The 56,934-nt window shown below is 73.9% G+C and carries 50 protein-coding genes and 1 riboswitch (1 of these 51 only partly in view); of the genes, 29 read left to right on the top strand and 21 right to left on the bottom strand.

Annotated features, from left to right (window positions below):
- Positions 1–144 precede the first annotated feature (144 nt).
- Entirely contained in the window at positions 145–351 is a 207-nt protein-coding gene (locus ACIBTV_RS25375) for a hypothetical protein (protein ID WP_396708758.1), read from the top strand.
- 93 nt (positions 352–444) lie between these two features.
- On the opposite strand, the gene ACIBTV_RS25370 is transcribed toward ACIBTV_RS25375, so the two are convergent.
- A complete protein-coding gene (locus tag ACIBTV_RS25370; RefSeq protein ID WP_396708756.1) occupies positions 445–1,530 on the bottom strand; it encodes a DUF3866 family protein in 1,086 nt (361 codons plus the stop codon).
- Between the two features lie 91 nt (positions 1,531–1,621).
- Positions 1,622–2,623, bottom strand: a complete 1,002-nt coding sequence (locus ACIBTV_RS25365; protein WP_396708755.1) for a cation diffusion facilitator family transporter — start codon at positions 2,621–2,623, stop codon at positions 1,622–1,624.
- A gap of 128 nt (positions 2,624–2,751) precedes the next feature.
- Here ACIBTV_RS25365 and ACIBTV_RS25360 point away from each other — a divergent pair, with 128 nt between their 5' ends.
- From ACIBTV_RS25360 to ACIBTV_RS25335, 6 genes are all read left to right on the top strand, one after another.
- Positions 2,752–3,750, top strand: coding sequence for a helix-turn-helix transcriptional regulator (locus ACIBTV_RS25360; protein ID WP_396708753.1), 999 nt, complete (start codon positions 2,752–2,754; stop codon positions 3,748–3,750).
- Positions 3,747–4,799, top strand: a complete 1,053-nt coding sequence (locus tag ACIBTV_RS25355) for a helix-turn-helix transcriptional regulator (protein ID WP_396708752.1) — start codon at positions 3,747–3,749, stop codon at positions 4,797–4,799. Before ACIBTV_RS25360 ends, ACIBTV_RS25355 begins: the two co-directional genes overlap by 4 nt.
- 10 nt (positions 4,800–4,809) lie before the next feature.
- Entirely contained in the window at positions 4,810–5,058 is a 249-nt protein-coding gene (locus ACIBTV_RS25350) for a hypothetical protein (protein ID WP_091589221.1), read from the top strand.
- Positions 5,059–5,253: 195 nt separating this feature from the next.
- Positions 5,254–5,565 (top strand): Sec-independent protein translocase subunit TatA, encoded by a 312-nt coding sequence (tatA, locus tag ACIBTV_RS25345; RefSeq protein ID WP_091589220.1) that lies wholly within the window; start codon positions 5,254–5,256, stop codon positions 5,563–5,565.
- A gap of 18 nt (positions 5,566–5,583) precedes the next feature.
- Complete coding sequence (tatC, locus tag ACIBTV_RS25340) at positions 5,584–6,537, top strand: twin-arginine translocase subunit TatC (protein ID WP_396708749.1); 954 nt, start codon at positions 5,584–5,586, stop codon at positions 6,535–6,537.
- A gap of 106 nt (positions 6,538–6,643) precedes the next feature.
- A complete protein-coding gene (locus tag ACIBTV_RS25335) occupies positions 6,644–7,570 on the top strand; it encodes a diacylglycerol kinase (RefSeq protein ID WP_396708747.1) in 927 nt (308 codons plus the stop codon).
- On the opposite strand, the gene ACIBTV_RS25330 is transcribed toward ACIBTV_RS25335, so the two are convergent.
- Positions 7,533–8,444: an EamA family transporter gene (locus ACIBTV_RS25330; protein ID WP_396708746.1), complete on the bottom strand. Its 912-nt coding sequence runs from the start codon at positions 8,442–8,444 to the stop codon at positions 7,533–7,535. The two genes, ACIBTV_RS25335 and ACIBTV_RS25330, sit on opposite strands and share 38 nt — an antisense overlap.
- 69 nt (positions 8,445–8,513) lie before the next feature.
- On the opposite strand from ACIBTV_RS25330, the gene ACIBTV_RS25325 reads away from it, so the two are divergent.
- Positions 8,514–9,368, top strand: coding sequence for a LysR family transcriptional regulator (locus ACIBTV_RS25325; protein ID WP_396708744.1), 855 nt, complete (start codon positions 8,514–8,516; stop codon positions 9,366–9,368).
- A gap of 49 nt (positions 9,369–9,417) precedes the next feature.
- On the opposite strand, the gene ACIBTV_RS25320 is transcribed toward ACIBTV_RS25325, so the two are convergent.
- The gene (locus tag ACIBTV_RS25320) at positions 9,418–10,188 is read right to left on the bottom strand and encodes an HAD family hydrolase (RefSeq protein ID WP_396708742.1); all 771 of its coding nucleotides are present in this window, start codon (positions 10,186–10,188) and stop codon (positions 9,418–9,420) included.
- Positions 10,189–10,274: 86 nt separating this feature from the next.
- Here ACIBTV_RS25320 and ACIBTV_RS25315 point away from each other — a divergent pair, with 86 nt between their 5' ends.
- A complete protein-coding gene (locus ACIBTV_RS25315) occupies positions 10,275–13,067 on the top strand; it encodes a DEAD/DEAH box helicase (protein ID WP_396708740.1) in 2,793 nt (930 codons plus the stop codon).
- Positions 13,068–13,170: 103 nt separating this feature from the next.
- On the opposite strand, the gene ACIBTV_RS25310 is transcribed toward ACIBTV_RS25315, so the two are convergent.
- Entirely contained in the window at positions 13,171–14,100 is a 930-nt protein-coding gene (locus ACIBTV_RS25310) for an alpha/beta hydrolase family protein (RefSeq protein WP_396708738.1), read from the bottom strand.
- A 172-nt stretch (positions 14,101–14,272) separates the two neighbouring features.
- Here ACIBTV_RS25310 and ACIBTV_RS25305 point away from each other — a divergent pair, with 172 nt between their 5' ends.
- Positions 14,273–14,851, top strand: a complete 579-nt coding sequence (locus ACIBTV_RS25305) for a TetR/AcrR family transcriptional regulator (RefSeq protein WP_396708736.1) — start codon at positions 14,273–14,275, stop codon at positions 14,849–14,851.
- Between the two features lie 179 nt (positions 14,852–15,030).
- Here the strand turns inward: ACIBTV_RS25305 and ACIBTV_RS25300 are convergent, their stop codons facing one another.
- The 5 genes from ACIBTV_RS25300 to ACIBTV_RS25280 all read right to left on the bottom strand — a co-directional run bounded on the left by ACIBTV_RS25300 (position 15,031) and on the right by ACIBTV_RS25280 (position 20,434).
- The gene (locus ACIBTV_RS25300) at positions 15,031–15,393 is read right to left on the bottom strand and encodes an ArsR/SmtB family transcription factor (protein ID WP_396708734.1); all 363 of its coding nucleotides are present in this window, start codon (positions 15,391–15,393) and stop codon (positions 15,031–15,033) included.
- Positions 15,394–15,440: 47 nt separating this feature from the next.
- On the bottom strand, positions 15,441–16,481 hold the full coding sequence (locus ACIBTV_RS25295) for a GlsB/YeaQ/YmgE family stress response membrane protein (RefSeq protein ID WP_396708732.1): 1,041 nt from the start codon (positions 16,479–16,481) through the stop codon (positions 15,441–15,443).
- Positions 16,478–16,894: a PadR family transcriptional regulator gene (locus tag ACIBTV_RS25290; RefSeq protein ID WP_396708730.1), complete on the bottom strand. Its 417-nt coding sequence runs from the start codon at positions 16,892–16,894 to the stop codon at positions 16,478–16,480. The genes ACIBTV_RS25295 and ACIBTV_RS25290 overlap by 4 nt, the downstream gene beginning before the upstream one ends.
- 112 nt (positions 16,895–17,006) lie before the next feature.
- Complete coding sequence (locus ACIBTV_RS25285; protein ID WP_396708729.1) at positions 17,007–18,053, bottom strand: ribonucleotide-diphosphate reductase subunit beta; 1,047 nt, start codon at positions 18,051–18,053, stop codon at positions 17,007–17,009.
- Positions 18,044–20,434: a ribonucleoside-diphosphate reductase subunit alpha gene (locus tag ACIBTV_RS25280; RefSeq protein ID WP_396708727.1), complete on the bottom strand. Its 2,391-nt coding sequence runs from the start codon at positions 20,432–20,434 to the stop codon at positions 18,044–18,046. Before ACIBTV_RS25280 ends, ACIBTV_RS25285 begins: the two co-directional genes overlap by 10 nt.
- A gap of 132 nt (positions 20,435–20,566) precedes the next feature.
- A riboswitch (cobalamin riboswitch) is annotated at positions 20,567–20,777 on the bottom strand.
- A 217-nt stretch (positions 20,778–20,994) separates the two neighbouring features.
- Between ACIBTV_RS25280 and ACIBTV_RS25275 the strand changes: the two genes are divergently transcribed.
- Together ACIBTV_RS25275 and ACIBTV_RS25270 are read left to right on the top strand one after the other, a co-directional pair.
- Positions 20,995–21,753, top strand: a complete 759-nt coding sequence (locus ACIBTV_RS25275; protein WP_396708726.1) for an MBL fold metallo-hydrolase — start codon at positions 20,995–20,997, stop codon at positions 21,751–21,753.
- Entirely contained in the window at positions 21,750–22,331 is a 582-nt protein-coding gene (locus ACIBTV_RS25270; protein ID WP_396708724.1) for a DedA family protein, read from the top strand. The genes ACIBTV_RS25275 and ACIBTV_RS25270 overlap by 4 nt, the downstream gene beginning before the upstream one ends.
- Here ACIBTV_RS25270 and ACIBTV_RS25265 read toward each other — a convergent pair.
- Positions 22,276–24,693: an alkaline phosphatase family protein gene (locus ACIBTV_RS25265; RefSeq protein WP_396708722.1), complete on the bottom strand. Its 2,418-nt coding sequence runs from the start codon at positions 24,691–24,693 to the stop codon at positions 22,276–22,278. The two genes, ACIBTV_RS25270 and ACIBTV_RS25265, sit on opposite strands and share 56 nt — an antisense overlap.
- A 267-nt stretch (positions 24,694–24,960) precedes the next feature.
- Here ACIBTV_RS25265 and ACIBTV_RS25260 point away from each other — a divergent pair, with 267 nt between their 5' ends.
- Complete coding sequence (locus ACIBTV_RS25260; RefSeq protein ID WP_396708720.1) at positions 24,961–26,238, top strand: OFA family MFS transporter; 1,278 nt, start codon at positions 24,961–24,963, stop codon at positions 26,236–26,238.
- A 66-nt stretch (positions 26,239–26,304) separates the two neighbouring features.
- Here the strand turns inward: ACIBTV_RS25260 and ACIBTV_RS25255 are convergent, their stop codons facing one another.
- Positions 26,305–26,814: a VOC family protein gene (locus ACIBTV_RS25255; protein WP_396708718.1), complete on the bottom strand. Its 510-nt coding sequence runs from the start codon at positions 26,812–26,814 to the stop codon at positions 26,305–26,307.
- 324 nt (positions 26,815–27,138) lie between these two features.
- Between ACIBTV_RS25255 and ACIBTV_RS25250 the strand changes: the two genes are divergently transcribed.
- A complete protein-coding gene (locus ACIBTV_RS25250) occupies positions 27,139–28,041 on the top strand; it encodes a siderophore-interacting protein (RefSeq protein WP_396708716.1) in 903 nt (300 codons plus the stop codon).
- A gap of 91 nt (positions 28,042–28,132) precedes the next feature.
- Positions 28,133–28,693, top strand: coding sequence for an isochorismatase family protein (locus ACIBTV_RS25245; protein ID WP_396708714.1), 561 nt, complete (start codon positions 28,133–28,135; stop codon positions 28,691–28,693).
- 55 nt (positions 28,694–28,748) lie between these two features.
- Here the strand turns inward: ACIBTV_RS25245 and ACIBTV_RS25240 are convergent, their stop codons facing one another.
- Together ACIBTV_RS25240 and ACIBTV_RS25235 are read right to left on the bottom strand one after the other, a co-directional pair.
- Positions 28,749–31,274, bottom strand: a complete 2,526-nt coding sequence (locus ACIBTV_RS25240) for an FtsX-like permease family protein (protein WP_396708712.1) — start codon at positions 31,272–31,274, stop codon at positions 28,749–28,751.
- Between the two features lie 8 nt (positions 31,275–31,282).
- Positions 31,283–32,047, bottom strand: coding sequence for an ABC transporter ATP-binding protein (locus ACIBTV_RS25235; protein ID WP_396708710.1), 765 nt, complete (start codon positions 32,045–32,047; stop codon positions 31,283–31,285).
- Positions 32,048–32,195: 148 nt separating this feature from the next.
- Here ACIBTV_RS25235 and ACIBTV_RS25230 point away from each other — a divergent pair, with 148 nt between their 5' ends.
- Positions 32,196–33,398 carry a sensor histidine kinase gene (locus tag ACIBTV_RS25230; protein WP_396708708.1) on the top strand — a complete coding sequence of 401 codons (1,203 nt, stop codon included), beginning with the start codon at positions 32,196–32,198 and terminating at the stop codon, positions 33,396–33,398.
- Positions 33,395–34,033 (top strand): response regulator, encoded by a 639-nt coding sequence (locus ACIBTV_RS25225; protein ID WP_396708706.1) that lies wholly within the window; start codon positions 33,395–33,397, stop codon positions 34,031–34,033. The genes ACIBTV_RS25230 and ACIBTV_RS25225 overlap by 4 nt, the downstream gene beginning before the upstream one ends.
- A gap of 13 nt (positions 34,034–34,046) precedes the next feature.
- On the opposite strand, the gene ACIBTV_RS25220 is transcribed toward ACIBTV_RS25225, so the two are convergent.
- Positions 34,047–35,051, bottom strand: coding sequence for an LCP family protein (locus ACIBTV_RS25220; RefSeq protein ID WP_396708704.1), 1,005 nt, complete (start codon positions 35,049–35,051; stop codon positions 34,047–34,049).
- 193 nt (positions 35,052–35,244) lie between these two features.
- On the opposite strand from ACIBTV_RS25220, the gene ACIBTV_RS25215 reads away from it, so the two are divergent.
- Genes ACIBTV_RS25215 through ACIBTV_RS25205 form a run of 3 tightly spaced genes read left to right on the top strand, consistent with a single transcriptional unit; the run spans position 35,245 to position 36,681 of the window.
- The gene (locus ACIBTV_RS25215) at positions 35,245–35,517 is read left to right on the top strand and encodes a hypothetical protein (RefSeq protein WP_396708702.1); all 273 of its coding nucleotides are present in this window, start codon (positions 35,245–35,247) and stop codon (positions 35,515–35,517) included.
- Between the two features lie 14 nt (positions 35,518–35,531).
- On the top strand, positions 35,532–36,065 hold the full coding sequence (locus ACIBTV_RS25210; RefSeq protein ID WP_396708700.1) for a hypothetical protein: 534 nt from the start codon (positions 35,532–35,534) through the stop codon (positions 36,063–36,065).
- Between the two features lie 55 nt (positions 36,066–36,120).
- Positions 36,121–36,681 carry a DUF3558 family protein gene (locus ACIBTV_RS25205; RefSeq protein WP_396708698.1) on the top strand — a complete coding sequence of 187 codons (561 nt, stop codon included), beginning with the start codon at positions 36,121–36,123 and terminating at the stop codon, positions 36,679–36,681.
- An 85-nt stretch (positions 36,682–36,766) separates the two neighbouring features.
- Here the strand turns inward: ACIBTV_RS25205 and ACIBTV_RS25200 are convergent, their stop codons facing one another.
- The gene (locus ACIBTV_RS25200; protein ID WP_396708696.1) at positions 36,767–37,291 is read right to left on the bottom strand and encodes a DUF2231 domain-containing protein; all 525 of its coding nucleotides are present in this window, start codon (positions 37,289–37,291) and stop codon (positions 36,767–36,769) included.
- Between the two features lie 177 nt (positions 37,292–37,468).
- On the opposite strand from ACIBTV_RS25200, the gene ACIBTV_RS25195 reads away from it, so the two are divergent.
- Positions 37,469–38,584: a hypothetical protein gene (locus ACIBTV_RS25195; protein WP_396708694.1), complete on the top strand. Its 1,116-nt coding sequence runs from the start codon at positions 37,469–37,471 to the stop codon at positions 38,582–38,584.
- Positions 38,585–38,708: 124 nt separating this feature from the next.
- Here the strand turns inward: ACIBTV_RS25195 and ACIBTV_RS25190 are convergent, their stop codons facing one another.
- Positions 38,709–39,278, bottom strand: a complete 570-nt coding sequence (locus tag ACIBTV_RS25190; protein ID WP_396708693.1) for a winged helix-turn-helix domain-containing protein — start codon at positions 39,276–39,278, stop codon at positions 38,709–38,711.
- Between the two features lie 341 nt (positions 39,279–39,619).
- On the opposite strand from ACIBTV_RS25190, the gene ACIBTV_RS25185 reads away from it, so the two are divergent.
- Positions 39,620–43,990, top strand: coding sequence for a S8 family serine peptidase (locus ACIBTV_RS25185; RefSeq protein WP_396708691.1), 4,371 nt, complete (start codon positions 39,620–39,622; stop codon positions 43,988–43,990).
- A gap of 242 nt (positions 43,991–44,232) precedes the next feature.
- On the opposite strand, the gene ACIBTV_RS25180 is transcribed toward ACIBTV_RS25185, so the two are convergent.
- Both ACIBTV_RS25180 and ACIBTV_RS25175 read right to left on the bottom strand, forming a co-directional pair.
- Positions 44,233–45,261: a winged helix-turn-helix domain-containing protein gene (locus tag ACIBTV_RS25180; RefSeq protein WP_396708689.1), complete on the bottom strand. Its 1,029-nt coding sequence runs from the start codon at positions 45,259–45,261 to the stop codon at positions 44,233–44,235.
- A 482-nt stretch (positions 45,262–45,743) separates the two neighbouring features.
- Positions 45,744–47,132, bottom strand: coding sequence for an FAD-dependent oxidoreductase (locus tag ACIBTV_RS25175; RefSeq protein WP_396708687.1), 1,389 nt, complete (start codon positions 47,130–47,132; stop codon positions 45,744–45,746).
- Between the two features lie 196 nt (positions 47,133–47,328).
- On the opposite strand from ACIBTV_RS25175, the gene ACIBTV_RS25170 reads away from it, so the two are divergent.
- Positions 47,329–47,970: a GNAT family N-acetyltransferase gene (locus ACIBTV_RS25170; RefSeq protein ID WP_396708685.1), complete on the top strand. Its 642-nt coding sequence runs from the start codon at positions 47,329–47,331 to the stop codon at positions 47,968–47,970.
- 4 nt (positions 47,971–47,974) lie between these two features.
- Here ACIBTV_RS25170 and ACIBTV_RS25165 read toward each other — a convergent pair whose 3' ends face one another.
- Positions 47,975–48,910 carry a diacylglycerol/lipid kinase family protein gene (locus ACIBTV_RS25165; RefSeq protein WP_396708683.1) on the bottom strand — a complete coding sequence of 312 codons (936 nt, stop codon included), beginning with the start codon at positions 48,908–48,910 and terminating at the stop codon, positions 47,975–47,977.
- Between the two features lie 195 nt (positions 48,911–49,105).
- On the opposite strand from ACIBTV_RS25165, the gene ACIBTV_RS25160 reads away from it, so the two are divergent.
- Positions 49,106–50,947 carry an AMP-dependent synthetase/ligase gene (locus tag ACIBTV_RS25160; protein WP_396708681.1) on the top strand — a complete coding sequence of 614 codons (1,842 nt, stop codon included), beginning with the start codon at positions 49,106–49,108 and terminating at the stop codon, positions 50,945–50,947.
- A gap of 42 nt (positions 50,948–50,989) precedes the next feature.
- Here the strand turns inward: ACIBTV_RS25160 and ACIBTV_RS25155 are convergent, their stop codons facing one another.
- Positions 50,990–51,406, bottom strand: a complete 417-nt coding sequence (locus ACIBTV_RS25155) for a hypothetical protein (protein WP_396708680.1) — start codon at positions 51,404–51,406, stop codon at positions 50,990–50,992.
- Positions 51,407–51,525: 119 nt separating this feature from the next.
- Here ACIBTV_RS25155 and ACIBTV_RS25150 point away from each other — a divergent pair, with 119 nt between their 5' ends.
- From ACIBTV_RS25150 to hpnE, 5 genes are all read left to right on the top strand, one after another.
- Positions 51,526–52,395 carry an NAD(P)-dependent oxidoreductase gene (locus ACIBTV_RS25150; protein ID WP_396708678.1) on the top strand — a complete coding sequence of 290 codons (870 nt, stop codon included), beginning with the start codon at positions 51,526–51,528 and terminating at the stop codon, positions 52,393–52,395.
- A gap of 261 nt (positions 52,396–52,656) precedes the next feature.
- Entirely contained in the window at positions 52,657–54,492 is a 1,836-nt protein-coding gene (locus tag ACIBTV_RS25145; protein ID WP_396708676.1) for a 1-deoxy-D-xylulose-5-phosphate synthase, read from the top strand.
- Positions 54,493–54,535: 43 nt separating this feature from the next.
- On the top strand, positions 54,536–55,393 hold the full coding sequence (gene hpnC / locus ACIBTV_RS25140) for a squalene synthase HpnC (protein ID WP_396708674.1): 858 nt from the start codon (positions 54,536–54,538) through the stop codon (positions 55,391–55,393).
- A complete protein-coding gene (gene hpnD / locus ACIBTV_RS25135; protein WP_396708672.1) occupies positions 55,390–56,259 on the top strand; it encodes a presqualene diphosphate synthase HpnD in 870 nt (289 codons plus the stop codon). The genes hpnC and hpnD overlap by 4 nt, the downstream gene beginning before the upstream one ends.
- Positions 56,256–56,934, top strand: the beginning of a protein-coding gene (hpnE, locus tag ACIBTV_RS25130) for a hydroxysqualene dehydroxylase HpnE (RefSeq protein ID WP_396708670.1). Its footprint extends 698 nt past the window's final position; only the first 679 of its 1,377 coding nucleotides appear in the window; its start codon is at positions 56,256–56,258; the stop codon falls past the right edge of the window. The genes hpnD and hpnE overlap by 4 nt, the downstream gene beginning before the upstream one ends.

Raw genomic sequence — 56,934 nt, 5'->3', positions numbered from 1 at the left:
CGGGGGGGGGGTGGGGCGGGGGGGGGGGGGGGGCGGGTGGGGGGGGGGGGGGGGGGGGGGGGGGGGCCCCGCGGGGGGGCGGGGGGGGGGGGGGGGGGGGGGGCCCCCCCCCCCCCCCCCCCGGCCCGGTAGGCTGACCGGGCCATGACGACGTCCCCGAGTCCGCAGCCGAGCCAGGAGCCCGGCGACAGCGGCCGCCAGCGACAGAACTGGGTCGAGCGCCGGCGGGAGAAGATCCGCGCCGAGATCGAGCGCAACCGACGCGGCGAGTACACCGTGCCCACCTGGGTGCTGGCGCTCGCGCTGGTGCTGATCGTGGGCGGCTGGCTCGCCCTGATCTTCCTCGTCTGACCGTCGCGCTCCCCAGTCGCCGGGCCGTCGCGCCGGGTGGCCGTTGACGGCCACCGCGGTCGCGCCGGCCGGCCTCGTCGGCCACTCGTCGGGTCAGCCCAGCAGCGACGCGGCGTGCCGGCCGGCGGCCGCGGCGGCGAGGAAGTAGGCGTGGTCCCCGTCCAGGCCGCGCCCCATCGTGGACAGCGGCACCACGCTTTCCCGCAGCGCGGCGTCCAGCCCGTCGGTCGCCACCCGCACGATCCGGTGCCGCGCCGCGAGCGGGGCCAGCGCCGCGTCGACCTCGGCGGCCAGGTCCGGATCCAGGCCGTCGGGCACCACCAGCTCCGCGGGGGCCAGGGCCACCCGGCCGTACGCGGTGATGCTGTGGTGCGACACCCCCTGGTGCCGTGGGCGGGCGTCGGCAGCGGAGATGCGCAACGACCCGACCGGGCGCCCGCCCAACGTGGCGATCGCGTTGACCGCCTCGCCGACCGCGACGCCGGAGAACCCCCACCGGGTGCCGGTGCCCAGGTTGCCCGGTCCCTGCGCGACGACCGCCACGTCGGCGTGGAGCACGTGCCGGGCGGCGAGCAGCCCGGTGTGCAGTGTGCTCGCCTCCAGGTCGCCGCCGAAGGCCTGACCGACGCTGACCGTTCCGACCAGGTGACCGCGCAGCCCGGCGAGGGTGCGGGAGAACCAGGCCGGCAGCGCCCCGCCGTCGGTCAGCACGTACGCCACCCGGGCCGCCGGCGCGTCGGCGCGTACGCCGGCCAGGATCGCCGGCAGCGCCGAGTGCAGGTCGGCGGTGACCACCGGCAGGCCGCCCAGGTCGTCGGCGGCCGCCAGCACCGCGCGGTGCGGTGAGGCCTCCTCGTCCACGCCGAGCAGGATGGGTTGCAGCGGCGTGTAGCGGGCCTTCACGAGGTGGCCGGCGTCGCGGGTGTCGCCGGCCTGCGGCGGGTCCGGCGGCAGGCGGTCCGGCAGCGCCACCACGAGGGCGTACCCGCCGGTGCCCAGCCCCATCAGCAGCGCGCCGGCGTTGAGCAGCACCCGGTCGCCCGGTTCGGGCGTGCCCACCAGGTGGGGGTAGGCGAGCGCCCGCATGCGCGTCCCGTCGGGCAGGTCCACGTCCAGCTCCACCGCCCCGGCCCAACTCCGCCGCAGCGCCGTCACCGTCCCGGACCGCCATCGAATCATGCCCGGCACGCTATCGGCGCGGCCGGTCCGCGCCGCCGCCGGGGGGCGAGCGGGCCGGGGAACCAGGGGCGGGTCGGTGACCGCCGAACGGTCAGTGCGTGCCGGGGTCGGTGGGCGGCTCGCCGCCGGGCGGCTCCGGTGCGGGGCGGGACCGCAGGGTCGCGCCGGGCAGCGACCGGGTCGGGTCGAGGAAGAGGAAACGGATCTCGGGGAAGCGGGACCGCAGCCGCCGCTCCGCCTCGTCGGCGGCGGCCTCGATGGCCGCCCCGGTGGCCTCGTCGTCGAAGTCGACCTTGGCGGCGACGAGGATGTCGGCCGGGCCGAGCTGCATGGTGAGCAGCGTGTCGATCCGCTGTACCTCGGGCAGCCCGGCCAGCGAGCGTTCGATCTCGTGCCGCAACCGGTCGGGCACCCCGCGGCCGACCAGCAGCGACAGGTTGCTGTACGCCAGGGTCGCCGCCACGGCCAGCAGCAGCAGGCCGATCAGCACCGAGGCGACGCCGTCCCACAGCTCGTCGCCGGTCAGCTCCGACAGGCCGACGCCCAGCCCGGCCAGGACCAGACCGATCAGCGCCGCGCTGTCCTCCAGGACCACCGCCTTCACCGTCGTGTCGGCGGTCAGCCGCAGGTACCGCAGGGGGGTGGTCCGCCACCGCCGGGACTCGCGGCGGACCTGGCGGACCGCCCGGGCGAGGGAGATCGACTCGATGACGAAGGAGACCACCAGCACCACGTACGAGACCAGGTAGTCACCGCTGTGCTCGTGGACCAGGATGGTGGTCACGCCGTGGGTGATCGCGAAGCCCGCGCCGGCGACGAAGGTGAACAGGGCCGCGAAGAAGGCCCAGACCCAGCTCTCCTTGCCGTAGCCGAACGGGTGCCGCGTGTCCGCCGGCCGGGCGCCCCGGCGCAGCGCCACGAAGAGCAGCACCTCGGTGGTGGTGTCGGCGACCGAGTGCGCGGCCTCGGAGAGCATCGCCGCCGAACCGGAGATCAGACCGGCGACCAGCTTGGCCGCCGCGATGGCGAGGTTCGCCGCGCCCGCGACGACGACCGTGCCGACGCTCTCGGACTTGATCTCCGGCTGGGCCATGCTGCCACCCTATGACCGCCGCCACCGTCGCGCCCGTGGACGGCGAGAGGTCACCGGGTGTGTGTCCGTGCCCGCGCCGCGCCCGCGCGGGTGCACGCGCGCGGCGCGCCGGCTGCTAGCGTCTACCCGTGTCCCGGACCCGTACCGAACGCCTGGTCAACCTGGTGATCTGTCTGCTGTCCACGCGTCGGTTCCTCACCGCCGCGCAGATCGCCGCGACCGTGCCCGGCTACGAGCACGACCCGGACGACGCGCGTGACCACGAGGCGTTCCAGCGCAAGTTCGAGCGGGACAAGGCCGAGCTGCGTGAGCTGGGCGTCCCGCTGGAGACCGGCACGGCGAGCGTGTTCGACGCCGAGCCCGGCTACCGCATCGCCCCCCGCGAGTACGCCCTGCCCGACATCCCCCTCGAACCGGACGAGGCGGCGGCGGTGGGCATCGCCGCGCGGCTCTGGCAGCACGCCGGTCTGGCCGCGGCGGCCTCCTCCGGCCTGGCCAAGCTGCGCGCCGCCGGGGTGGACGTCGACCCGCAGGCCACCCTCGGTCTGGAGCCGATGGTCACCGTCGACCCGGCCTTCGCGCCGCTGGCCGCCGCCGCGCGCGACCGCCGTGAGGTCGGCTTCGACTACCGGGTGCCCGACCGCGACGCCCCCAGCCGCCGCCGGCTCCAACCCTGGGGCGTGGTCTGCTGGCGCGGCCGGTGGTATGTGGTCGGCCATGACCTGGACCGGGACGCCACCCGTTGCTTCCGGCTCTCCCGCGTGGTGGGGCAGGTGCGGGTCACCGGCGCTGCGCGCGCCTACGAGCCACCGGCCGGCGTCGACCTGATCAGCCACGTCGCCCGCTGGTCCGGGCCGGTGGAGCGGCCGGGGCGGGCGACCGTGCTGGCCACCCCGGGTCGGGCGGCCGGGCTGCGCCGCTGGGCCGTGGAGTGCGCCCCCGGGCCCGACGGCGACCGGTTGGTTCTGCCGTACGCGGACGCCGACTACCTCGCGGGCCAGCTCGTCGGCTACGGCCCGGACGTGCGGGTGCTCGACCCGCCGGAGGTCCGCGAGGCCGTCATTCAGCGGCTGAAGGAGATCGCCGTGCGGCACGACGAGCTCGCCGGCGCCGGAGGCCCCCGATGACGCGGCCCGCCGCCCGCGGCGGCTCCCGCACCTCCGCCGACCGGCTCGCCCGGCTGCTGAACCTGGTGCCCTACCTGCTCGCCCGCCCCGGCATCGAGATCGCCGAGGCGGCCGGTGACCTCGGTGTCACCGAACGGCAGCTGCGTGAGGACCTGGAGCTGCTCTGGGTGTGCGGGCTGCCCGGCTACGGGCCGGGCGATCTGATCGACATGGCGTTCGACGGCGACCGGGTGACCATCACCTACGACGCCGGCATCGACCGGCCGCTGCGGCTCACCCCCGACGAGGCGCTGGCCCTCGTGGTGGCGCTGCGGATGCTCGCCGAGACGCCGGGGGTGAGCAACCGGGAGGCGGTCGAGCGGGCCCTCGCGAAGATCGAGGACGCGGCCGGTGACCTGGTCGGCGCGCCGGTGGAGGTGCGGCTGCCGGCCGACACCCGGCGGGTGGAGGCGCTGCGCGCCGCCGTCGACGGCGGGCGGGCGCTGCGCATCACCTACTACACGGCGGCCCGTGACGAGACCACCGAACGCACCATCGACCCGCTGCGGATGCTGATGGTGGGCGGCCGGGCGTACGTGGAGGCGTGGTGCCGCCGGGCCGAGGCCGTCCGGCTGTTCCGGGCCGACCGGATCGACGCGGTCACCGAGCTGGACGAGCCGGCCGCGGTGCCGCCGCAGGCCCGCCCGCACGATCTCACCGACGGGGTGTTCCGCCCCTCACCCGACCTGCCGCTGATCACGCTGCGGGTGGGTCGGGGCGAGCGGTGGATCACCGAGTACTACCCGTGCGAGCGCGTCGAGCCCGGCGACGGCGACCAGTGGCTGGTCTCGTTGCGGGTGACCGACCTCAACTGGGCGCGCCGGTTCGTGCTCGGCCTCGGCCCCGACGTGACCGTGGTGGCGCCGGTCGAGCTGGCCGAGCAGGTCCGGGCGACGGCGACGGCGGCGCTGGACGCGTACGCCCGCCCGGCGCCCGCCGCCCGCCGCGACCCGGCGGCCGACGCGCCCACGCCCGGCGGCGACCCGGCGGTGGCCGCGGGCCCCCGGTAGGCTGACCGCCGTGGTGAAGTGGATCGTGCTCGGGCTGGTGCTGTTCGCCCTTCTCGTGCTCGCGCTGGCCGTCCGGACGGTGCTGGCCCGGCTGCCCCAGCTGCGCCGCGCCGCCGTGGCGCTGCAGCGCCGGCAGGCCGACGCGGAGGCGCTCGCCGGGTCGGCTCAGGCGTTGCAGGCGCGGGCCGAGTCGCTCCAGGAGCAGCTCCTCACCGCCCAGCACCGGATGGAGCTGATCAAGGCCAAGCGGCAGGGCTGATCGACCGTCGTCACCGCGGGTGCGGCTGCCCGCCGGACGAACCGGACCAGGTGGTTGACGGAACATCCCACGTTGGTCAAGACTTCACCGGCCGGGCGGAACCACCCCCGCCCCGGCGGGTGGCAACGGGGCGTTACGCACGTACGATGGGCTCCGACACCACCCCTGTTGTCTGACAAGCGACTGGAGCTTCCCATGGGTGCCCTCAAGCCGTGGCACATCGCCGTCCTCGTGGTCGTGCTCATCCTGCTCTTCGGCGCCAAGCGGCTCCCCGACGCGGCCCGCTCCCTCGGCCGCTCGCTGCGGATCATCAAGGCCGAGACCAAGAGCCTGCAGGACGACGACCGTGACCTGGCGGAGAAGGCCGACGCGCAGGCCGGCTACCAGCCGCTGCCGCCGCACGCCGGGCAGCAGGCCCCCTACACCGGGCAGCCGCAGCAGGCGCCGTACCAGGCCGCGCCGCAGCAGCCGGTCGTCGACCCGGTGCAGCGCGTCCGCGACAACTGACCGACGGGCCCGAAAACGGTGGCCTTCGCACTGCGTAAGCGCGGCCCGAGCAACTTCGAACGGGCCGCCGACGGCTCGATGACGCTCATCGAGCACATCCGGGAGCTGCGCAACCGCCTGTTCCGCGCCTCGCTGGCGATCCTGGTCGGCTTCGGTGTCGGCTTCGCGCTGGCGGAACGCGTCCGGGTGTTGCTCTCCAAGCCCTACTGCGACCTGCCGCAGTCGATCGATCCCGACACCGGCCTGTGCAAGTTCGTGCAGCTGGGCGTGGCGGACGTCTTCCTGCTCAACCTGAAGATCGCGCTCTGGGTGGGGCTCATCGTCGCCGCTCCGGTCTGGCTCTACCAGCTCTGGGCGTTCATCGCGCCGGGCCTGCACCGGCACGAGCGTCGCTACGCGTACGTCTTCACCGCCCTCGCGGCGCCGCTGTTCGCGGCCGGCGCGGTGCTGGCTTTCTTCGTGACCACCAAGGGCCTCGAGTTCCTGCTCAACATCTCCGGGCCGGACATCGCGACCACCCTCGAGGTGACCCGCTACATCTCGTTCGTCACCAACCTGATCCTGCTGTTCGGGGTGGCGTTCGAGTTCCCGCTGATCGTGCTGATGCTCAACTTCGTCGGCCTGGCCAGCGCCAAGCGGCTGCTGAGTTGGTGGCGGGTGGCGGTCTTCGTCTTCTTCGCCTTCTCGGCGGTGGTCACCCCCACCCCGGACCCGTTCGGCATGACCGCCCTGGCGGTCTGCCTCTGCGCGCTCTACTTCGCCGCGGTCGGGGTGGCGTTCATCAACGACAAGCGTCGGGGGCGGGGCAAGGAGATGTACGCCGGGGTCGCCGACGACGAGGTGTCGCCGCTGGAGTTCGACCGGGAGCCGGTCGAGGCGGGGCAGCGGGTCGACGCGAGCGCGCCCATCGACGCACCGGAGCCGATCGCCGCGCCGGCGCCGATCGAGCGTCGCTACGACGACATGACCTGACGTACGGTGACCGCGCCGGCACCACGCGACACGCCGGCGCGACACGCTGACACCACGAAGGCCGCCCCGACCGGGCGGCCTTCGTCGTCACGGTAGGTTCCACGCCGTGACCGCAGAAGATCACCCCGGGTCCACCCCCGACACCCCCGTGGCGGTGCTGGCCAACCCGACCGCCGGCCGGGGCCGGAACCGGGGTCTGCTGGTGCCGCTGCTGTCACGGCTCGCCACCGGCGGTCGACCGGTGCGGCTGCTGGAGGCCGGCAGCGCCGACGAGGCGGAGGCCGCCTGCCACGCGGCGGTGGCCGAGGGCGCCGGTGCCCTGGTCGCCGTGGGCGGCGACGGCACGCTGCACCGCGCGCTGCAGGCGGTCGCGGGCACCGGGATCCCGTTCGGTCCGGTGCCGGCCGGCACCGGCAACGACTTCGCGGCCGACACCGGCTACCCGCCGGACCCGCTCGCCGCCGCGGAGGTGATCGCCGCCGCGCTGCGCGCCGGCCGCAGCCACCCGGTGGACCTCGCCCGGCTGACCAGCCCGACCGGCCCGCCCCGCTGGTACGGCGCGGTGCTCGCCGCTGGTTTCGACGCGATCGTCAACGAGCGGGCGAACCGGATGCGCTGGCCCCGCGGCCGCCGCCGGTACGACCTGGCGATCCTCGTGGAACTGGCGCGGCTGCGCCCCCGCCGCTACAAGCTGCGCCTCGACGGCGAGCCGCACGAGGTGGACGCGGTGCTGGTGGCGGTGGGCAACTGCCCCAGCTACGGCGGTGGCATGCGGATCTGCCCGGACGCCGACCCGACCGACGGGCTGCTCGACGTGGTGGTCGGCGGCCGCCTCGACCGGCGCACCCTGATCCGGGTCAAGCCGAGCATCTACCAGGGCACCCACGTGCGGCACCCGCTGGTGCACAGCTACCGGGTGCGCAGCGTCGAGCTGGCCGCCGAGGGCATCACCACGTACGCCGACGGGGAGCGTTCCCTGGACCTGCCGGTGACGGTCACCGCCGTCCCGGGCGCGCTGCGGCTGCTGCGTTGACCCGGACCGCGCCGACGCTGGCCGCGATGACCAGGGCGATGGCCAGCACCTCCGTGGCGTGCAGCTCCTGCCCGAGCACCAGGTAGCCGGCGAGGGCGGCGACCGCCGGGCCGAGGCTCATCAGCACCGCGAAGGTGGCGGTGGGCAGCCGGCGCAGGGCGAGCAGCTCCAGGGTGTACGGCAGCCCCGAGGCCATGACGGCGAGGACCGCCCCGAGCGCCAGCACCGGCGGGTCCAGCAGGACGGTCCCGGCGGTCGCCAGGCCCGGCGGCAGGGTCACCAGCGCGGCGATGGGGAGAGCGATGGCCAGTCCGTCGGCGCCCCGGAAGCGGGCCCCGACCCGGGCGCTGAGCACGATGTACGCCGCCCATGTCGCCCCGGCGACGAGGGCGAGCCCGGCGCCGACCGGGTCCAACCGGTCGAAGCCGCCCTGCCCGAGCAGGGCCACCCCGGCCAGCGCGACCGCCGCGCACGCCCAGCTCGCGGCCCGGCGGCCGGTGATCACCGACAGCGCGAGCGGGCCGAGGACCTCGAGGGTGACCGCCGGGCCGAGCGGGATCCGGTCGATGGCCTGGTAGAAGATCGAGTTCATGCCGGCCAGGGCCAGCCCGAACGCCGCGGCGGCCAACCAGTCGCCCCGGTCCCGCCCGCGCAGCCGGGGCCGGCACACGACCAGCAGCAGGATCGCCGAGATCGTCAGCCGGAGGGTGACCGCGCCGAACACTCCGGTGCGGGGGAAGAGCAGCGCCGCCACCGCGGAGCCGAACTGGACCGACAGCGCCCCGCCGAGGACCAGGCCGACGGCACCGAGGTCCGGCCGGCGGGCCGGCGGCGCGGCGGTCGTGGCACGGTCGGGGAGCAGGGTGTCGGTCACCCGGGAAACGGTAGAAGGCGCGGCGGTGGCCGGGAAATGCGGGTTGCCCTGTGCTTATGCTTCCCGGTTATGACCGTCGAGCTGCGGCACCTGCGCGCCTTCCTCGCCATCGCGGACGAGGGCGTCATCACCCGTGCCGCCGTGCGGCTGCGGGTGACCCAGCCGGCGCTCTCGCGTACGCTGCGCCAGCTCGAGGACCACCTCGGCGTACGGCTGGTGGACCGGACCACGCACCACCTGGCGCTCACCGAGGCCGGCCGCTCGTTCCGTGACCGGGCCGCCGCGGCGGTGGCCGCCGTGGACGACGTGCTGACCCCCGGGCAGGGGGCCGGCTGGCCGCTGCGGCTGGGGCACGCCTGGGCGGCGCTCGGCGGCCACACCGTCACGCTGCAACGCCGCTGGCGGCAGGCCCACCCGGGCACGCCGCTGGAGCTGCTGCGGATCGACGACCGCACGGCCGGTCTGGCCCGCGGCGCGGTCGACGCGGCCCTGCTGCGCCAGCCGGTGGAGCTGCCCGACGTGCGGTCGGTGCCACTGCTCGCCGAGGCGCGGCTGGCGACCGTGCCGGCGGACAGCCCGCTCGCCGCCCGGGACGCGCTCACCCTGGCCGACCTCGCCGACCAGCCGATCGCGCTGAACACCGAGACGGGCACGACCACGCTCGGGCTGTGGCCGCCGCACGCCGCGCCGGCGACCGTCGTGCCGGTGGCGAACACCGACGACTGGCTCGCCGCGATCGGCGCCGGCCGGGCCGTCGGCGTGACGACCACGGCGACCGCCGCCATGTACCCCACGCCGGCGGTCGCGTACCTGCCGCTCACCGACGCGCCCGAGGTGACCGTGCTGCTGGCCTGGCGTCAGCCCCCGAGTCACCCGGCGGTGCCGGACCTGGTCAGCCTCGCGCGGGAGGTCGTGCGGGGCTGACGACGGTGGTCGTACGCGGGCTGACCGGCCTCGTGCCGGCCGCCGACGGTCAGGCCGGCAGGGCCAGGTCGAGGACCGCGCCGAGGCCGTTCTCGCGGCCCGCGTCGGCGGCCGGGAGCACCAGCACGGCGCAACCCGCCGCGGCGGCTCCCGCGTCGGCCGGCGTGTCGCCCACCATCAGCGTCTGCTCCGGGTCGACGCCGAGCATGCCGCAGGCGCGCAGGAAGATGCCCGGGTCGGGCTTGCAGCGCCCCACCTCGTACGACAGCACGAACGCGTCGATCAGGTCGGTGAGCTGCCACGCGTCGAACATTGGCCGCAGGTCGAAGCCGATGTTGCTGACCACGGCCACCCGGATGCCCGCATCGCGCAGCGCGGCGATGGTCGGCGCGGTGTCCGGGTAGGGGACCCAGCCGTCCGGGACCAGCACCCGCTCGTAGAGCGCGTCGGCGAAACCCTCGACGCCGGCGTCGACCTGCGCGGCGAGCCCGGTGTAGGCCGCCCGGTGGGCGTGCGGGTAGAGGTCGCGCGTCGACCACAGCTCGGCGAGCCGGGCCGGCACCCGGGCGGGCAGCGGACCGCCCGCCCGGCCGGCGGTGAGCAGCCGGTCGGCCAGGGAGGTGGCGCGAATCGGGTCCAGGGTCGCCCCGCACGCCGCGGCGGCCTTCAGCACCCACTCGCGGGGCTCCTCGACCTGCGCGAGGGTGCCGTGGAAATCGAAGAGGACGGCCTTGACCGGCCGGCGGGACGGTCGGGGGAGCGGGCCGCCGCCGACGTGGCCCACGGCAGGGGTCTGGGGCGGTTCGGGTTGGTCCGGCACGTCGTGCACCCTACCGACCGCCCCCGACGGCCCTACCGGTCGGCCTTGTCCGGTGCCGTGCCCGGGCACGCATTAATCTTGATCCCATGTCGAGCCCCGCCGAGCGGTACGCCGCGGCGCGCCGCCGGGCCGCGCAGGCCTCCGAGTTTCCGGCGCTGGACGAGTTCGCCCTTGACCTGGGGTTCGATCTCGACGATTTCCAGCGCGAGGCGTGCCAGTCGTTGGAACGTGGCAGCGGCGTGCTGGTCTGCGCGCCCACCGGCGCGGGCAAGACCGTGGTGGGCGAGTTCGCCGTCCACCTGGCGCTGCGCGGTGGGGCGAAGGCGCCGGCCGCCGACGCGGAGCCGGGCGCCCGGCGCAAGTGCTTCTACACGACGCCGATCAAGGCGCTGTCCAACCAGAAGTACCACGACCTGGTCGACCGCTACGGCGCCGAGCAGGTCGGCCTGCTCACCGGCGACAACGCGATCAACGGCGACGCGCCCGTGGTGGTCATGACCACCGAGGTGCTGCGCAACATGCTCTACGCCGGCTCCAGCACCCTCGAAGGTCTGGCGTACGTGGTGATGGACGAGGTGCACTACCTCGCCGACCGGTTCCGGGGCGGCGTGTGGGAAGAGGTGATCATCCACCTGCCCGCCTCGGTCACCCTGGTCTCCCTGTCGGCGACCGTCTCCAACGCCGAGGAGTTCGCCGACTGGCTGGTCACCGTGCGCGGCGAGACGGCGGTGGTGGTCAGCGAGCACCGGCCAGTGCCGCTGTGGCAGCACATGCTGGTCGGCAAGCGGATGTTCGACCTGTTCCACGACGCCGACGCGGCCCGCAAGCACGACGTGCACCCGGAGCTGCTGCGCTACACCCGGGACACGATGCGCCGGCTGGAGCTGGGCGAGGGTCGCAGCGCCGGGCCGGGTTCCGGTCGGCGCGGCCCCCGCTGGCGCGGTCCGATGCGGCCGGACATCGTCGAGCGGCTGGACCGGGAGGGGTTGCTCCCCGCGATCCTGTTCATCTTCAGTCGGGCCGGCTGCGACGCCGCCGTGCAGCAGTGCCTCGCGGCCGGGCTGCGCCTCACCTCGCCCGAGGAGCGGGCGGAGATCCGCCGGGTGGTCGAGTCGCGGGTGACCGCGATCCCCGGCGAGGACCTGACGGTGCTCGGCTACTGGGAGTGGCTCGACGGCCTCGAACGGGGCCTCGCCGCCCACCACGCGGGCATGCTGCCGGCCTTCAAGGAGGTCGTCGAGGAGCTGTTCGTGCGGGGCCTGGTGAAGGCCGTCTTCGCCACCGAGACCCTGGCGCTGGGCATCAACATGCCCGCCCGCTGCGTGGTGCTGGAGCGGCTGGTCAAGTACAACGGCGAGGCGCACGTCGACCTGACGCCGGGGGAGTACACACAGCTCACCGGGCGGGCCGGCCGGCGCGGCATCGACGTCGAGGGGCACGCCGTGGTGGTGTGGTCGCCCGAGACCGACCCCCGGCACGTGGCCGGCCTGGCGTCCACCCGCACCTATCCGCTGCGGTCCAGCTTCCGGCCCTCGTACAACATGGCGGTGAACCTCGTCGGCTCGGTCGGCGCGGAGCCGGCCCGGGCGCTGCTGGAGTCCTCGTTCGCCCAGTTCCAGGCGGACCGGTCGGTGGTCGGTCTGGCCCGGCAGGTGCAGCGCAACACCGAGACCATCGAGGCGTACGGCGCGGAGGCGGCCTGCCACCACGGCGACTTCGACGAGTACTTCGCGCTGCGGGTGGCGATCGCCGACCGGGAGCGGGCGCTCGCCCGCCAGGGGCAGACGCAGCGCAAGGCGGCGGCCGTCGCGTCGCTGGAGCGGCTGCGGGTCGGTGACGTCATCCGGGTGCCCTCGGGCCGGCGGGCCGGTCTGGCGGTGGTGCTGGACCCGGCCACCGGCGGGTTCGGGGAGCCGCGTCCGCTGGTGCTGACCCAGGACCGGTGGGCGGGCCGGGTCACCCCGAGCGACTTCACCACGCCCGCAGAGGTGCTCGCCCGGATCCGGGTGCCGAAGCACTTCAACCCCCGCTCGCCCGCCGCGCGCCGCGACCTCGCCGCCGCGGTGAGCGCCACCGGGCTGGACCGGCACGGCGGACGCCGGGGCGGGCGGTCCCGCCAGGCCGTGGGCGAGGACCATCAGCTCACCCAGCTCCGCGGTGAGCTGCGCCGGCACCCCTGCCACGCTTGCCCGGACCGGGAGGAGCACGCCCGCTGGGCGGAGCGGCGTCGCCGCTTGGAGCGCGACACGGAGGAGCTGCGGCAGCGGGTGGCCGGGCGGACCGGCTCGCTGGCGCGTACGTTCGACCGGATCGTCGCCCTGCTCACCAACCGCGGCTATCTGACGGGGGAGGGCGAGGTCACCGACGCGGGCCGGATGCTCGGCCGGATCTGGACCGAGGCGGACCTGCTCGTCGCCGAGTGCCTGCGCCGCGGCGTCTGGGACGGGTTGTCCCCGGCGGAGCTGGCCGCCGCCGTGTCGGTGGTGGTGTTCGAGGCTCGCCGCGACGTCGACGAGCGGGCGTCGCTGCCGCGCGGGCCGGTCGCGGACGCGGTCGACGAGACCCTGAAGCTGTGGGGCGACATCGAGGCGGACGAGGCCGCGCGGGGGCTGGCGGTGAGCCGTGAGCCGGATCTGGGCTTCGCCTGGCCGATCTACCGGTGGGCCCGGGGCGAGGCCCTCGCCAAGGTGCTCGCCAGCGGTCACGAGATCGACGGCGAGATGCCGGCGGGTGACTTCGTGCGGTGGGCCCGCCAGGTGGTCGACCTGCTCGGGCAACTCGCGGACTCCGGGGGCGCGTCGGTGGAGTTGCGCTCCACCGCCCGCCAGGCCGTCGCCGCCGTGAACCGGGGCGTGCTCGCCTACCACACCCGCGCCTAACTCGCCCCCTCCTACCTCCCCGCCCCGCCCCGCCCGGCGTGTCGCGGCAACAACTTCATGATCGACGCGATGAGGGCGGGGTGGGGCCTGGTGGGTGGTGGGCCTACTTGGATTCGAGGTGGTGCAGGGGGTTGGGGCTCGTCGGCGGTTCGGCGCTCACCGTGGCCCAACTGTCGTCGGCGGGGTCGAGCGCGCTGCGCAGGTAGGCCGTGGTGAGCCGCTGGACCAGGGCGACGCGGGCGGGGTTCTCGTCGGTCGTCTCGGCCAGCAGGGGGCCGGCGATGCCGCCGAGGCCGTGCTCGGCGCCGAACAGGGTGAGCAGGCTCTTCGGGCCGGGGCTCAGGTGGTACGGGTCGGTGAACCAGTCCGGCCCGCGGACGCTGAGGGCCGACTGGTCCCGGTCGCCCGCGACCACGAGGGCCGGGGTGCTCATACCCGCGAAGGTCGGGTTCATGAAGGGGAAGTGCTCGGCGGCGAACGGGGTCAGGTCGGCGCCGCCGGTGCCGGTCGTGGCCAGCAGTACGCCGGCCGTGACGCGCGGGTCGGACAGGTCCTCGCCGGGGACGCCCGCGGCGTCGAGGACGCGGGCGCCGAGCAGCATGCTCACCGTCTGGCCGCCCCAGGAGTGGCCGGCGACGGCGACGCGGTCCCGGTCGACGCGTCCCACGAGACCGGGGACGGCGTTCTCGACGAGGTCGAGGTGGTCGAGGAGGTGCGTCAGGTCGGCCACCCGGATGCGCCAGATCTCGGGGTGGCGGGGATCCTCCGGCGGGATGTTCAGCGTCCGCGAGTCGAGGTGCGTGGGTTGGACGACGACGAACCCGCGGGCCGCCCAGTGATCGACCAGGGGGGCGTAGGCATTCATCGACCAGCCGTAGCCGTGCGAGAAGAGCACGACGGGCAGTCGGTGCCCGGTCGCCGGGGCCGACACCTTGACCTGCAGGTCGTCGCCGCGGCCCGGGACCGGCAGCGTGAGCGGTGCGACCGAGACGACCGGAGCGGGCGAGTCGGCGCGCTTGTCGAGGTGGCGCATGAGGTTCTCCTCGGGAGGGGACCGGCATGTTGCTCGCGCGGCGCCCGCTTGGCATGATAGAGAAGCGGAACCGCGTTCCGATATGACGATACGGAACAGAGTTCCGTTTGCCAGCGAGTGTGACGGGGGTAACGGCGGCATGGGTGAAACGGGTGGCGGGACGGAGGCGCCGATGACCCGGAAGCGGGCCGACGCCCGGCGCAACGAGCAGGCCCTGCTGGACGCGGCCGCGGCCGCCTTCGTCGCGTCCGGCGTCGACGTGCCGGTGCGCGACATCGCCGCCCGGGCCGGCGTGGGTGTCGCGACCATCTACCGTCACTTCCCGACCCGGGCCGACCTCGTCGTCGCCGTCTACCGACACCAGGTCGAGGCCTGTGCCGAGGCGGGGCCGACGCTGCTCGCGGCGAGCGACACGCCGCACGTCGCGCTGGCGCGGTGGATCGACCTCTTCGTCGACTTCCTCGTCACCAAGCACGGTCTCGCCGAGGCGCTGCAGTCCGACGACGCGACCTTCCAGACGCTGCACGCCTACTTCCTGGACCGCCTCGTCCCCGTGTGCGCCGGGCTGCTCGACGCGGCGGCCAGGGCGGGGGAGATCCGCCCGGACGTGACGGCCTACGAGTTGATGCGCGGGGTCGGCAACCTCTGCATCGGTGCCGGTCGTGACCCGCGCTACGACGCCCGCCGGTTGGTGCGGCTGCTGATCGCCGGGTTGCGCCTCCACGAGGGAGGGAAGCCGACGCCGGAGTGAGCGCTACCGCCGCCGGCGTACGGTGATCCGCCGCAGCACCAGGATCGCCGCCCCGCCGGCCGACAGCCACGGCGCGGCTCGGTCCCCCTACCCCTGCCGTCCTGGGTCAGACCGTCGACGCCGGCGAGCCGCGCCGCGCAGCGGCCGGGCGGCGTGGGCGGCTGATCTGCGAGCGGCGGTCAGCGGGTCCGCTTCGTCGCCCGCTTGCGGGGCGGCGTCAGCAGATCGGCGATCGCCGCGATGGCGGACGGCACGATCTTGTAGTAGACCCAGACGCCGCGCTTGTCGCGCTCCAGGAGACCGGCTTCGGTGAGGATCCGAAGGTGGTGGCTCACGGTCGGCTGGGAGAGGCCGAGCGGCGCGGTGAGGTCCGTGACCGAGGCCTCGCCCTGCGGGGCGGACTGGATCAGGCTGAGCAGCCGCAGGCGAGCCGGATCGGCGAAGGCCTTCAACACCCCGGCGAGCCGTTCGGCGTCGGCAGGCTTGATCGGCTCGCCGGACAGGGGCGAGATAGCGGGAGCAGCGGTTTTAGCAGTTGCCACGTTCACTATGGTCCCACCGAAAGCATCGATCGGTGGGTGGAACGGTGTCAGTACACCGATGGTGGTCGGATGGCCGCACGGCGAGCACGCTGACGTGCGGCGCGGCCGGTGACGACGGCCGCGACGAGCACCGCGCCGGTCAGCACGATCGCCGCGACCGTGGCCGCGAACATCAGCGCGCTCGGGTCGCCGGAGCTGGTGCCCCAGACCGCCTGGCTGAGCTGATCGGCGCCGAGCAGCCCGGCCGGGGTGGCGACCACCAGCACCGCCCACAGGCCACGGTCGTCCGCCCGCACCGCTCCGATGAGCCCGACGAGCAGGGCCACCGCGGCCAACAGCCCACCGGCCATCGCGAGGATCTCCGGCGTCGACCGGTACGAGGTGAACCAGTCGCCGCCACGCTCGGCGGCGTCGAACGACGCGGACACGGCCACGCCGAGGCCGGCCGCCACCGGCGGTAGGACGCGGCGCGTCCGGCCGGGGCCGGCAGGCAGGGCGAGCGTGGTGACCCCCAGCGCGACGACGGATACCAGGACGAACAGCGGGGGCCGCGGAAGGCCGACGAGCGCGGCCACGGCCGCGGCGAGCACGGTCAGGAGGAGGCTGCCGGTCGCGACGGGACGGGCCCACCGCCGGGGCAGCGCCGTCACGGTGAGGCCGGCGAGCAGCCAACCGATCCAGCCGATCGCGCCGACGGTCTGCACGGGACCGACCGTCGCGGAACCGCCCGCGCCGGGGTCGGAGACCTCGACCTGCAGGAGGAGGAAGGTCGACAGTGTGACGAGGGTGTTCAGCGCGAGCGTCGCGGCGAGAGGGAGCGCGGCGATCAGCCCGAGCGCCCCGTAGCCACGCAGACGCTCTCGCAGACCGGCGCGCGCGAGGTCGAGCGCGTCCTGTGGGGACGGCCACCGCCGCCGAGGGTCGGCCAGGTCGAGGTACGTCCCGACGATCTCCTCCTCGCGTCGGGAGCGGTAGTCGCGCGGGTAGGCCACCAGCAGTCGCCGGTAACGGCGTTGCAGGAGCGACGGGTCGCCGGTCGGTTGCGACGGGTCGCCCATCGGGGCGGGCGTCGAGTGGGGCGGGGTCATGCCGGGCCTCCGGTCGGGCGAAGAACGGGACTTGACACGGGACGGCGGGCGGCGCCGCGCGGTGAACCCGTGGCGGGGGTGGTCTCCTCGCTGTGGGACCGCAGTCGTTGACTGGCGGCCTCGACGTTGCGGCGCAGTCGCTCGGTCTCGGCGCTCAGCGTGGCCCGGCCGGTGTCGGTCAGCCGGTAGTAGCGGCGCAGCCGCCCATCGACGACCTCCTCGTGGTCCGGTTCGACGAGCCCTTCGTCGCCGAGCCGGTCGAGGGCGCCGTAGAGCGTCCCCGGTCGCAGGGCGACGCGACCGCCGGAGAGGGCGGTAACGTCGCGGACGATGCCGTAGCCGTGCATCGGCTGGAGCGCGAGGGCGGTCAGGATGAGGAAGGTGGGTTCCCGCAGCGGCGGCAGAGCGGCCATGGTCTGAATATATCGGTGGCGAAGCTATATCGGTGGCAGTTCCATCAGCGGGTCGGGCCGCTGCCCGGACGGCTCCGGGGACAGCGGCCCGCCGCTGTGGAGGTCGTCGTCTCTAGAAGTCGTCGTCGAAGCTGACCGTGCCGGTCACCCCCACCTGGTACGCCGACACCCGCCGCTCGAAGAAGTTGGACAGCTCCTGCACGTCCTGCAGCTCCATGAACGCGAACGGGTTGCCGCTGCCGTACATCGGCGCGATGCCGAGCAGGGCGAGCCGGCGGTCGGCCACGTGCTGGAGGTACTCCCGCATGTCGGCCAGCGACATCCCGGAGACGCCTTGTTCGAGGAGGTCCTCGGCGAACTGGACCTCGCACTCCACGGCCTCGGCCAGCATGGCCTTGACCTGCTGCTCCATCTCCGCGTCGAACAGGTCCGGCTCCTCGGCGCGGACGGTCTCGACCACGTCGAACGCGAACGCCATGTGCATGGACTCGTCGCGGAACACCCAGTTGGTGCCCGACGCGAGCCCGTGCAGCAGGCCTCGGGAGCGTAGGTAGTACACGTAGGCGAAGGCGCCGTAGAAGAACAGCCCCTCGATGCAGGCGGCGAAGCAGATCAGGTTGAGCAGGAACGCCCGGCGGTCCGCCCGGGTCCGCAGCTCGCGCAGCTCGAAGATGGAGTCGATCCACCGGAAGCAGAACTCCGCCTTCCGAGCGATCGACGGGATGTTCTCGACGGCCGCGAAGGCGGCGAACCGCTCCTTCTCGTCCGGGACGTACGTGTCGAGCAGGTTCAGGTAGAACTGGACGTGCACGGCCTCCTCGAACAGTTGCCGGGAGAGGTAGAGCCGGCCCTCCGGGGAGTTGACGTGCTGGTAGAGGTTCAGCACGAGGTTGTTGGCGACGATGGTGTCGCCGGTCGCGAAGAACGCCACGAGCCGCGACACCAGATGCTGCTCGGCCGGCGACAGCTTGCCCAGGTCGGCGAGGTCGGCGTGCAGGTCGACCTCCTCGACGGTCCAGGTGTTCTTGATGGCGTCCTTGAACCGGTCGAAGAAGTGCGGGTAGCGCATGGGCCGCAGCGTCAGGTCCATGCCGGGGTCGAGCAGCAGGTGCCGCTCGGTGGTCGCGGCGCGGGTGTCGGGAGTGGTGGTCACTGGCATGCCTCGCAGCTCTCGGGGTTCTCCAGGGAACAGGCCAGCGCCTCCGCGTCGCCCACCGCGACGATCGGCGCGAGCGCCGGCGTGATGCCGACGGTGGCCTGTTGGATGCGGGTCGCGGGACGCGAGCGCAGGTAGTAGGTGGTCTTCAGCCCGGACTTCCAGGCGTACAGGTACATCGAGGAGAGCTTGCCGATGGTCGGCGCGCTCAGGAACAGGTTCAGCGACTGCGACTGGTCGATGTACGGGGCGCGGGCGGCGGCCAGGTCGATCAGCGCCCGTTGCGGCAGCTCCCACGCGGTGCGGAACAGGGCCCGGACGTCCTCGGGCAGCTCCGCGATCCCCTGCACCGACCCCTCGGCGCGCTTGATCCGCTCGCGGACCGCCGGCGTCCACAGCCCCCGCGCCTTCAGCTCCCGGACCAGGTAGGTGTTGATCTGGAGGAACTCGCCGGACATCGTCTCGCGCTTGAACAGGTTGGACACCTGCGGCTCGATGCACTCGTAGCAGCCGGCGATCGAGGCGATCGTGGCGGTCGGGGCGATCGCCACGAGCAGCGAGTTCCGCAGCCCGTGCGCCGCGATCGTCGCCCGCAGCGCGGCCCACCGCCGCGTCTGGGCGGGCTCCGCGCCCCACAGGTCCGGGTGCAGCTCACCCTTCGCGGCGCGCGTCTCGGCGTACGCGGGATGCGGGCCGAACCGTTCGGCGAGCCCGGCGGACGTCTCCAGGGCGGTCAGGAAGATCTCCTCCTGCACCCGGGTGGACAGCTCCCGGGCCGGCGCGGAGTCGAACGGCAGCCGCAGGGTGAAGAACGCGTCCTGCAGGCCCATCAGCCCGAGCCCGACCGGCCGCCAGCGCGGGTTCGACGCCGCCGCCTGCTCCGACGGGTAGTAGTTGATGTCGATCACCCGGTCGAGGAACACCACCGCCGTGCGGACCGTCGCCCGCAGCTTCTCCCAGTCGACGCCGTCGGCGCTGACGTGCGCGCCGAGGTTGATCGAGCCCAGGTTGCAGACGGCGGTCTCGGTGTCGCTGTTCACCTCCAGGATCTCGGTGCACAGGTTCGACAGGTGAATGGTGTTCCCCTCGCCACCGGTCTGGTTGGACAGCCGGTTCGACGCGTCCTTGAACGTCATCCACCCGTTGCCGGTCTGCGCGAGCGTGCGCATCATCCGCCCGTACAGGTCGCGGGCCTTGACGGTCCGGACGGCCTTCTTCTCCGCCGCCCGGTACGCCTCGTCGAACGCCTCACCGAACAGGTCCGGCAGCTCCGGGGCGTCCGACGGGTCGACCAGCGACCAGTCGCCGTCGGCCTCGACGCGGCGCATGAACTCGTCCGGGACCCAGTTCGCCAGGTTCAGGTTGTGGGTGCGGCGCGACTCCTCGCCGGTGTTGTCGCGCAGTTCGAGGAACTCCTCGATGTCGGGGTGCCAGGGCTCCAGGTAGACGCAGGCGGCGCCCTTGCGCCGGCCGCCCTGGTTGACCGCCGCCACACCGGCGTCGAGGGTCTTCAGGAACGGCACGATGCCGTTGGATCGGCCGTTCGTGCCCCGGATCAGCGCCCCCCGGCCCCGGACGCGGGACCAGGAGATGCCGATGCCGCCGGAGAACTTCGACAGCTTCGCGACCTGGTGGTAACGCTCGTAGATGGAGTCCAGTTCGTCGCGCGGGGAGTCCACCAGGAAGCACGACGACATCTGCGTGTGCCGGGTCCCGGAGTTGAACAGCGTGGGGGAGCTCGGTAGGTAGGCGAGGCTGGACATCAGCCGGTAGAAGCCGATCGCCTCGTCCGGCGTCTGCGACAGCCCGCACGCCACCCGCAGCAGCCAGTACTGCGGGGACTCCACCACGAGACGCGACTCCGGATGCCGCAGCAGGTACCGGTCCGCGACCGTACGCAGGCCGAAGTACTCGAACCGCAGGTCACCGGCCGGGTCGACGGCGTCGTCGAGTTCGCGGGCGTGCCGCGCCACGAACCGGGCGGTGGCGTCACCGATGAGGCCCAGACCGTGCGCGTACGCGATCGACTGGCTGAAGCTCGCCACGCCCTGCCCGCGGACCTCCTCGTCCACGAAGGCCGCCAGCAGCCGCGCCGCCAGCTTCGAGTACTGCGGCTCCTCGCCGATCAGCTCCGCCGCCGTCTGGATCGACAGCTTGTCCAGTTCGGTCGTGGTCGCACCGTCGTACAGACCGCTGATCGTCTTCGTGGCGACCCGCAGCGGGTCGACCTCGTCCAGGTCGGCGACCCACCGCTGCACCGCCCGGACGATCCTGTTGACGTCCACCGGTTCGGTGTCGCCGTCGCGCTTGCGGACCCGCATCACCTGCCGACGCTGCTCCGGCACGTCCTGCTCGGCCACCGTGTGGCCCCGTGTCGCCGCCATGTCCCCCTCCTCATGCCTGTCCACGAGGTCGACGAACGCGCAGGGGAACGCCACTGGCCGCCGGGCGGCACGCCGGCGTGCCGGGCCGGCTCACGGCGTCGGCCGTCCCGCGCGGCCTCCGACCGCCGCACGCGACGCGTGCGGCGCGCTGGCAGGTCTTCGGACTCGCGGGCGTGACACACGGTCGCCTACTGGCCGTCGCTTCCCAGGCCTCGCGGCCCAGTGCTTCGTTGACGGCGGTCGTTCCCACTCACCGCTGCGGGGCAGTCCCGGAATTTCACCGGGTTCCCTCTTGCCTCGACCACCGTGGACCGGCGGCCGAACCAGCTGCGGGTGACACCATATATGGGCGCCGGGTCGAGTTGGCAACACCAGATGCTGTGCGGGCGTGTCGTGGTCCGTGGTAATGGTCCTCGTCACGGCGACGCCCGCCCGCGCGGCGACCGGACCGTCCGCCGCCGCGCGGGCCGACCGGTCCGCGCGGCGCGGCGGCCCCGGTGGGCGTCCCCGGGTCGGCCCGATACGGTGGCAGGTGTGACGGACGCGGTGCGGGTGGCGGTGTGGTCGAGCTGACCTGGTACGGCCACAGCACGGTCTGGATCGAGGATTCGGGCACCCGGCTGCTGACCGACCCGCTGCTGCGGGACCGGCTCGCCCACCTGCGTCGCCGTCGCGGGCCGGTGCCGCGGCTGCCCGACGCCCCGGACGCCGTGCTCGTGTCCCATCTGCACGCCGACCACCTCGACTTCGCCTCGCTGCGCCTGCTGCCCGCGCACACCCCGCTGGTCGTACCGGCCGGTGCGGGACGCCTCGTCCGCCGCGCGCTGGGTGCCGCCGTTCCCTGCGTCGAGTTGGCCGTGGGGGAGCGGACCACGATCGGGCAGCTCACCGTCACCGCCGTGCCCGCCGCCCACGATCCAGGCCGGGGCCCCTGGTCCCGCCACCGCGCGCCCGCCGTGGGTTACCTGATCAACGGCCGGGCCAGCACCTGGTTCGCCGGCGACACGGGACTCTTCGAGGAGATGGCCAAGTTGGGGCCGGTCGACCTCGCGCTGGTCCCGGTCGGCGGCTGGGGTCCGACGCTGGGCGCGGGCCACCTCGACCCGGCCGACGCGGCCGAGGCGGTGCGGCGCGCGGCGGCGGCCCACGCCGTCCCGATCCACTTCGGCACCTTCTGGCCGGTCGGCTGCGAACGATTCCGTCCCGGCCTCTTCCTGCCTCCCGGCGACGCGTTCGCCCACCACGCGGCCACCGTCGCCCCGGGCACCCGGGTGCACGTGCTCGACCCGGGCGGGTCGCTGACGGTGCGCCGCTCATGACGGCGACCCTGGGCGCGCTGGGCTGGCTGGCGCTGGTGGTGATGTTCGGCGCGGTCGTCCCGGTGGTGCCGACCGGCGCGGCGGTCAGCGGCGCGGCCGCGCTCGCCGCGCACCAGCAGCCGCTGACCGTGGCGCTGGTCGTGCTGGCCGGGGCCGTCGGCGCGTACGTGGGGGACCTGGCGACCTACCTGGTGCTCGGCTGGGGTGGTGAGCGCATCGCCCGCCGGCTGCGGTGGTTGCGCGAGCCGCAGCGGCTCGACCGGGTGTCGGCGCGGGTGCGCGAGGGTCGGGTGTCGATGCTGCTGGTGTCCCGGCTGATCCCGGGTGGCCGGGTGCCGGTGCTGCTCGCGGCGGCGGTGACCGGGCTGACCCGGCGGCGCTTCGCCGTCGCCAACGCGCCGGCCACCGTCGCCTGGTCGGCCCTCTACGCCGCGATCGGCGTCGTCGGCCGTGCCGTCTTTCCGCAGCCGTGGCAGAGCGTCGCCGCCGCGATCCTGCTCGTCCTGCTGGTGAGTCAGCTGGTCAGCTGGGTGCACCGGCGGCGGGCCGCGCCGGTTCGTCCGCCCGCGACGCCATGACCGGCAGCGGCGGGCGCACGGACCGGTGGTCCGGTCCCCCGGCCGGGCCGTCCGCGCCGAGGTCGTCGGGCGTCGGGTCCGGCCGCCCGGCCCGGCCCGGCCCGTCCGGCGCGGTGCCGCCGTCGTCGCCCGGGCCGCCGTCCTGGTCGGGCCGGCGCAGCCCGAGTCGACGCAGCCACGCCAGCAACTGATCGTGTACGGCCTCCGGACCCACCAGCACGTCGTCCTGCGGCCAGTCGGCGGGGTGGATGAGCAGCGCGTCGGTCTGCCAACCGCCCAGGCCGCCGTGGCAGCCGACGAGCTCCTCGAAGGCGGCCACCTCGTCCAGACTGGGGTCGACGGCGCTGATCACCACCAGGTCCCCGACGTGGTCCATCTCCTGGTGGCGCAGCAGGTCCCACCGGGCACGCGGCCCGTACGCGGCGAGCGGGTCGTCGCCGTCGACGTGCCCGTCCCGCAGCCGGTGCCGGCCGTCGCGCCCGAGGGCCACCGGCCCGGCGGAGGTGTCGACCACGACCACCCCGATGCCCGGGTGGGCGGTCAGGCCGTCGACGAGGCCGGGAGCGGCGGCGTCGATCCGCTCCCGGGTGAGCCGCCCGGGGTGCCGGGGCAGGTAGATCATCGCCAGGTTGCCGGACGCCACGACCACGGTCTCCGGGTCGCTGTGACTGGCCGCCTCCGCCTCCCGGTCGGCCGGCCCGAGGGCGATCTCGGGCCCGTCCGAGCGGGCGCGGACGGCCGCGCGGGTCGCCGCCGCGGTCACGCCGCCCCGGCCCGCCACCTCGGTGAGCAGCAGATTGACCCGGCCCCACTGTTCGACGCCGCCGGCGGCCTCGGCGTCGACCGGGGCGGCAGCGGCGTCCGCTTCGGCGTCGCGGGGGGACGGAATCCGCGCGGGCGCGGCGAGCCGGGCGACTACCTGGGCGAGCGACTCGCCGTAGCGCTGGCGGAACGTGGCCCCCTGACTCTGCCCGTGGTCGCTGAGCACGACGAGGTGGTAGCGGCGCGCCGCCTGGGCCGCCAGCCGTTCGAGGATGCCGAGCGTGTGGTCGAGCGCTTCGAGGGCGGCCATCGCCTCCGGCCGGGCCGGGCCGGCGTGGTGGGCCACCTCGTCGTAGTCGACGAAGTCGCAGAAGATCACCGGTGCGCCGCGGGCCATCTGCTCGGCGATCAGCGACACATTGAGGTCGTTCAGCATGCTGGCCAGGGGGCGCAGCGCCAGATAGGAGCCGCCCCGGCCACCCCGGGGTTGGACGCCGCGCATCCGCTGCCGCCGCGCCTGGTGCAGCTCGCGCAACACCTGACCGGCGCCGATGGTGACGGCGCGGGCGAAGCCGTACGGGCTGGTCATGAACGCCGCGTATCCGGGGTTGGACCGGCCGGGAAGGGCCGCCCGGCTCACCGTCAACAGGCTGGTGGGCGCGTCGCCGGAGAAGGCGGTGCTGATGCTGACGCCACCGTCGCGCAGCAGCCCCCGTCCGGTGGAGAGGCGTCGCTCGATCTCGGCGGCGTCGCGGGGGCGGCTGGTGACGATCAGCCGGCCGCCGACGGGCGTGCCGTCGGCGCCCACCGTCGCCTTCTCGTACCACCGGTAGGCCGGCACGCGGGAGGCGTCGCCGTGCAGCAGACCCGCCTGGGCGGCCGGGGTGGTGGCCGGCAGCCCGGTGTGCCAGCGGGTCATCCGGTGGCTGCGGGAACGCAGCCACCGACCGACGGTGGGCAGGTTGCCGGCCCGTACCGCCCACTGCACCAGGGGCGCGGCCACGCCGTCGAGTTGGACGACGAGCAGCCCCTCGGGTGGCTCGGACGGCTCGGCAGGGGCACCACGCCGGCTCCGGCGCCGCCAGAACCGGCCCCGCCGGCCGTGCGGGGCCCGCCGCACCCGGGTCATCAGCCGCAGCAGCTCGGACACGAAGGTGTCGTCCGTGCCGGCGTCGGCCAACCAGTTCACGATCGCGGCGAGGGCGACGGCCAGCCACGCCGCGACGAACGCGACGGCGAATCCGGCGACGTGCGCCTCCGGGTCCAGCCGCAGGGCCACGTACATGACCACGGCCTGCACGACCACGCCGATGGCCAGCGCGCTGAGCCCGCCCAGCACGGTGGCCAGCGCGAGCAGCAGGGGGCGCAGCACCGCGCCGACGCCGGTGACCAGGGCGACCAGCCACAGCATCGCCACCAGGCCGCTGGCGGTGACCCCCGGCAGTAGCCACAGGGTGGTGGTGAGCACCGCGAACGAGGTCGCCATGCTGCGCAGCAGCGCCCTGATCCGGGCCACGGTGGGCCGGTACTCGCGCAGCACCCGCACGCCGACGTGGACCGGCTCGGGCAGGCGTGCCTCGGCTTCTCCCTGCGGCTCCATCCCCGCCACGATGCCACACCCACCCCATCAAGATCATCGGGGCGCGCCGGACGGCGAACCAGGTCACGCCGCGGGGCGGGTGTCGCTGTCGGCATCGTGCTGCGGGGTGGCCGACGGTTCCCCTACTGTCAGACTTGTTCACGTTTCGCACGCGATACCCCGAGCTCCATGGGCGACCCGACAGCCGGTCCCGTCGACCGGCTGCCGTCCGCACGGCGGCGCGCATCCGGCGCCGTCCGCCGCCTGAGCGACGAAGGGGTTCAGCTCATGGCCCACTCCACACCCGCGTCCGCGCCGACCCGCGGCCGTTGGGGCCTGGTCGGCGCCGCGGTGCTCGTCCAACTCGCACTCGGCGCCGTGTACGCGTGGAGCGTGTTCAACAAGCCGCTGCAGCAGCAGTTCGGCTGGAGCAAGACCGAGGCCGTGCTGCCGTTCGAGGTGGCGATCGGCACCATCTTCATCGGCAGCCTGATCGGCGGGCGCATCCAGGACCGGCGCGGTCCACGGCCGGTGGCGCTGGGCGGCGGAGTGCTCTACGGCGTCGGCAACATCCTGGCGTCGCTCACCTCGTCGGCGGACCAGCTCTGGCTGCTCGTGCTCACGTACGGGGTGCTCGGCGGCATCGGCCTCGGCGCCGTCTACATCACGCCCATCGCGATGCTGGCCAAGTGGTTCCCGGACCGCCGGGGCCTCATCACCGGCATCGCGGTCGCCGGGTTCGGCTTCGGTGCGGTCATCGTCGCGCCCGTCGCGAAGGCGCTGCTCAACGGCACCAGCGACAAGACCAGCGTGTTCCTGCCGCTGGGCATCGCGTACCTGATCGCGGTCCTGCTCGGGGCGTCGTTCTTCCGCAACCCACCGAGCGGCTACCAGGTCCCCGGGTTCACGCCCGCGGTCGGTGGCCGTGCCGTGGCCGGCACCCGCGTCTACACCCTCGGCGAGGCCCTGCGGACCCGCCAGTGGTATCTGCTGACCGCCATCCTCACCCTCAACGTCGCCTGCGGCATCGCACTCATCTCCCAAGCGTCCGACGCCGCCGAGGCGATCACCGGGGTGAGCGCGGCGAGCGCGGCCACGCTGGTCGGCATCCTCGGCCTCTTCAACGGCGCCGGGCGGGTGGCGTGGGCCTGGCTGTCCGACCGCGTCGGCCGCATGCCGGCGTTCCTCGGGATGCTGGTGCTCCAGGCGATCTGCTTCTTCATCCTGCCGCACGCCACGGCGTTCGCGGTGTTCGCGGTGCTCGCCGCGCTGGTCTACCTGGCGTACGGCGGCGGCTTCGGCACCATGCCGGCCACTGCCGCCGACTACTTCGGCACGCCCAACGCGGGTGCCGTCTACGGCGCGATGATCGTGGCCTGGAGCATCGGCGGAGTGGTCGGCCCCCTGGTCACCGCCGTGCTCTACGAGGCGAGCGGCAACAGCTACACCCTGCCGTTCACCGTCATCGCGGTGGTGGCCCTGGTCGCCCTGGTCCTGCCGCCGATCACCCGGCTGCCGACCCAGCCGGGCCGGCCGCGACCCCACAGCGAGGTCACCGGACCGTGACGGTGGCCGGGCGCGACGTCGGGGTGGCTACCGTCGGCCGCCACCTCGGCACCGTCACGCTGCGGCTCACTGCGGGCGGGCGAACCCACCCCGGGGCGCGATGATCTCCAGGTTCGTGCCGTCGGGGTCGTTGAAGTACGCGACCTGGGTGCCGAGCGCGTCGGCCGGGTTCACCTCACCCTCGGCGAAGGTGTAGGGCTCGCCGAGGAAGTCGAAGCCGGCGTCGCGCATCCGCCCGTGGACGGCGTACACGTCGTCGACCAGGAAGCATAGGTGCATGGTGCCGGGCCGGTTGGCCGCACCCTGCGCCGGTTCGCCGGCCGGATCGAGGAACTGGATCAGGTCGATCCCGAGATCGTCGAGGTTGAAGGTGGCGTACCGGAGCTTCGTCACCGGCAGCCCCTGTGACTGCGCGAAGCCGGGGCCGTGCATCGTCTCGTCCCGCACCACCGGCTCGGTGCCCAGCAGCGCCCGGTAGAAGGCCACCGACCGGTCGAGGTCGCCCACCGAGATTCCCACGTGGGCGGCCTTCCGAAGACCGATGGACGCGGTCGGCGTTCCGGGTGCGTTGCTCATCGCGATTTCTCCCCACGGTTCGTCGCCTTGATCTTCCTGATCTCTGTGCTACCCCGGGTGGTCCGCCTCGAACCAGGGGTGGGTCCGGAAGGCGAGTTGGCGAGATCATGCGTTCCGCGTGTTCATCCACAGTGAACGTTGGCGTCCCGGGTGAGTTCCGGGGCGACGCGCCTCGGCGGTGCCGCGACGTCTCCGTCGTGCACTGACGGGTGCTTCGTGGCCCGGCTTGACACATGATCGCGTCCTTAGGTTAGCCTAACCTCATCGCCATGATCGGCGTGCGACCACGGCCCGGTAGACCACCGCCAGACCGAGAGAGGCACCATGACCCAGACCCTGCCCGTCGCCCCCTGGCGCCTGTTCACCGCCGAGGTGCGGGCGGTACGCCGGCTCAGCCCGTCGTTCGTCCGGGTCACCTTCACCGGGCCCGACCTCGACCGGTTCGCCGACAACGGCTACGACCAGCGGATCAAGCTGGCCCTGCCGCTGCCCGGCGAGCGCGGTGTGCGGCTGCCCGACGGCCCGGACTGGTACGCCGCCTGGCGCGCCCTGCCCGACGAGCGCCGCCACCCGATCCGCACCTACACGGTCCGGGCCGCACGGCCGCACCTGGCGGAGGTGGACGTCGACCTGGTCCTGCACGGCGACAGCGGCCCGGCGACCCGGTGGGCGCGCCGTGCCCGACCGGGCGACGAGATCGTCATCGTCGGTCCGGACGCCGGCTACCCGGGTGTCCACGGCGGGGTCGAGTTCCACCCGCCGGCGGACGGTCAGCTGCTGCTGGTCGGTGACGAGACCGCGGTGCCCGCGATCGCCGCGATCCTGGAGCGTCTGCCCTCCCACGCACGGGGTCGGGTGCTGATCGAGGTGCCCGAGGCCGCCGACGCGCTGCCGCTGGCGGCGCCGTCCGGCATGCCCGTGACCTGGCTGGCCCGCGACGCGGGCGAGCACGGCAGTCGGCTCGTCGCCGCCGTCGCGGAGGCGGCCGGCGACCTGCTGGGCGCCGGGGCGGGCGCCGCCGAGCCGGTCCCGGACGTGGACGTCGACGTGGAGGTGCTCTGGGAGGTGTCCCAGGAGGTGCCGGCGGTCCCGCTGTACGCGTGGCTGGCGGGCGAGGCGGGCGTCATCCGGACCCTGCGTCGGCACCTGGTCGGGGAGCGGGGCCTGGACCGGCGGGCGGTGGCGTTCATGGGCTACTGGCGGATCGGTCGCGCCGACACCGCCTGACGGGATCGCGCTCGCCGGTCGGTCCGCGCGATCCTGTCGGGGGGGCGGGCCTACGGTGTCCGCAGATCCGACGTCGACCGGGGGAGAGTCCATGACCACACTCGAGAACCGTCCGCACACAGCCCTGCTCGTCATCGACGTGCAGACCGGCGTCGTCGAGGGGGCGCACGAGCGCGACGAGGTCGTCGCCAACATCGGCGGCCTGGTCGGGAAGGCTCGCCAGGAGCACGTCCCCGTGGTCTGGGTGCAGCACTCCGACGAGCGGCTCGCCCGGGGCAGCGACGCGTGGCGGATCGTCCCGGAGCTCCACCCCGACGGGGCCGAGCCGCTGGTGGAGAAGCACTACGGCGACTCCTTCGAGGACACCACGCTGGAGTCGGTGCTGGCGGAGCGCGGCGTCGGGCGGCTCGTCGTCGTCGGCGCGCAGACCGACGCGTGTGTCCGCTCGACGCTGCACGGCGCGCTGGCCCGGGGCTACGACGCCATCCTGGTCAGCGACGCCCACACCACCGAGGACCTGTCGGCCTGGGGCGCGCCGCCGCCGGCCCAGGTGGTCGCGCACACCAACCTCTACTGGACCCACCAGACGGCGCCGGGGCGCACGGCCGGCACCGTCGAGACCAAGGCGGTCGACTTCCGGGCCACCGCCTGAGACCGATGCGACACCGGCCCGGCGCCCCACGCGGGGCGCCGGGCCAGGCGCCGGTTCAGCCGTCGACCCCGAGGGCGGCCACCGGGCTGATCCGCGAGGCGCGCCGAGCCGGCAGCACCCCGGCCAGCGCGGTCAGCGCGATCAGCGCCACGAAGAGCCCGACCAGCGGCAGCACCGGCAGCGTCAGCGGCGCGTGGATCCCCAACGCCCGCACCGCCAGCCAGGCGTACGGCACGCCGAGCAGCAGCCCGATCGTGGCGCCGATCAGCCCGTACAGGCCGGACTCGGCGGTCAGCATGGTGCGCAGGGCGCCCCGGGACAGGCCGACCGCGCGCAACAGCCCCGACTCGCCCACCCGCTCCACAACCGACAGCGCGGTGGTGGAGCCGACCCCGACGACCGCGATGATCACGGTGAGGCTGACCAGGCCGACCGCGATCCAGACGATGCTGGCGAGCACCTCGCCGTCGCGGTCGCGGGAGTCGGCGAGGACGGCCAGACCGACCCCGTCGGCGCCGCCGATCGCCTGTCGCAGCGCCTGCACCGCCGCGGTGCGGCCGTCCTCGCCGGGGCGGGCCGCGTCGGCCAGCAGCCCGGACCACCCGGCGGCGACGCCGAGCCGGTCGAGGTCGGTGCGGTCGGCGAGCACCCCCGCGTGCAGGGGACCGGTGTCGGGCAGCACCGCCACGACGCGTACGTCGGTGGTGCGGGCGTCGACCGCGAGGGAGACCTGGTCGCCGACCCGCAGGCCGGTGTCCCGGGCCACCCAGTCACCGAGCACGATCCGGCCGGGCCCGAGGTCGGCGAGCCGGCCCTGCGCCACGTCGAGCTGGTCCGTGGTCGGCAGTGCCGCCACGTCCAGGTCGGTCCCGGTGTAGGCGGACTCGGGGTTTCCCAACCGCTCGGCGCCCCGGCGGAGGGTCAACCCGTCGACCCGCCGGTACGGCACCACCCGGGCCAGCGCGCCCTCGGCGGCCCGGGCGCGCGTCACCACCTGATCGGGCAGCGTGGCGCCCGGTGCGGTGGTGACCTCGATGTCGGCGGGCGCCGACAGCGCCAGTTCGCGGTCCATCAGCGTGCGCAGCGAGGCCCCACCGACCGCCACGCCGGCGATCAGGGTCACGCCGAGCGCCACCACCACGGAGACGGCGGACGCGCGACGCGGGGTGCCGCCGACCCCGCCGACCGCCAGCCGCCCGACCGGCCCGAGCTGGCGCAGCGGCCAGCCCACCAGGGCCAGCACCGGGCGCACCAGCAGCGGCCCGAGCGCCACCAGCGCGAAGAACGCCAGGGCGCCGGACACGACGAGCAGCAGCAGCACCGGCGTCGCCGAGTAATCCTCCTGCTGCGGTTTCGGCAGCCGGGCGATCGTCAGGGCGGCGACCAGCACCGCCCCGCCGGCGAGCAGCAGCCCACCCACCAGCCGCAGCCCGCCGATGCCCCGCCGGCCGGCGGTCGTGCTCGCCGACCGCAGCGCCTCGAGCGGGGCGACCCGGGAGGCGGTGAACGCCGGGGCCAGCACCGCGAGGACGGTGACCGCGACGGCGCCGAGGACCACCGCGACCGCCGCCCCGACGGGCACCCCGGGGGAGGACACCGCCCGGCCGGCGGCGCGCAGGATCGGCGGTACGGCGTGCCCGACGGCCAGCGCGCCGGCCACACCCACCGCGCCGGCCACGAGGCCCGTGAGAGCGCCCTCGGCGGTGAGGGCCCGCACCAGCGCGCCCCGGTGGGCGCCGACCGCCCGCAGCAGCGCGAGCTGCCGCATCCGCTGGGCGAACACGATCCGGAACGTCGAGGTGACGACCAGCGCCGCGGCGACGACCGCGATCGCGACGAACATGCCGACCAGGGCGAAGAGCGCGCTGACCTGACTGGCCGCCGCGTCGGCCTCCAGCTGGCGCACCTCCGCGCCCGGGCGCAGCGCGACGTCGGTGGGCAGCACCGCCGCCACCCGCTGCCGGAGCGTCTCCACCGACTCGCCGGGCGCGGCGCGCAGGTCGATCCGGCGCACCTCGGTGGCCCCGCCCAGCCCGATCACCACGTTCTCCGGGGCGTACGCGTTGAAGCCACCGTCCTCGGCGGTGCCCACCAGGCCGGTGACGGTGATCCGCACCGGTGTGGTCCGGACGTCGGTGGCGGTGACCACGGAGCCGACCGTGAGGCCCAGCCGCTGCGCGGTGCGCGGGGTGACCGCCATCTCGCCGGGGGCGTCCGGGTAGCTGCCCTCCTTGAGCCGGATCGTGGACAGCGGGCCGCGCCCCGGGTCGGCCTCGAGGTTGACGAACGACCCGTTGACGCCCAAGCCGACCTCCAGCCGGGCCGCCGCCTCGGCGACCCCCGGCACGGCGCGGACCCGGGCCAGCGTCGCCACGGCGGGTGCCGGCCCCTGCGACTCACCCCCGACCACGAGGTCCGTGGCGGCGGGGGTTCCGCTGAGATTGTCCCGCGCGGTCCGCTCGGTGATCTGCTGGGCGAGCACGGTGCCGAAGACGACGAAGGCGGCGACCAGGATCGCCAGGCCGGTCAGCAGCAGCCGGCCGGGGCGGCGGGCCGCCGCGCTGAGCTGTGTACGCAGCACCGGCGTCCTCATGCCCGGGCCGCCAGGGCGTGCAGTGCCTCGGTGACCGAAGCCCGGTCCGGCCCGTCGATGTCGCCGGCGATCCGGCCGTCGGCGAGCAGCACCGCCCGGTCCGCGTACGCGGCGGCGACCGGGTCGTGGGTGACCATGACGATGGTCTGGCCGAGGTCGCGCACCGAGTCCCGCAGGAAGGTCAGCACCTCCGCGCCGGAGTGCGAGTCGAGGTTGCCGGTCGGCTCGTCGGCGAAGACGACCTCGGGGCGGGACACCAGCGCGCGGGCCAGCGCGACCCGCTGCTGCTGGCCGCCGGAGAGCTCGCTCGGGCGGTGGCCCAGCCGGTCGGCGAGCCCCAGCACACCCACCAGGTGGGCGAGCAGCTCCCGGTCGGGGGTGCGGCCGGCCAGGTCGAGGGGGAGGGTGATGTTCTGCGCGGCGGTCAGCTGCGGCAGCAGGTTGAACGACTGGAAGACGAACCCGACCCGCTCCCGGCGGACCCGGGTCAGCGTCCGGTCCGAGCGTCCGGTCAGCTCCGCGCCCCCGAGCAGCACCCGCCCGGAGGTGGCGGTGTCCAACCCGGCGAGGCAGTGCATCAGGGTCGACTTGCCCGACCCGGACGGCCCCATGATCGCGGTGAACCGGGCCCGCTCGAAGCCGACCGTCACCCCGTCCAGGGCCCGTACGGCGGTGTCGCCGGTGCCGTACACCTTGACCAGGTCGACCGCGGCGACGGCGGCCTGGCTCACGTCCGGCGGGGCGGGGGCGTGGATACTCATCGAACCTCCAGCGAATGATCCTCTGACTCAGGGAAGCCTCGCCGGGGGTGGGCGGCTGCCGCATCGGCCCGGGGAGCGGGTTCGGCGCCGCCGGGTCTGTCTTTCGGCTGATCTGCCACCGCCACCGAGGTCGCTACCCTGGGTCACGATGAATGCGCCGGGGCTTCGACATTGGTGGGTCCGCCTGGGCCAGCTCGCCGGCCTGGCGGTGGTCGGCCTGCTGGGCCTCTTCGACCTGCGGTTCGGCAACTTCGACGGGATGAGCTCTCCGGCGGTCCTGCTCACCCTGGCCCGGATGGGGCTGGCCGTGGCGACCGTGGTGGTCTGGCTGCCGCTCTACCGCCAGGGCTCCCGGCGGTTGCCGCTGGCGGCGCTCGTCGTCGGCGGCGTCTCACTCATCGTCACCCTGCTGCTGGCCGCCGCGCACGCCCACGGCTCGTACCTGGTGGGCGGGAGTTGGGGGCTGGCCGAGTCGGCCGGGCTGTTGGCCGTGGTCTTCGTGGTGGTTCGTCGGGGAGCGCCCCGGACGGCCGCGGTGGCGGCGCTGGTCGCCGGGCTGGCCGTCGCCGGGCTACCGCTGCGCGCCGGCACCGAGAACACGTACGTGATCTTCGCGCTGATCCAGGCCCTCGGCGCGGCCGGCGCCGCCGGCGCCGGCCTCTATCTGCGGACGATGGCCGCCGGCCGGGAGCGTGCCGTGGCCCTGGTGCGGGCCGAGCAGCGCGCCGAGTTCGCCCGGGACCTGCACGACTTCATCGCCCACCACGTCACCGGCATCGTGGTGCAGGCGCAGGGTGCCCGGTTCGTGGCCGAGCAGGACCCGCAGCGGGTGATCACGGCCCTGGAGCAGATCGAGCGGGCCGGCGCCGAGACGATGTCCTCGATGCGGCGGATGGTCGGGATCCTGCGCAACCCGGAGGCGGCGCCGGACGCCCCGCTGGCCCCGCTGGCCGGCGTCGCCGACCTGGCGCCGCTGCTGGAGGGGTTCAACGGCGTGGCGCGGGTGCCGGCCCGGCTGCACGTCGACGGCTCCCTGGACGGGCTGCCGATCGAGGTCTCGACCTCGGCGTACCGGGTGGTGATGGAGGGGCTGACGAACGCCCGCCAGCACGCGTCCGACGCGCGCGCGGTGGACGTGTTCGTTCGGCGTACCCCGCAGTGGCTGCTGGTCCGCGTCGCCGACGACGGGTCGTCGTCGCGCACCGCGCCCGGCCGCGGGCACGGTTTCGGCCTGATCGGCCTCACCGAGCGGATCCGGGCCCTCGGCGGCACGATCACCGCCGGGCCCGGCGTGGCCGGTGGCTGGGTGCTGGACGCGACGCTGCCGCTGGACCGGGCGGTGGCCCGGTGATCCGCGTGCTGGTCGCCGACGACCAGGCGATGGTGCGGACCGGCTTCGGCATGATCATCGGGGCGCAGCCGGACATGGAGGTCGTCGGCGAGGCCGCCGACGGTGTCGCCGCGGTGGAGCTGGCCCGGCGGCTACGCCCGGACGTGGCCCTGCTGGACATCCGGATGCCCCGCCTCGACGGGCTGGAGGCGCTGCGGCTGCTCGCCGGGCCCGGCGTCGTCGACCCGGTGAAGGTGGTCGTGGTCACCACCTTCGACCTCGACGAGTACGTGCACACCGCCCTGCGCAACGGCGCCTGCGGCTTCCTCCTCAAGGACTCCGGCCCGGCGCTGCTGGTCGAGGCCGTCCGGGCGGCGGTCTCCGGCGACGCGCTGATCAGTCCCTCGGTGACCGTACGGCTGCTGGAGCACCTCAGCCCGCCCACCGCCGCCCGCGACGAGGCGGGCCTGTCCCCGCGCGAGCTGGACGTCGTCCGGCTGGCCGCCCGGGGGCTCACCAACGCCGAGATCGCCGCCCAGCTCTTCATCGCCGTGGGCACGGTGAAGACCCATCTGGCGAGCGTGCAGACCAAGCTCGGGGCGCGCAACCGGGTCGAGATCGCGGCCTGGGCATGGGAGCACCGGCTGGTCGGGTGAGGCCGGGACCGGCTCAGTGCTGGGCGGTGCCGCCGGTCGGGGTGGGTGTGGCCGTGTCGGTGAGGTACTGCTGGACGGCGTCGTCCGCGACGGCCTGGTAGAGCGCCTTCGCCTTGGCGGTGTCCGGCAGGACGACGCTCTGGCCGCTCTTCATGCCGGTGCCGGCGCTCGGGCTGCCCAGGAACGTCAGGTCGTCGCTGCGCAGGTCCCGCAGCTCCAGCGCGACGTTGATCAGATCGAAGTCCTCGTCGACGGTCACCGACTTCGTCACCGCCTGGAGGAAGGCGTTGAGCTTGACCGGGTTGGAGAGGGTGCCGATGCCGGCCGCCCGGTCGAGCAGGGCCTGGAGGAACTCCCGCTGGTGACGTTCGCGGCTGAAGTCGCCGTCGCTGAACTGGTAGCGCTGGCGGACGTAGTCCAGCGCCGCCGCGCCGTCCAGGTGCCGGGTGCCCTTCTCGAAGGTGCGGTACGGCGGGTGGATCGAGGTGATCGTCTTCTCGATCTTCAGGTCCACGCCGCCGAGGGCGTTGACCACCTGCGCGAAGCCGGCGAAGTCGACTATCGCCACGTGGTCGACGTGGACCCCGGTGAAGCCCTCCACGGTCTGCACGGTCAGCGGGGTGCCGCCCCAGGCGTACGCTGAGTTGATCTTTGCCATGGTGTCGCCGTGCCGGCCGTCGGCCGACTTCGGCACGTAGACCCAGGTGTCGCGGGGGATGGAGATGACCTCCGCCTTCTGGTGGTCGGCGTCCAGGTGCAGCAGCATGATCGTGTCGGTGCGGGAGTCCGCGGTCTTGTCGGGATCACGCGAGTCGCTGCCCAGCAGCAGCACGTTCATCGCACCGGTCACGGACTGTGTCGGGCGCGCGCTCGCCGGCAGGCCCGCGAACGCTTCCGTGCGGGCCAGGTTGCCGTCGAGCGACCGGCCGTACGCCCCCACGGCCACGAGCGCGCCGCCTCCCAGCAGGAGCAGCGCCGCCAGTACGCCGATCAGAACGCGTCGAGATCGTCGTTGCACCCGTCCGAACCCCTCACCTCGGTCTGACCGCCGATCGGCGGCCAAGTAGTCACCCAGAGTAACCGCTGAATCTGAGAGTCGGCTTGGAATGATCACCGGGTCCGGGCGGAGGCCGGGGGAGGGCGCCCGGGCGGCGTCAGAGCATAGGGAAACACCCGATTACGCGCCCGGCGTCCGGTCCTAGCCTCAGATCATGACCGGACGCCTCTTCGCGCTGGAGCAGTACGACTGCTCACCCGACGCGGACGCGGCCGCGCCGGCGTTCGGCACCCCGGACTGCCGACTGGTCGCCGCCGTCCGGATCTCCGCCGACGACGTCGTGATCGCGCTGGTCGAGGGCGCCGACGCGGACACGGTGGCCGCCGCCGCCCGCGATGCGGACTGGCGCGTCGACCGTCTCGTCCCCGCCCGGTGGATCTACCCGCCCGAGCAGTCGACCGACGAAGCCAGACCTCCCGTTACCTGAAAGGGACGTGACCAATGCGCCGTCTGATCGCACCCGTGGTGTGCTCGCTCCTGCTTCTCCCGCTCGCCGCCTGCGGGGCCGACGACGGTGGCGGCGCCCCGCCGGCGGGGAACCCCGGCGTCGAGGCGGACGGCGACGGCGACGGCGACCTGGCCGGTGCCGGCGTGGACACCCCGGCGCCCCCGTGCCCGTTCACCGTCGACAAGATCACCGAACTGGTGGGGCAGCCCATGGTCGACCAAAGCAACTGCTCGTTCGGTGACGGCAACGGGGTGGCGCTGCTCACCATCACCACCGCCTCCCGGATCGCCGGCGAGGCCACCTACGACTACCAGCGGCAGCAGGCCACCTCGACGTACCGCCAGGTGAAGGACGCCGGCAAGGGCGACAAGGGGTACCTCGCGATCAAGGACATCGGGGCCGAGGCCGTCGTGATCAGCAACGCCGGCAGCTACACCGTGACCCTGAGCAGCTTCCAGCGGCTCGGTGCCACGCCCGACGGGTACGAGCGGACGCTGCGTGGCCTGCTCGACGCCCTCCCGCTGTGAACCCGTGCCGCCGACCAGCGGTGACGTCGAGCCGACGACAGGAAGTGGACCCAGGATGAGACTCCTCGCAACCGGCCGGAACCGCCCGGCCCGCACCGCGCTCGCGGCCGTCGCGGCTGTCGTGCTGCTCGGCGGCTGCGGCTCGGACGACGGCGACGCCCCGTCCGGCGGCGACCAGAACATCGCGGCGAGCCCGACGGCGGTCGCGGAACCGGAGCCCGAGCCCAGCTCGGCGGAGCCGTCGGCCGCCCCCACGGTCGACCCCTGCGCCCTGGTGACGAAGCAGGAGGCCGAGAAGGTGGCCGGCACCCGGCTGGAGGACGCGGTCGCCTCGCCGGAGAGCTGCAGCTACACCGGGCCGGTCACCGGGCCGACCGCCCAGCTGGAGGTGTACGTCGGGCCCGGCGCGAAGAAGATCCTCGACATCGATCGTGAGCTCAAGCACGAGTTCACGCCGATCGCCGGAGTGGGTGACGAGGCGTACGCCGAGGACGGGGCGGTCTTCGTGAACAAGGGCGGAGTGTGGGTGGCGATCCGGCTGGTCCGCCTCGATGACCCGGCGACGTTCCGCAAGCCGCTGGCCGACCTGGCGAAGACGGTCGCCGGCCGGATCTGACCCGAGACCGACGGACCTGTCCACCCGGGCGGGGTCACGACGCCCGCCCACGGCGCTCCGAGGGGCGCCGCGGGCGGGCAGCGCGTCAGAGGCCTTCCCAGACGGCCTTCGCTCCCGAGTCACCGGTGCGCACCACGTAGTAGACGGCGACCCCGGCGGCCACGATCGACAGCACCCGCAGCGGCACGGTCAGCGCGGCGGGGCGGACGGCGTCGTCGTCCGCCCCGGCGGAGCGGGGAGCGACCAGGACGACCAGCGCCAGCGCCACGACCGCCAGGCCGAGCGTGGCGTAGAGGGTGAGATTGCCGAGCTGCTGGTGCGCCTCCAGTCGCGGCACGTACTCGGGGCTGACCCGGTTTCCCGAGAGCAGGCGGTCGAAGAAGGCGTCGCCGGAGAGCTTCGCCAGCAGCGCGGCGACCGGGGCGCCGACGGCGAGCAGGCCCAGCACCCAGCGGGTGTGCGGGCGGATGGGCGCAACGAGGGCGTAGCCGACGGTCAGCAGCGCCAGGAGCGGCACGAACACGACGGCGGCGTGCAGCACGAGAGGGTGGGCGGGGATGCCCATGAACTCCTCGAACAACGGCGTCTCCTCCGGCGGGGCGGCGGGCACGGATCATGACGTTCGGGCCTGGACGCTATCGGTACCGGGCGCTCGTGTCAGCCCTCGGCTCCGCTGTGGAGATCTTCCGGTCACGCCTCGTGTCGGGCGGCCGGGTCCGGCGTGGCGCCCGCTCCGGCGGTGGTCGTCGGTCGGACAACCCGACATTTTCTCCTATATGGTGACCATATGCATCAGGCCGTACCAGAGCCGGAGCGGCCTGAGGCCGAGCGGGAAGTCGCGAGCGCCGTCCGCCCGCACCGCGAGCCGCCCGCGGCGATCCCGTTGCGCCGCGCGGTCCTCAGCGCCGTCGCCCCGCTGATCCTGGCGCTGATCATCGGGGTCGGGTTCATGGCCGCGTACGTCGCCGCCCTGCACGACCCGCGGCCGAAGGACGTCCCCGTCGGCGTGGTCCGCGGCGACCGGGCCGCCGAGGAGCTCCTGGCCGCGGTCCGGACGCAGGGCCGGCAGCTCAAGGCGGTCGGCTACGACGACCGCGCCGCCGCCGACCGGGCGCTGAACCGGCGTGACGTCTACGCGGTGCTGAGCGGCCCGAGCGGCACGCCCACGCTGACCCTGACCACCGCCGGGGCCGCCGCGCCGCTGGCCACCGAGGTGATCACGCGCATCCTCACCGTCGCGTCGCAACGCGCCCAGGTGCCGCTCGCCGTGACCGACGCCGTGCCGGTCGTGGCCGACGACCCGCGCGGTGTGGTGCCGTTCTATCTGGCGACCGGGCTGGTCATCGGCGGCTACTTCGGTGGCATCGCTCTCAGCCTGACGTTGGGCACCGTGCCCCGCACCCCGGCGCGGGCGGCGATGCGGATCGGCGGGCTCGCCCTGCACGCCGTCCTGCTCTCGGCCGCCGGGGTGCTCGTTGTCGGTCCCGGCCTGGACATCTGGCACCGGCACCTGCTGAGCCTCTTCGGCGCCGGTGCGCTGCTCGCCTTCGCCGCCGCGCTCTTCGCGGCCGCCGTGCAGAGCTGGCTCGCGCGGCTGGGCACCGCACTGATCATTCTGCTGCTCGTGGTGCTGGGAAACCCCGGTTCCGGGGGCATCTATCCGCCCGAGTTCCTGCCGGACTTCTTCCGGGGCATCCACCTGTGGGACATCCCCGGCCTGGGGTCCGACCTGATCCGCTCGGTGATCTACTTCCCGCCGGACGCGGGCCGGTGGCCGGCGATCAAGCTCGGCATCTGGTGCGTCGCCGGCATGATCGTGCTCGTCACCGCCAGCGTGGTGCTCGGTCGGCCTCGGCCCCGGTCCCGTGCCGCGCGCTCCGGCGGCGGGGCCGGAGCGCCGTGACCCGGGCGGGGACGCCGCCCCCAGGGCGTCGGAGGGTCCGGTGGCGGCCACGGCGGGTCGCCCACGCTGGTCCCGCTCCGGCCTGCTCTGATCCACCGCGCACCCGCTCCACGTGGTGGCGGCGTCAGGTGTCGCCGGGTGGTGAGCGGTGGTTGTCCGTCAGCCGGAGCCCGACACCGCGCACCGCCGCGATGCTCACGGCCGTGCCCAGGTCGGCGAGTTTGCGCCGCAGGCGCTTCACCAGCGACTGCACGTCGGCCCTGCGCTGGCGCCCCTCGGCCTGCCAGACCGAACGGTGCAGCTCGGCGTAGCTCCACACCCGCAGCGGCTCGCTCGTCAGGCAGATCAGCAGATCGTGTTCAAGCCGGGTCAGGTCGACCTCACGCTGCCCGTGTCGCGCCGTCAGCCGGGACGAGTCGATCAGCAGCGTGTCGTCGACCGGCCCGGGCCCGCCCGTCGGCGGCGGATCGGCGGGCGGTTCGGGCGCGGCGGCGTCGGGTGGACGCTGCGCGGGCCCGATGAGCCTGCGGAGTTCGTCCAGGTCGGAGACGAGCAGCAGGGGGCCGATGCCGTCGAGATGTTCGGCGAGCCGGATCCGTTCGGAGGCCGAGGGGGTCACCGCGATGACGAGCGGGAACCGCCCGTCGGCCGGACCGGGACCGCCCGGCTCTCCGCTCGCGTCGTGCTCAGCCACGGCGTCCACCCCGAGACGCTGGGCTTCTCTGCCCAGCTTTCGTCATGATCGTGACAACGATTGACAAGGTTGTCGTCACCTGAGTAACCGTTAGCGACAACTTGCTTACCGCACGTTCTTGATCGTCCTTTCATCGCGATCATAGTGTCCACTCGGGCAACCGGCGTGACCCGCGCGGTGCATGGAGGGGCGTAGGAGGGGTTCGTTCCGTACCGGTTCATCCACACTGGAGCGGTCCCTTTGCACCTTCACCATGGCCCATTTCACCCCCTGGGTCGTTCTGAAGGAGGCAGCACCGAATGTTCAGTCGTCCACATTGGAGGCGCGTCGCCAGATCGCTGGTGAGTGCGGGCGCGGCGACGGTCCTCGTCGCCACCGCGCTGGCCGCGACCGGCACGGGCGCGCAGGCCGGAACGGGCGGGCTCGGCGCGAGCGCGCCGTCCCCCGCTGACAAGATCCGGCCGGAGCTCACCAAGCAGCTCCAGGGCAAGACCGAGGGCGATTTCTGGATCCGGTTCAAGGACCGGGCGGACCTGAGCAAGGCCAGCTCGATCAAGGACTGGAACGAGCGGGGCACCGCGGTCGCGGCCGCCCTGAAGAAGACCGCCGCCGAGAGTCAGGCCAAGGTCCGCGCCGAGCTCGACAGCAGCGGGGCGAAGTACCAGACCTTCTGGGCCAGCAACGCCATCAGGGTCAGCGGCGGCTCGCTGACGATGGTGCAGAACCTCGCCGCCCGCTCCGAGGTCGAGGGCCTCTACGCCCCGGTCGCGTACGAGATCCCCAAGACCACCGAGGGCGCCGACGAGAAGACGACGAACGCCCTGGAGTGGGGCATCGCCAACATCAACGCCGACGACGTGTGGTCCCAGTACGCCGTGCAGGGCGAGGGCATCACCATCGCGAACATCGACACGGGGGTCCAGTTCGACCACCCGGCGCTGGTGAACTCCTACCGTGGCAACAACGGCGACGGCACCTTCGACCACAACTACAACTGGTTCAACGCCGCCGGCACCTGCGCGACCCCGTGCGACGGTGACGGCCACGGCACCCACACCATGGGCACCATGGCGGGTGCCGACGGGGCGAACCAGATCGGTGTGGCGCCCGGCGTCCGGTGGATCGCGGCCAACGGCTGCTGCCCGAGCGACGCGGCGCTGATCAACTCCGGTCAGTGGATGCTGGAGCCCACCGACCTCAACGGTCAGAACCCGGACGCCAGCAAGCGGCCGAACATCATCAACAACTCGTGGGGCACCCGGCTGCCCTCCAACGACCCGTTCATGGAGGACGTGACGCTGGCCTGGACCGCCTCGGGCATCTTCGGCGTCTTCTCCAACGGCAACAGCGGCCCCGGCTGCCAGACGAGCGGCGCCCCGGGCAGCCTGGAGAGCAACTACTCGGCCGGCGCGTACGACATCAACAACAACATCGCCAGCTTCTCCGCCCGGGGCCCGGGCCAGAACGGCCAGATCAAGCCCAACATCTCGGCCCCCGGCGTGAACGTCCGGTCGAGCGTCCCGGGCAACGGCTACGCCAGCATCAGCGGCACCTCCATGGCGGCACCGCACCTCGCCGGCGCGATCGCGCTGCTGTGGTCGGCGGCGCCGGCGCTGCTCGGTGACGTCAACGCCACCCGGGCCCTGCTGGACGACGCGGCGGTCGACACCGCCGACAGCCAGTGCGGCGGCACCACCGACGACAACAACGTCTGGGGCGAGGGTCGCCTCGACGCCCTCGCGCTGATCAACGCCGCCCCGATCGGCGACACCGGCACCCTCGCCGGCACCGTCACCGACGCGGCCAGCGGCTCCCCGATCGCGGGCGCCACCGTCGCCATCACCGGCGCGGCCGACCGCCAGTTCACCACCGGGACGGACGGGACCTACTCCGCGCTGCTCCCGGCCGGCGACTACCAGGTCGCCGTGTCGGCGTTCGGCTACCAGAGCAAGACGACGCCGGCGACGGTGACCAAGAGCGCGACCACCACGCTCAACGTCGCGCTCAGCGCCGTGCCGAGCGTCACCGTCAGCGGCACCGTCACCGACGGCTCCGGCCACGGCTGGCCGCTGTACGCGAAGGTGGTCGTCGAGGGCGCGTCCGGTGTCTCGGACTACACGACGCCCACCAACGGCCGCTACAGCCTCACCCTCCCGGCCGGGGCGACCTACCGGCTGCGGGTCGAGCCGCAGTACCCGGGCTACCAGACGGTGACCAAGGAGGTCGTCGTCGCCGCGCGCAACGTCACCGCCAACGTCGCCGTGCCGGCGAAGGCCGACGCCTGCACCACGGCGCCGGGCTACACCTTCGGCTCCGACGGTGAGTACGAGACCTTCGACGGCGCCACCACGCCGGCCGGCTGGACGGTCGTGGACAACAAGGGCAACGGCCAGGTCTGGAAGTTCACCGACCCCGGCAACCGGGGCAACCTGACCGGTGGCATCGGCAACTTCGCGGTCATCGACAGTGACGCGTACGGCTCCGGCGGCACGCAGGACAGCTCGCTGGTCAGCCCGGTCGTCGACCTGAGCGACATCGCGGCCCCGGTGATCCGATTCAACCAGGACTTCAACTGGCTGGGCGGTGAGACCGCCGACGTCGACCTGAGCATCGACGGCGGCGCGACCTGGACCAACGTGCTGCGGCAGGTGAACGACGTCCCCGGACCGCGGGTGACGGAGATCCCGATCCCGCAGGCCGGCGGCAAGGCGCAGGTCCAGGTGCGGTTCCACTACTACAACGGCACGTGGGACTGGTGGTGGGCGGTCGACTCCGTCCTGATCGGCAGCCAGGTCACCTGCGTGCCGCTCGACGGCGGCCTGGTGGTCGGACACGTCCGGGACCGCAACACCGACGGTTACGTCAACGGCGCCACCGTCACCAGCGTCGACAAGCCGGCGGAGAAGGCCACGACCGTCGCGACCCCGGACGACACCGGGCTCGCCGACGGCTTCTACTGGCTGTACTCCTCGGTGACCGGCACGCACAAGTTCACCGCGACGGCCGGCAACTACGTCAGCCTGAGCAAGAACGTCGACATCGAGGCCGACTGGACGACGGCCGCGAACTTCCAGCTCAAGGCCGGTCAGCTGACCGTCTCGCCGACCACGGTGAGCGGCACGGTCCAGATGCCCACCGGCAAGGTCAACAAGACCTTCACGGTGACCAACACCGGTGAGGCGCCGGTCGAGGTCGAGTTCGGCGAGAACGACGGCGGCTTCGAGCTGCTCCGCGCCGACGGGTCCAAGCTGACCAAGCAGCAGGTGCTCGGCTCCACGGGCGCACCGGAGCAGCGGCTCAACGTCGCGGCCTCGTTCGCCGCGAAGGCGTCGGACCGGTCGCCGACGGCGATGCCGCCCGCGCCGGGCCCCCAGGCCGCGCCGTGGACCGACATCGCCGACTACCCGGCGAACGTGATGGACAACCGGGTGGTCAACCTCGACGGCAAGGTCTACTCGATCGCCGGCGGCAACGGCTCGGCGTCCACGACGAAGAGCTACGTCTACGACCCGATCGCCCAGACCTGGGCGGCGATCGCCGACCTGCCCGGCGCCCGCAACGCGATGACCGTCGGCGTCGTCGGCGGGAAGATCATCGCCAGCGGTGGCTGGGCCGCGGAAGGCCCGGACGGCACCACCTGGTCGTACGACCCGGGGGCCAACGCCTGGACCGAGGTGGCCGACAACCCGGCGCCGCGCTCCGCGGCCGGTCAGGCGGTCATCGACGGCAAGCTGTACGCCATCGGTGGCTGCACCACCTCGGCCTGTACCCCCATGTCGAACGACGTGGTCCGGTACGACCCGGCCAGCGACACCTGGGAGACCGTGGCCGACTACCCCAAGTCGGTGGCCTTCCCGTCCTGCGGCGGGATCGACGGCATGATCTACTGCACCGGCGGTAACGACGGTTCCGCCTCGCAGCGGGCCAGCTACGCCTACGACCCCGGTGCCGACACCTGGACGCCGATCGCCGACGCGCCGTCCGACAACTGGGCCAGCTCGTTCGCGGTGGCGAACGGCAAGCTGCTGGTGGTCGGTGGCTCGCAGGGTGGAGCCATCACCAACGTCGGCTTCGCCTACGACCCGGCGACCGAGTCGTGGTCGAGCCTGCCGAACGCCAACACGCCGCGCTACCGCGGTGGTGCGGCGTGCGGCTTCTACAAGGTGGGCGGCTCCTCCGGCAGCTTCAGCGCCATGCCGGACAGCGAGGTGCTTCCCGGCTTCGAGGAGTGCGCCGAGGAGACCGCCGACGTCAGCTGGCTGACGATCGACAAGACCTCGGCCACGCTGGCCCCGGGCGAGAAGGTCACGGTCACCGTCGGAATGACGGCGGCCGTCGACCAGCCGGGCACGTACACCGGCGGGGTCACGATCAAGGAGAACACCCCGTACACGGTGGCGCCCGTGACCGTGACGATGACCGTGACGCCCCCGAAGACCTGGGGCAAGCTCATGGGTACGGTCACCGGCACGAGCTGCCAGGGCGTCGGGTCTCCGCTGCCCGGCGCGGTCGTCCAGGTCGACTCGTGGGCGCAGTCGTTCACGTTCGCCACGGACGCCCAGGGCAAGTACGCGTACTGGATGGACCGTCGGAACAACCCGCTGACGATGATCGTCGCCAAGGACGGCTGGAAGCCTCAGACGCGCCAGGTGAAGATCAACACCAGCACGCCCACGGTGGAGGACTTCGCGTTGTCCCCCATCCGCTGCTGACCCCCGACCACAACTGAACAGGCCGGCCCGCTCGGTACCCACCGAGCGGGCCGGCCCCTGTCCACCCCACCCCGCAGCGCCCGCCCCTTGGCCCGGCGATCTTGTGCTTTTGTGCCCTCAAGCGGCCGGCAAGAGGTGCGGAACGGAACGGGGCTGAAGCTGCAAGATCGCCGGCAGGACAGGGCAGGGCAGGACAGGGCAGGGCAGGGCAGGGGTGGACGGGGCGGGGGAGGGTGGCGGGGTCAGGCCGGGGCCAGGCGGAACCCGACGCCGCGGACGGCGTGGATCGTCGCCGACGCGCCGAGCTCGACGAGCTTGCGGCGGACCCGTCGGACGACCGAGTGCATGTCGGAGCCTCGGCCCAGGTGCTCGTTGCCCCACACGGTCTGGTGCAGCCGCTCGTAGGTCCAGACCCGCCCCGGCGCGCCGACGAGGCAGAGCAGGAGGTCGTGCTCCAGCCGGGTCAGCTCGATCTCCCGGTCGCGCCAGCGCAGGACTCGCCGGTCCGAGTCGACGCGCAGGCCGGACGCTGACGGTGTGCCCGCCCCGTCACCGGCGTCCACCACCGCCGCGGTGAGTTGCGACGGGTCCGCGGCGGCGACCCGCGACACCCCGTACCCGGGAATCTGGCCTGACTGACCCGACTGGCCCGCTGCGGTCGGCGCCTCCCACGTCGGCGTCTGCGGGGCGGGCGAGACGTCCGCAGCACCTGGCGCGCGCTGACCGAACCACCCCGCCACCGTGGCTTCCATCCCCGTGGTGGCCGACGTGCTCGCCTCACCGGGCGCGCCGGCTCCGGCCGGCGCCGACACGACGGGTGGTGCTCCGAGCGAAGCCGCCGCCCCCACGGCCGCCGACGCGGATACCGGCCCGGCCGACACCGGCGCGGCCGGGACGGGCGCGGCCGACAGCGCCGCGGCCGAGGCAGGCGCGGCCGACAGCGCCGCGGCCCACACCGGCGCGGCCGGGACGGGCGCGGCCGACCCAGGTTCCGCCGACAGGGGTGCCACCGACAGGGGGACGGGCGACAACGGCGCGGGCGCGGCCGACAGGGGTGCTCCCGCCGGCGCGGGCATCGAGTCGGGGGCGACGGGTGCTGGTTCGGCGGCGGGTGCCGTCGAACCGGTGACGCCGAGGAACTCCCGCGCCTGGTCGACGCTGGAGACGATCAGGAACGCCTCCGTTCCACCGAGCAGTTGAGCCAGCTGTCTGCGTTCCGCCGGTGACGACGCGATACCGATGATCAACGATGCGACCGGGATCCCCCGCATCCCCCACCTCTTCCGGTTCCCCACCCGTTCCGGGAGGTTGCCATGCCGCCGGATCAATCTGTGGCATGACTTTAATGGTGCTCTATATCGGCATGGTTAAGAATGGTTGCCCATCGACATCAATAATGGGATTTGTCATCCGTGGCGTGTGTCGGCATTGTGGAGACTTCGTGTTGGCTTGACCGTTTTGCTTCGCCGTAGGCGGTCGCCTGAGCCGGTTCGGGTCGCGATGCCCGGATGCTGACTCGCCTGGTCAGCTGGCTGTATCGCGCGCCCCGCAGCCGCCGTCGACCCGCTCCCGCGGTGATCTGCCGGTCGAGATGCTCGTAACGGATATTCTTCCGGCGATTTGCCCGCCGGGCCTGCTCTGGCCGGTTGAAACAGTAGTACACATCGATGTAAGGAACAATGTGCCGGCGCGTGGCGACATCACGACAGCTGTCCGGAAACGGTCGCGTCGCATTCGGCCCCGATGGTGACGGTCAGCGGCTCCGCCGGTTGGCGCGCAGGGCGCGCAGGATCACGCCCGGCCGGGCGAGCGCGTCGGGGTGCGACCGCATGGACACGACCTGGTTGAACACGCGCGCGGTCGCCACGTCCGTCACCGTGGCCCGCACGATCTCGTTCCCGACCCAGCGCGAGAACCGGTGTCCGCGAGGGTACGGGCCGTCGACGTGCGGCAGCGCCAGGTCGGCCGAGGTGGAGATCGACCAGGCGGCGTCGACCACCACCTTCTGCAGGTCGAAGAACTCCCGCGCGGGCAGCCGTAGGTCCGGTCCGGATCGCAGGTAGCTCGTCAGGCACGCCGCGTGCATGGCGGCCGCGGTGATGCCCTGCCCGTAGACGGGGTTGAACGAGGCCACCGCGTCGCCGACACTCACGAGCCCGGCGGGGAACCGCGTCAGCGCATGATAGTCCCGCCGCCGACTGTCGGCGTGCCGGTAGGTCTGGACGTCACCGATCAGCTCGTTGTCGGCGAGGGCGCCGAACTCCGGCGGGAACTGCTCCCGCAGCCGGCGGACGAAATCCTCCGCGGTGCGCCCGGGCCGGTTGGCCGCGTAACCGGCCATCATGGCCATCCACCGGCCGTCCTCGACGGCGAAGAACGCGGCCCCCGCCACGTCGGACGACGTGCCCGGGCTGTGCAGCGCCAGGACGAGCGCCGGGTCCGGCTGCACCTCGTGCCGCCGGAACATCGCGGTCGCGTAGTTGAGGTCGACCGTCATCCGTCGCATCGGCGGCCGGTCCCAGCCGGCCTGCTCCAGCCACTCGGAGAGCCGGCTGGAGCGCCCCATCGCATCGACCAGGAGGTCGGCGCTCTCGACGCCGGACAGCCCGCCGACATCGCAGCGGACCCCGGTGACGACGTCGCCCTCGAACACGAGCCCCGTGGCCCGGGCGGTGAGCGTCTTGACGTTGGGCAGCTGGAGCACCCGCCGACGGATCACCGCCTCCAGCAGGGGGCGGGTCCCCACGAGGGTGTCGGCGTCGTCGGGCACGACGACCTTGAGCCGCCCGTCCAGATAGTTCCGCCGGCTCTCCGGCGGGCTGGCGATCGCCCCCTGGGCCAGCGCCTCGTCCCGGAAACCGGGGAACAGCAGCTCCAACTGGAGACAGCCGCCCGGCAGCAGCGCGTGCAGCTGTGTTCCCTGCGGCACACCGGGCCGCGGCCCGCTCGTCGGCGGCTCATCCCGGTCGACGACGACGACCGTCTCGGCGTGATCGGACAGCACCCGTGCGGCCAACAGGCCGGCGATGCTGCCGCCGAGCACGACGGCCTTACCGAGGACGCGGGACGCGTCGTCGGACGGTCGTACCTCGTTCAGCGCGGCGAAGACACGGGCCGGGGAGGGGGCCATGTTGCTCTCCAAGGAATCCAGTGTGCTGTTCCGCCAGTATGTCCGAGGGGGCGGACGACGGATGGACCGGCACGACGGCCGATCGGCACGGACGCCCGACGATCGTCGCACAGGCAGCACGCGAACACGGTCAGGCACATGACATGCTCGTCGCGGTGGTCCCGGCCGCCCGCGCGCACCCACCCGAAACGATCACCCCGGAGGCAGCGTGCACATCCGCCCCTACCGGCCCGCCGACCGCGAGGCGGTCCACGACATCTGCATCCGTACGGCGGACTCGGGCGAGGACGCGTCCGCCTCCTACCGTGACCCGGACATCCTGCCCGCGATCTTCGCCCACCCGTACACCTTTCTGGACCCCGACCTGGCGTTCGTGCTGGACGACGGCGGCCGCGCGGTCGGCTACGTCGTCGGTACCGCGGACACCTCCGCGTTCGCCGCCCGGTTCCGCGCCGAATGGCTGCCGCTCGTGGCGGAGCGCTATCCGGCTCCGGCGGCGGAGCCGACGACCCCGGACGAGGTGATGGCGCACCTGCTGCACACGCCGGAGCGCATGGTGCTGCCGGAGTTGACCGACCACCCCGCGCACCTGCACATCGACCTGCTGCCCGGTTGCCGGGGCTCCGGGCACGGCCGGATGCTGATCGACACGTTCGTCACCGCGCTGGGCCGGACCGGCGCCGTCGGCCTGCACGTCGCGATGGTCACCGCCAACCATCGGGCCCGGCCCTTCTACGACCGGCTCGGCTTCCGCCCGCTCGCGGTGACCGACCCCGGGCCGCTCACCTACCTGGGCCTGCCGGTGCCCGCCCCCACCGCGACCGTGCACACCCAGCCGGCCGAAGCTTGACCTCCTAGCGGTCCACCGTGTCGGCCGGTGCCATCACCCGCAGCGCGTTCGCGGCCAACCCGATCCGCAGCGGGGTGTGGCCACGCAGTTCGCCGTCGACCTCCACGCGGGCCGGCTGGTCGGTCTCCAGGCACAGCTCACCGACGGCGAGGAACGGCTCCTCACGCAGGGTGCGCCGGTGGCCGCTGGTCGCGTTGCGGAACGTGTCCCGGAGCAGGCCGCGCCGGGAAGGGCCACCCACCGGGTACGCGATCAGCAGCCGGTCGTCCGCGTCGGCGTCGGCGGTGATCGGCCGTCCGGCGTGGAAGCCGCCGTTGGCCACGTACAGCTGATGGGTGACGAACGTGTGCGCGGCCCCGCCGGTGCGGATCGTGGCACGCAGCGGGCGCTGCCGGGCCAGCAGGGCCAGCGCGGTCAGCGGGTACGCGACCCGACCGGTGACGCGTTTGAGGCGCGGCGGCGTCCGAAGCATGATGTCGGCGGAGAGGCCGACGCCGACGTGGTTGGTGAACGGGATGTCGCCGGCCAGCCCCAGGTCGACGTCGACCACCTTGCCTTGGCTCAGGACGGCGACCGCGGCCGCCAGGTCCAGCGGGACGCCGACGGTGCGGGCGAAGTTGTTCGTGGTGCCCAGCGGCAACAGGCCGAGGGCGATGTCGCGGTGCGCCAGCAGGCGGGCCGCGGCGCTGAGGGTGCCGTCTCCGCCACCGGCGACGAGCAGGTCCGGCCCGAGGTCGGCGACGGCGGCGAGCACGGACTCCAGCTCGGCGGGCTGGTGGACCGGGTAACGGCCGATCAGGTCGAAGCCCGCCTCGACCAGCAGCGCGCAGGCGTGTTCGTAGCGGTGGCGTCCCCAGCGGGAGTGGGCGTTGACGACCAACGCGGCCCGTCGGTGGCGTCTGATGGCCTCGCCCAGGTCCTGCTTCGTCCGCACGATCACCGACCCTATCCTCAGTGGACCCGCTCGCGGCCCGGTCGGCGGCGTGTCGGGCGGAACCGCCCAACCGACGGAGACCGCTCCCCACGCGGAGCGAGGCACTTTCGGCGTTCACCCCGGGTCGCGCTGACCGGTGAGTCATGATGGGCCGCGACAGCCGCCCCCACCGGCCTCGGGTCGACAACGGGAGAGCGGAGCGTGGACAGACAGCACGTGGCGACCGACCAGCCGGCGGTCGCCGCCGGACGGGCGGTGGGCCTGGCCGACATGGTGTGGGACAACGCCCGCACCGATCCCGACGTCGCGCAGTTCCTGCGCCCGGACCCGGTCCCCCGGTCGTGGCCGGCGCCTCGGACCCGGCAGGCCGGACCGGCGCGGGTGACCTGCCGGCAGTTCCGCGACGACGTGTTGACCCTGGCGCGGGGGCTCCTCGCCGCCGGCGTGCAGCACGGCGACCGCGTCGGCCTGGTGAGCCGTACCCGCTACGAGTGGACGCTCGTCGACTTCGCGTTGTGGTCGATCGGCGCGGTCACCGTCCCCGTGTACGACACGACCAGCGCCGAGCAGATGCAGTGGGTCCTGAGCGACTCGAGCGCGGTGGGCTGCGTCGTGGAGACCGCCGAGGACGCGGCGAAGCTGACCGGCGTACGCCCGCGACTGCCCGCGTTGCGCGAGGTGTGGCAGATCGACGGCGGTGATCTGATCGCGTTGGCCGGGCGTGGCCGCGACGTGAACGACGCGCTGGTGGAGACACGCCGGCGGGCGGTGACCGGCGACGACGTCGCCACGATCGTCTACACCAGTGGCACCACCGGGCGGCCGAAGGGCTGCGTCCTCACCCACCGCAACATCTTCTGCGATGTCAGCGGCGCCACCGCGGCGCTGGGGGACCTGCTGCACCCGGGCGCGTCGACGGTGCTGTTCCTGCCGCTGGCCCACGCGTTCGCGCGGCTCATCCAGGTCGGCATGGTCTACCGACGGGCGACGCTGGTGCACGGCCCCGACATGGCCGCGGTTCCGCAGCAGCTGCGGACCTACCGCCCGACGTTCCTCCTCGCCGTTCCCCGGATGTTCGAGAAGGCGTACGACAAGGCGCGGCGGCGGGCCGACGACGCCCACCGTGCCTGGCTGTTCCGCTTCGCCGAGCGGGTGGCGATCCGCTACAGCCGGGCCCTGGACCGACGCCGCGGGCCGGGACCGCTGCTGCGGCCGGCGCACGCGCTGTGCGAGCTCCTGGTGTACCGGAAGGTGCGGGCGTCCTTCGGTGGCCGCTGCCGGACGGCTGTGGTCGGCGGCGCGCCGCTGGGGGAGCGGTTGGGGCATTTCTTCCGGGGGGCGGGTCTGACCGTGTTGGAGGGGTATGGGCTGACCGAGACGTCACCGGCGTTGACGGCGAACACCCGGTCGGCGATGCGGATCGGCACCGCCGGCCGGCCGCTCGCCAACGTCCAGATCCGCGTCGCCGAGGACGGTGAGGTCCTCGCCTGCGGGCCCGTCGTGTTCGCCGGCTACTGGAACAACCCCGAGGCGACCCGGAAGACGTTCACCGACGACGGCTGGCTGCGCACCGGTGACCTGGGCAGTGTCGACGACGACGGCTACCTGCGGATCACCGGCCGGAAGAAGGAGATCATGGTGACGGCGGCGGGACAGACCCTCGCCCCGGGACCCATCGAGGAGAAGATCCGCGAGCACCCGCTGGTCAGTCAGGCCATGCTCGTCGGTGACCGCCGCCCGTACGTCGCGGCTCTGGTCACGGTCGACGAGCAGGCGTGGCCACGGTGGCGGGCGGCGCACGGTCTGCCGGCGGAGCCGGTCGCCCGGCTGCGGGGCAGCCCGCAGCTGCGTGGCGAGATCCAGACGGCGATCGACCGCGCCAACGCGACCGTGTCGCACGCGGAGCGGGTGAAGACGTTCGACATCCTGCCCGTCGACCTGAGCGAGGAGGCCGGCGAGCTCACCCCGACGTTGAAGATCAAGCGGGAGGTCGTCCAGGAGCGCTACGCGGCCGACATCGAAGGGCTCTACCGCGGCCACTGACGTCGACGGAGCGCCGCCGGTCGGCGCGGCCGACCCGTCCCGCTACCGGCCCCGGCCGGGCCGCACGGCGCGCACCACGGCCGCCACGACGGCGGTGCCCGCGGCCAGACCGGCGAGCAGCAGCACGGCGCCGACCGCGTACAGGCCGGAGTCGTCGCGGGACGCCGCGGCCACGGTCCAGGCGGCGGTGAACGCGAGGGTCAGCGCGGCCGACGCGAGCACCGGCCGGACGCCGGCCAGCAGCGCGCCGACGAAGACCACGAGCAGTGTCAGCACACAGCCGACGACTTGCCACGCCTGGTAGGGGCCGCTCGTCGTCCCGGTCACCGGGTCCTCCCGGTAGCCGGTGTCCCAGCCGAGCCACGCGTACCAGGCGGCCACCGAGAGCAGTGCGACGGCGAGGACGCCGACGGCCTGACCGCGGAGGGAGGAGCGGCGGCGTCCGGAGGTGAAGGCCATGCGGCCGAAGGTAGCCGGCACCGCCAACCGGTGCCCGGGTGGCCGTACCCACGGCCTCGCCGTTCCCGCCATCACGGACCCCTCAGGCCCTTACGCTGCCGGGAAAGGAGGAGGTACGCATGCCGGACACGCAGCGGGTGGCCGTACTCGGACTCGGCGGCATGGGCGAGCCGATGGCCGCGAGCATCGTCCGGGCCGGCCTGCCCACGGTCGTCTGGAACCGTCGCCCCGAGCGGGCGCGGCGGCTCGGCGAGCAGGGCGCGCGGGTGGCCGACAACCCGGCGGACGCGGTGGACGGCGCGGACGTGGTGATCACCATGGTGACCGACGCGGACGCGGTGCTCTCCGTCGCCGACGACCAGGGGATGTTGGCGGCCGTCCCGGACGGCGCGATCTGGGCCCAGATGAGCACGATCGGCGTCGACGGCACCGAGCGGGTCGCCCGGCTGGTCGCCGAGCGGCGGCCCGGCGTCGTCCTGCTGGACGCCCCGGTGGCCGGCAGTCGGGGGCCGGCGGAGCAGGGGAAGTTGCTCGTGCTCGCCTCCGGCCCGCCGGAGGTCCGCGAGCGGATCGCCCCGGTCTTCGAGGCGGTCGGCCAGCGTACGGTCTGGGCCGGACCGGTCGGCGCCGGATCCCGGCTGAAGCTCGCCAACAACCTGCTGCTCGCCTTCCTCGCCGAGGGCATCGCCGAGGCGCTCGCGCTCGGCCGGGCGCTGGGCCTGGACCGGGCCACGGTGATCGGCGCGTTGCAGGGCGGGCCCCTGGTCTCGCCGTGGGCGGCGGACAAGTTGGAGCGGATCGGCCGGGACGACTACTCCCCGCAGTACACGCTGAACCTCGCGCTCAAGGACGTGGACCTGGCCCTGCGCGAGGTCGAGGTCGACCGGTTCACGGTGGCCGCCAGCCTGGCCGAGCGGTGGCGGCGGGCGGTGGACCAGGGGCTCGGTGACGACGACGTCACCGTGGTGACGCGCGCGCTCGGCGGTTGACCCACCCCGCCCGCCCCTTGGTCGAGGCATTCGAACCGATTTCAGGCGGTAGGAGAGATCAGTAGGGTTAAGGTGATTTTGCGCAGGTTCCAAGCGGCCCGTTGTCCCCGGCCCTACCCGTAGCACTCGGCGCGGGCCACCGCCTCCGCAGCGTGCGGTTGGCCCGAGCGTCGCAGCACGACCCCCGCCGGCGGCCACCCCGCCGGACGGCGATCGAGACGGTTGTCGCCGCGGAGTCGCGCGTGCCCGGACGGAGAGATGATGTCCCTGCTTGACGATGTCAACCAGCCCGCAGACCTCAACCGGCTCACCGGCGACCAGCTCCCGGCGCTCGCGACCGAGATCCGGGCGTTCCTCGTGGACGCGGTCTGCCGGCGAGGCGGGCACCTCGGGCCCAACCTCGGCATGGTCGAGCTGACCCTCGCGCTGCACCGGGTGTTCCGCTCCCCGCACGACCGGATCATCTTCGACACCGGGCACCAGGCGTACGTGCACAAGCTGCTCACCGGCCGTCGGGGCCGCTTCACCGAGCTCCGCGGCCGAGGCGGGCTCTCCGGTTACCCCCGACGGGTCGAGTCGCCGCACGACCTGGTGGAGAACTCCCACGCGTCGACCGCGCTCTCCTACGCCGACGGGCTGTCCCGCGCCGACGCGCTGGACGGCACGCGCCGCACCGTGGTCGCGGTCATCGGCGACGGCGCCCTCACCGGCGGGCTCGCCTGGGAGGCGCTGAACAACCTCGCGACCTCCCCGGGCCGGGTGGTGATCGTCCTCAACGACAACGGCCGGTCGTACGCCCCGACCATCGGCGGCCTGGCCGCGCACCTCGCCGCCCGGCGGACGGCGGGCGCCCCCGACGGACCGGCGGCCGACGCGCCGACCATCTTCCAGTCCCTCGGGCTCGGCTACCTCGGCCCCATCGACGGCCACGACGTCACCGGAGTCGAGGCGGCCCTGCGCGCCGCCCGCGACTCCGACCGGTCGGTGGTCGTCCACTGCGTCACCCGCAAGGGGTACGGCCACGCGCCCAGCGAGACCGACGAGGCCGACCGGCTGCACGCCGTCGGTGTCGTCGACCCGGGGACCGGGCAGCCGGCCACCGCGCCGGGCCGGACCTGGACGGACGCCTTCGCCGACGAACTGGTCGCCCTCGGCGGCGACTGCCCCGACCTGGTGGCGGTGTCGGCGGCCATGCTCGGCCCCACCGGCCTCACCGCGTTCGGCGCGCGCTACCCCGAACGGACCATCGACGTCGGGATCGCCGAGCAGCACGCCGTCACCTCGGCGGCCGGCCTCGCCATGGGCGGCAAACACCCGGTGGTCGCGGTGTACGCCACCTTCCTCAACCGGGCGGTCGACCAGGTGCTGCTCGACGTGGCGCTGCACCGGTTACCCGTCACGCTGGTGCTCGACCGCGCCGGGATCACCGGCCCGGACGGCCCGAGCCACCACGGGATGTGGGACCTGGCCCTGCTGGGCGCGGTGCCCGGCCTGCGCGTCGCCGCGCCCCGCGACGAGACCACCCTCCGGGAGGAGCTGCGGGAGGCCGTCGCCCAGCAGGACGGCCCGACCGCCCTGCGGTTTCCCAAGGCGCGGGTCGGCGACGACCTTCCCGCGCTCTACCGGACCGGCGGGATGGACGTGCTGCGCACGGCCGCGGGCGCACCGGTTCTCCTGGTCGCGGTCGGGGCGATGGCCGCGCCCGCGCTGCGCGCCGCGGACCTGCTCGCCGAGGCCGGCGTCGAGTGCACCGTCGTGGACCCCCGCTGGGTCCGACCGGTCAACCCGGCGCTCGCCGGCCTGGCCGCCGACCACGCCCTGGTCGTCACCGTCGAGGACGGCATCCGGGACGGGGGAGCGGGCAGCGCCATCGCGCTGGCGCTCGCCGACGAGGCGATCGGTACGCCGGTGCGCGTGCTGGGACTGCCGACCGAGTTCATCACCCACGGCGAACGGGGCGGTCTGCTCGCCGAGCACGGGCTCGACCCGCCCGGCATCTGCGACGCGGTCCTGCACCAGGTGTCCACCCTCCCCGCCGACCTCGCCGTACGGGCGCGGACCCGGGCACCGCAGTCGCTGACCGCGCTGCCCGGATGAGCCACCGCCGTCGACCACGCGCCCGAGAGGAAGGAGACCAGGGATGAGCCAGCAGACGGTCGTCCCCGCCGTGCACCGGCTCGCCCAGGCCCGGGCGCAGGAGAACTTCCCCGTCGCGCTGCGCGTGCTGCCCCGCCGCCACCGCCGTCACCTCGTGGCCATCTACGGGTACGCCCGCCACGTCGACGACGTCGGCGACGAACCGGTGGCACCCGGCGTCGACCGCCTCGCCGAGCTCAACCGCGTCGAGGCGGAGCTGCGCGCGCTGTACGCGGGCCGCACGGTGAGCCACCCGGTGGTCCGCGCGCTCGCGTCCACGGTGGCCGACTGCCACCTGCCCCTCGACGCGCTGGTCCGGCTCGTCGAGGCCAACCGGGTCGACCAGCGCGTCACCCGCTACGAGACCTTCGCCCAGCTGGTCGACTACTGCACCCTGTCCGCCAACCCCGTCGGCGAACTGGTGCTGCACGTGTTCGGCCAGGTCGGCCAGGCACGCCGGGAACTCTCCGACCGGATCTGCACCGCGCTGCAACTCGTCGAACACCTCCAGGACGTAGCCGAGGACCACCGGCGGGGCCGGATCTACCTGCCGGCGGAGGACCTGGCGCGGTTCGGGGTCGGCGAGGACGAGCTGGCCCGACCGGCGGCCAGCCGGGCCCTGCGCGAACTGATCGCGTTCGAGGCGGAACGCGCCCGCGCCTGGCTGGACGCGGGCGCCCCGCTCGTCTCGGCGCTGCACGGCTGGGCGCGCCTGGCGGTCGGCGGCTACCTGGCCGGTGGCCGGGCGACCCTGGACGCGCTGGCCGAGGTCGACCACGACCCGCTGCGGTGGACCGTCCGCCCACGCCGTGGCCGGATGCTGCGCCGCCTCGCGTCCGCGACCGTGCGGAGCGCCGGATGACCGCGACCGTCGGCGTCGAGGCCGCCTACCGCCGCTGCGAGGACATCACCCGCAGCCAGGCCGCCAACTTCGCGTACGGTATCCGGCTGCTGCCCGGGGCCAAGCGCCGCGCCCTCTCGGCCATCTACGCCACGGCGCGGCGGATCGACGACATCGGCGACGGTGACCTGCCGGCGACGGAGAAGCTGGTCCGGCTGGACGAGACCCGGGCGGCGCTGCACCGGCTGCCCGCCGACGGCGGCGGCGACCCGGTCCTCACCGCCCTCGGGCACGCGGCGACCCGGATGCCCATCCCGCTGGACGCCTTCGACGAGCTGATCGACGGCTGCGCGGCCGACGTCACCGGCCGGCACTACGCCACCTTCGACGACCTGCACTGGTACTGCCGCTGCGTGGCCGGCTCCATCGGTCGGCTCTCCCTCGGCGTCTTCGGCTCCGCCGACCCGCAGGCCGCGGCCCCCCTCGCCGACGCGCTCGGGGTGGCGCTGCAACTGACCAACATCCTGCGCGACCTCGTCGAGGACCGCGCCGACGGGCGGATCTACCTGCCGGCCGACGACCTGGCCCGGTTCGGTTGCACGCTGGAGTTGGGCGGCGTCGGGTTCACCGACCCACCCGACCGGCTGAGCGAGCTGATCCGCTTCGAGGCGGCCCGGGCGGCCCGCTGGTACGACACCGGCCTGCGGCTGCTGCCGCTGCTGGACCGACGCAGCGCCGCCTGCACGGCCGCCATGGCCGGCATCTACCGCCGCCTGCTCGTCCGGATCGCGGCCGACCCCCTCGCCGTCACCCGCAGCCGCGTCTCCCTGCCCGGCCGCGAGAAGGCCTGGGTGGCGGCGCGCGCACTCATCGGACGTTCCGCATGACCGGGCCCACCGGGACGCCGCGCGGCGGCGGCGGGATCTGCGTGATCGGCGGCGGCCTGGCCGGCATCGCCGCGGCGATCCGCCTCGCCGACCTCGGGCACCCGGTGACGCTGTTGGAGAGCCGGCCGGAACTGGGTGGCGCCACCTACTCGTTCCGTCGCGACGGACTGACCGTGGACACCGGCCAGCACGTCTTCCTGCGCTGCTACGAGGCTTACCGGGGGCTGCTGGAGCGACTCGGCACCACCGCCGGGACGGAGTTGCAGCCCCGGTTCGCGGTGCCGGTGCTGCTGCCCGGACGGCCACCGCACCTGCTGGCCCGGCGTCGGCTGCCCGCCCCGGCCCACCTGCTGCCCGCGTTGGCCGGCTACCGGCTGCTCAACCCCGTCGAGCGGATCGCCGCCGCCCGCGCCTGCGCCGCCCTGCGGCACGTCGACCCGGACGCGCCGGCCACCGACCAGCTCGCCTTCGGCGACTGGCTCACCGCGCGCGGGCAGAGCCGGCGCGCCCTGCACCGGCTCTGGGACCTGATCACCGTGGCGGCGTTGAACCTGCCCAGCTCGCGGGCGTCCCTGGCGCTGGCCGCCCGGGTCTTCCGCACCGGCCTGCTCGAGGCCGCCGACGCCGGTGACATCGGCCGTCCCCTGGTGCCCCTGGTGGACCTGCACGCCGTCG

The organism is Micromonospora sp. NPDC049366 (genome assembly GCF_044466625.1).
Taxonomy (GTDB): domain Bacteria; phylum Actinomycetota; class Actinomycetes; order Mycobacteriales; family Micromonosporaceae; genus Micromonospora.
The sequence above is the reverse complement of the archived record's forward strand: the minus strand, read 5'-3'. Positions and strand labels throughout refer to the sequence as shown.

Bases quoted from the DNA above. Each gene is read 5' to 3' on its own strand.
- tatA (WP_091589220.1), top strand. From the start codon at position 5,254: ATGGGTGCCCTCAAGCCGTGGCACATCGCCGTCCTCGTGGTCGTGCTC.
- ACIBTV_RS25230 (WP_396708708.1), top strand. From the start codon at position 32,196: ATGAATGCGCCGGGGCTTCGACATTGGTGGGTCCGCCTGGGCCAGCTC.
- ACIBTV_RS25245 (WP_396708714.1), top strand. From the start codon at position 28,133: ATGACCACACTCGAGAACCGTCCGCACACAGCCCTGCTCGTCATCGAC.
- ACIBTV_RS25155 (WP_396708680.1), bottom strand. From the start codon at position 51,406: ATGGCCTTCACCTCCGGACGCCGCCGCTCCTCCCTCCGCGGTCAGGCC.
- ACIBTV_RS25195 (WP_396708694.1), top strand. From the start codon at position 37,469: ATGCATCAGGCCGTACCAGAGCCGGAGCGGCCTGAGGCCGAGCGGGAA.
- hpnC (WP_396708674.1), top strand. From the start codon at position 54,536: ATGAGCCAGCAGACGGTCGTCCCCGCCGTGCACCGGCTCGCCCAGGCC.
- ACIBTV_RS25255 (WP_396708718.1), bottom strand. From the start codon at position 26,814: ATGAGCAACGCACCCGGAACGCCGACCGCGTCCATCGGTCTTCGGAAG.
- ACIBTV_RS25365 (WP_396708755.1), bottom strand. From the start codon at position 2,623: ATGGCCCAGCCGGAGATCAAGTCCGAGAGCGTCGGCACGGTCGTCGTC.
- ACIBTV_RS25150 (WP_396708678.1), top strand. From the start codon at position 51,526: ATGCCGGACACGCAGCGGGTGGCCGTACTCGGACTCGGCGGCATGGGC.
- ACIBTV_RS25145 (WP_396708676.1), top strand. From the start codon at position 52,657: ATGTCCCTGCTTGACGATGTCAACCAGCCCGCAGACCTCAACCGGCTC.
- hpnD (WP_396708672.1), top strand. From the start codon at position 55,390: ATGACCGCGACCGTCGGCGTCGAGGCCGCCTACCGCCGCTGCGAGGAC.
- ACIBTV_RS25205 (WP_396708698.1), top strand. From the start codon at position 36,121: ATGAGACTCCTCGCAACCGGCCGGAACCGCCCGGCCCGCACCGCGCTC.
- ACIBTV_RS25290 (WP_396708730.1), bottom strand. From the start codon at position 16,894: ATGGCCGCTCTGCCGCCGCTGCGGGAACCCACCTTCCTCATCCTGACC.
- ACIBTV_RS25270 (WP_396708724.1), top strand. From the start codon at position 21,750: ATGACGGCGACCCTGGGCGCGCTGGGCTGGCTGGCGCTGGTGGTGATG.
- ACIBTV_RS25285 (WP_396708729.1), bottom strand. From the start codon at position 18,053: ATGCCAGTGACCACCACTCCCGACACCCGCGCCGCGACCACCGAGCGG.
- ACIBTV_RS25215 (WP_396708702.1), top strand. From the start codon at position 35,245: ATGACCGGACGCCTCTTCGCGCTGGAGCAGTACGACTGCTCACCCGAC.
- ACIBTV_RS25310 (WP_396708738.1), bottom strand. From the start codon at position 14,100: ATGCGCCACCTCGACAAGCGCGCCGACTCGCCCGCTCCGGTCGTCTCG.
- ACIBTV_RS25280 (WP_396708727.1), bottom strand. From the start codon at position 20,434: ATGGCGGCGACACGGGGCCACACGGTGGCCGAGCAGGACGTGCCGGAG.
- ACIBTV_RS25235 (WP_396708710.1), bottom strand. From the start codon at position 32,047: ATGAGTATCCACGCCCCCGCCCCGCCGGACGTGAGCCAGGCCGCCGTC.
- ACIBTV_RS25180 (WP_396708689.1), bottom strand. From the start codon at position 45,261: ATGCGGGGGATCCCGGTCGCATCGTTGATCATCGGTATCGCGTCGTCA.
- ACIBTV_RS25260 (WP_396708720.1), top strand. From the start codon at position 24,961: ATGGCCCACTCCACACCCGCGTCCGCGCCGACCCGCGGCCGTTGGGGC.
- ACIBTV_RS25315 (WP_396708740.1), top strand. From the start codon at position 10,275: ATGTCGAGCCCCGCCGAGCGGTACGCCGCGGCGCGCCGCCGGGCCGCG.
- ACIBTV_RS25250 (WP_396708716.1), top strand. From the start codon at position 27,139: ATGACCCAGACCCTGCCCGTCGCCCCCTGGCGCCTGTTCACCGCCGAG.
- ACIBTV_RS25325 (WP_396708744.1), top strand. From the start codon at position 8,514: ATGACCGTCGAGCTGCGGCACCTGCGCGCCTTCCTCGCCATCGCGGAC.
- ACIBTV_RS25375 (WP_396708758.1), top strand. From the start codon at position 145: ATGACGACGTCCCCGAGTCCGCAGCCGAGCCAGGAGCCCGGCGACAGC.
- ACIBTV_RS25355 (WP_396708752.1), top strand. From the start codon at position 3,747: ATGACGCGGCCCGCCGCCCGCGGCGGCTCCCGCACCTCCGCCGACCGG.
- ACIBTV_RS25370 (WP_396708756.1), bottom strand. From the start codon at position 1,530: ATGATTCGATGGCGGTCCGGGACGGTGACGGCGCTGCGGCGGAGTTGG.
- ACIBTV_RS25295 (WP_396708732.1), bottom strand. From the start codon at position 16,481: ATGACCCCGCCCCACTCGACGCCCGCCCCGATGGGCGACCCGTCGCAA.
- ACIBTV_RS25210 (WP_396708700.1), top strand. From the start codon at position 35,532: ATGCGCCGTCTGATCGCACCCGTGGTGTGCTCGCTCCTGCTTCTCCCG.
- ACIBTV_RS25305 (WP_396708736.1), top strand. From the start codon at position 14,273: ATGACCCGGAAGCGGGCCGACGCCCGGCGCAACGAGCAGGCCCTGCTG.
- ACIBTV_RS25265 (WP_396708722.1), bottom strand. From the start codon at position 24,693: ATGGAGCCGCAGGGAGAAGCCGAGGCACGCCTGCCCGAGCCGGTCCAC.